We start from the raw sequence: 56812 nt of genomic DNA, 5'->3' as shown, positions 1-56812 counted from the left end.
CACCATGTCGCTCTCCAGGCCTCCGGCCCCGGGCTGCGACCACGCGCCGTCGTACCACTTCTGCCAGCTTCCCGGCGCCATCTTGGCGGACATCGGGGCCCGCGCGACGTGCTGCTGGAAGGCGCCCCAGCTGCCGCCCTTGTCGACGATCCGGGAGCCGTAGAAGACGTAGAAGTACCCGGAGGCGGTGTCAGCGAACAGCCGCTGGTCGCCGTCGCCGTAGGAGAAGGTCTGCTGCGGGAAGGCCGCGCTGTCACCGCGTGCGGTGCTGTACGGCGAGGTGATCACGTGGTCCCTGATGGTCCAGGTCCGGCCCTGGTCGGTGGAGACGGCGTAGTCGATCGCGTCGTAGTGCAGGCCGTCGCCGAAGGGCTGGGGGGTGAACTCGTTGTGCACCAGCCCGTACCAGGCCCCGCTGTCCGGGTCGACCCAGACCCCGGCCAGGTCGCAGTAGTTCCGCTGGGCGTAGTGCGAGCCCTGCGGCGCGTAGCTGGACTGCCGTCCGGTGGGACTGTTGTTGCAGCGTGCGGTGGTGTCGTCGTTGCGGTCGGACGGGTCGGCGGGGTTGACGGCGTCGCTGATCGCGGACGACCTGGTGGCGCTGTCGAAGTCCCGGCCGGTGAAGAAGTCCCACTGCCGGGAGTCCTTGGCGCCGTACAGCGCGTGGGACTGCTGGAAGTAGAAGGTGCCGTCCTTGTCGGTGTAGGGACTGGCCTGGGTGTCGTCGGGGTAGGCGTACGAGCCGGTCCGGCCGACCGAGACCGTGTACGTGGCGGGGGCCGGCTGGCCGGCGGCCGGTGCGTCGGCGGGCGCCGGGGCGGCGGCCAGGGTGCCGGCGCCGAGCGCCGCCAGGGTGGTGGCGGCGGTGAGGGCTCGGGCCCATCGGGTGTGTCTGGGTGACACTGGTACTCCTCTTCCGTGGCGGGGCGCACCGATGCGCCCCTGCTGTGGGGGGTGCGGAACGGGAGAGTGGTCCGGGGAGGCGGGCGGTCAGCCGTCCGCCATGCGGAAGTCGTACTGCGGGGGCACCGCTGTACCGGGGTGGACGGCGAGCCAGAGGGTGTCCAGGGAGAGCTCGCCCTCGCGCATGGTGTCGACCTGGATGCCCTCGGCCAGCAGCCGCCGGACCCGGTCGTCGTCGCCGCGGGCGTGCGCCGCCTCCGCCTCGGCCAGCCTGATCCGGCCGTGCGCCCGGTCGGCCGGGGAGAGCGCCTCGATCAGCGCGAGTGCCTCGGCGGGGCGCTCGGCGCGCCGCAGCGACTCCAGCGTCTCGATCGTCAGCTCCCGCAGGTCCGGCCGGAGTCGGTGCGCCGAACACATGAGATCGGCGGCCGCCGACCGGTCCGGGGTGAGGAGGGCGAGCGAGCGCAGCGCCCAGGGCGAGGGCTGGACGGCGGCGGAGCGTTCGAACGCCTCGTGGGCGGACTCCCGCTCCCCCGCCGCCAGGCGCAGCAGCCCGAGCTGGTACAGCGCGTGCCAGTCCGTGGCGCTCCCCTCCAGCCGCCGCCGCCAGTGCGCCCCAGTGACCGGCTCGGCCGGCGGGTCGCAGACCGGGAGCGTGCCGGTCTTGAGGAGCTGCCGCCAGGGTTCCTGGGCGGCGGCCGGCTCGCCGAAGGGCAGGGCGGGCGAGGCGGGCAGGGCGCCGGCCTCGATCTCCAGAGCGGCCCAGCCGCCGCCCTCGGACAGCACCTCCTCGGGCGCGCCGAACTCCCCGGCCCGGGCGTCGGCCAGCTCCAGCTCCAGCGGCGGGAGCAGCCGGTCCAGCGCCTCGCCGGCGACCTGCCGGGCATTCGCCCAACTCCCGTGCACGGCCGCGGGGTCGGCCTGCAGCAGCCCGTACGCCTCGGTCCAGGACCAGGTGGCGCCGGCGGGCATCGGCAGGTGCTCCAGCTGGGTGCGGGCCAGGCCCGCCTGGATCTCCAGGTAGGCGGAGTCCGGGCCGGAGAGCCACTCCTGCCAGTGCCTGCCGCCGGTGGCGGTGCCCCAGCAGAACAGCTTGCGGCCGCGCAGCCGGGCCGTGGAGGTCTGGACGAGCCCGGCGCCGGTGCCGTCCAGGGCGGCGATCCAGGGGCGTTCGCCGCCGGGGAGGTCGAGGAAGTAGTCCGCGGCGCGCGCCGCCCGGCCGGGGTAGCTGCGGTCGGCGCCGTCGACCTCCGGGAAGGGCACCCGGCGCAGGTCGCTGACGTAGTCGCAGTGGAAGGCGTGGCCGGCCGGGCCGAGGACGCGCACGTCCCGGTCCTGGGGCACGGCGATGTTGGACCACCAGTAGACCGGCGTCTCGGTCGGCGCGGGGTTGTGCACGGCGATGCGGACGTACAGCACCGGGGAGCCGGCGGGCAGCCAGGTGTCCATCCGCAGCACCAGGCGCCGCAGCCGCTCGAAGGCGTACATCCGGAGCACCGGAGTGCCGTCGGGCGCGCTCACCCGGACGGCGTGCAGCGGCTCGCAGGTCAGCGGCCAGTGCCCGGTGGCGCCGAGGTTCCACTCCACCCCGCCGGCCAGCCAGGCGTCGCGCAGGGCGAGGTTGGCGGGCTGCAGGATCCGGTTGCGGTGCAGCAGCTCCCGCCCGGTGGGGCGGTGGACCAGGGACCACAACCGCCCGCCGAGGGAGGGCAGGAAGGTCGCGGTGAGGGTCTCGTTCTCCAGGACCACGCACGGCAGTTCGCGCTCGGTGCGGACGCGGTCGTACCCGCCCTGCCGGGTGTACGGCAGCAGGGTGTCGGGCACCCCGTAGGCCAGGTTGCGGCGCATCTCGTCGTCGATCCCGGCGCCGGCGCCGGTCTGCCGGGGCAGGCCGTGCAGGATCGGCAGGGTGCCGCCGACCGGATCGGGGGTGCCGTGGATGCGGAGCAGGTCGGTGCGCAGGGTCGAGGTCACTTGCCGATCCCAACTGTCATGCCCTGGATGATCCGCGAGCCCATCCAGGAGAAGAGCGCGATCATCGGGGCGAGGATGATGCAGACCCCGGCGAACATCGTGCCGAAGTCCAGGCCGTTGAACTGCTGTGCCGCGACGAACGAGGAGAGCGCCACCGGCAGGGTGATCGTCCCCTGGCTGTTCGTCAGGACGAGGGCGAACAGGGTCTCGTTCCAGGCGGTGATGAACTGCAGGAGGAAGGCGGTGACCAGCCCGCCCCGGGCGACCGGGAGCACCACCTGGAGGAAGGTGCGCAGCGGGCCGGCGCCGTCCAGGACCGCGGCCTCCTCCAGCACGCCGGGGATGCCGCGGAAGAAGCCGGTCAGCAGGAAGACGGTGAACGGCATCGCCAGGCCGACGTAGACCAGTCCGAGGCCGAGGTCGCTGTCGGTCAGGTCCACCCGGGACAGGCCGATGAACAGCGGCACCACCAGGACCTGGCCGGGCACGCCGAGGCCCATGGCGAAGCTCATCGTCAGCGCCGAGGAGGTCCGCGAGCGGCGCCGGGCGAGGGCGTAGGCGCAGGGGGCGGCGAGGGCGACCGCGACCACGGAGGAGAGGCCGGCGGTGAGCACGCTGTTGAGGGCCGCCCGCGCGAAGCCGCCCTCGTCGAGCGCGGTGGTGTAGTTGCCGGTGTCCGGGCTGGTCGGCAGGCCGAAGCCGTGCCGCAGGATGTCGGGGCCGCTGCGCAGCGAGGTCAGCAGGATCCACAGCACCAGCAGCAGGTCGGCGGCGACGACGGTCCAGACGGCGGTCGTGCCGATCCTGCTCGCGAGTCCGGTGGGTCGGTTACTGCGTCGCACGGGAGGGACCTTTCCGGTTGGGTGCGGGGGGCCGGGACGCGCCGGGTCAGTACTCGATCGGTTCGCGGCGCAGCAGGCGGCGCAGCACGACGGTGATCAGGGTGACCATGGCCAGGCTGACGATCGCGGCGGCGGTGGCCGTGCCCAGCCGGGGGACGGTGCCCTGCGGGAAGGCCTCGGCGTACACGTACACGGCGGTGTTCCAACTGCTCACCGGCGGATAGGCGTTGGTGCTGCCGCCGTAGAGCAGGATCAGCTCGAAGATCTTCACCGAGCTGACGGTCCACAGCACCGCGCAGACCGCGATGACGTCCCAGGCGCACGGCAGGGTGATGTGCCGGAAGCGCTGGAAGGCGCCGGCGCCGTCGAGTTCGGCCGCCTCGTAGAGGTAGTCGGGGATCTGGTCGACCGCCGCCATGATGATGGAGGTGTAGTAGCCGGTCGCCGTCCAGACCAGGGTGCCCAGGACCATCGGGAGCAGGTTGTCCGTCGACAGCCACTTGGGCGGTGTGGTCACCCCGAAGAGCTTCAGCGCCTGGTTGACCGGGCCGGTGGGCGAGAACAGGAACCCGGCGGCGATACCGAAGACCATGCCGTTGACCAGCGAGGGGAAGAACAGCACCGACCGGGCGAACAGCCTGGCCCGCATCTCGCGCAGCACCAGGGTCAGCGCGAAGCTGAGCACGAAGGTGATCGTGCCGCCGACGACCATCAGTTCGAGCGTGTTGAACAGCGCGGTGCGGAACCTCGGGTCCTGGAACAGCAACAGGTAGTTCCGCGGGCCGCGCCACTCCATCTCGCCCATGCCGTCCCACGTGTACAGGCTGGTCCACAGGGCGTAGCCGACCGGGGCGACGAACAGCACCGCGTACACGATCAGCGCGGGCGCGGTGAACGGCCAGAACACCCGGCGGCGCTGGCGCTCCAGCGGGCCGACGCCGGGCCGGGCGGCGCGCTCGGACCGGCCCGGGGCGGCGTCCGTCCGGGGCGGGTTGTCGATCGTCGTCGCCACCGTCAGCCCTGGGTCTGCCAGTAGGTGATCTGGTCGGCCTTGCACTTGGCGACGAACCGGTCGGCCGTCGTCTTGCCGTGCCACAGGTCCAGGTAGTTCTCGTTCAGGACCTTGGGCAGCCAGCTGCCGGCCACCCCGTCGAAGCCGAGGCGGACGGTCGGGGCGTCGAGGGCCTTCTGGACGTCGGCCAGTTCGGCCGGCGCGGGGATGTCGGCCCGCGGGGTGAGGTTGAGCGCGGTGGTGGAGATCCCGGCCAGGTGCTTCTTCTGCAGGAAGAAGGCGATGAACTTCTGCGCGGCGGCGGCGTTCTTGGCGCGCTTGGGGCTCGCGAAGCCGATCAGGTTGGCGTCCGGGGTCTTCGCGGTGGGCGGCAGCATCGACGCCATCTTCCAGCCGGCCGGGACCTGTTTGGCGACCTCGGCGGTGACGTAGTTGCCGTCCATGTAGAAGGCGGCCTTGCCACTCGCCCAGTTGGTCTCCTGGGTCGGGTACTTGGTGGCGTCGTAGCCCTCGATCAGGTGGCCGCCCTTCACCAGCTGCTCCACCTGCTGCGCCGCGGTGAGGACCGCCGGGTTGTCCCAGGTCGCGCCGGACTTGTCCGCGGCGAGCTGCGCGACGTTCACCCCCGCCCCGTTGAGCAGGTAGTCGAAGTACAGCGCGTTGCTCCACGGGTCCTCGCCCTCGGAGGCGATGCACGCCTTCCCGGCCGCCTTCAGCGCGTCGCAGACCTTGAGCAGTCCGGCCCAGTCGGTGGGCGGACTCGGCATGGCGGCGGTGATCGCCGGGTCGGCAGCGTTGTAGAACATGGCGTTGGTGACGACCTCGTACGGGATCACGTAGTGGTTGGAGCCGGACGGGTCCTTCGGCAGCATGTCGAAGTACTTGGCCGGGACGACCTGGGAGACCGGGACGTTCTCCTCGGGCACCTGCAGCTGCAGCACCGGCGAGAGGTCCAGTGCCTGGCCGGCCGCGGCGGTGGTGCCGTAGACCTTGTCGTCGGACTCGTCCCACAGGTCCGGGGCCCGGTTCGCGGCGATCGCCGGGCCGATCTTCTTGGCGATGTCCCGGCCCGCCCAGGTGACGTCCACCTTGGCGCCGGTGGCGGCGGTGAAGTCGTCGATCGCGGCCTTCAGCACCTTGGCCTGCGGCTCGTCGGCGCGCCACATCGACCAGTAGGTGAAGCTGCCGGCGGCCTTCGCGCCGCCCTCCGAGCCGCTGCCGCAGGCGCTCGCCCCGAGCGCGAGGGCGACGGCGGTGGCCGCCCCGATGACGCGGGCGGCGGGCATGGTCGTTCTCCCCATGGGTGGTTCCTCTCGGAGGCGCGAGATGCCGCGCGGACGTGTCGTCAGCCGGGGCCCGAGGACGGGGAGCGGCTGGATGGCTGGGACGATACGGTCGGGTTGACCGGTAAATCAAGAGTCCTTGCAAAAACCTGCTCCGGGTTGCGGCAGTCCGACATCGACTGCGCGAGGGAAGCTCAAGTGACGAACTGGAACAGGGCTTTGATCAACCTTGACGCCCCCTCATCGGTGCCCTACGTTTCACCGAAAGCAAGTTGACCGGTAAAGTCGAAGGATCCAGTCATGGTGACGATGCAGGACGTGGCCGAGCGCGCCGGGGTCACGAAGCAGACCGTCTCCAACGTCATCCGGGGGCGGGGGGCCGTGAGCCCGGCGACCGCGGCCCGGGTGCGCGCCGCGATCGAGGAGCTGGGGTACACCCCCAACCTGGTCGCGCGCTCCCTGGCCACCGGCGCCACCAGGACGGTGGGCCTGTTCGTCCCCACCGTGACGGGCTCCTTCTACGCCCACATCGTCGAGGAGGTCGAGGACGTCCTCGACGCGAACGGCTACCACCTGCTGCTCTGCACCACCCGGCTCGACGGCGAGCGCGCCAAGCGGCACCTGGCCGGGCTGACCAGCCGCTCGGTGGACGCGCTGCTGATCGCCGGCGACCGGGACCTGATCGACCACCTGCCGCTGCTGGCCGAGGCCTCCTTCCCGGTCGCCCTGTGCGCCTGGGAGACCGACGCCCCCGACCGCTTCCCGGTGGTCACCATCGACTACGAGCGGGCCGGCCACCTGGCCGGGCGCCACCTGCGCGAACTCGGGCACGAACGCGTCGCCGTGCTCGCCAGTCCCGACCACACCCCGCGGGTGGCGGGCTTCCGGCGCGCCTTCACCGCCGACGGCCTGACCGTCCCCGACGCCGCCGTCCACCTGGCGCCCGAGCCCACCCCCGCGGGCGGCTTCGCCGCGGCGACGGCGGCGCTCACCGCCGACCCGGCGATCACCGCGCTCTTCGCCACCCACGACGTCCTCGCCCTGGGGGCGCTGGAGGCCGCCCGGGAAGCGGGCCGCTCCGTGCCCCACGACCTGTCGATCGTCGGGCACGACGACAACCCGGAGGTCGGCGTGGCCCGACCGGCGCTCACCAGCGTGGCCATCCCCAAGCGGGAGATGGCCCGGGAGGCGGTCGAACTACTGCTGCGCGCCCTCACCCGCTCCGGCAGCCCGGCCAACTCGATCCAGCTGCTGCGCCCCCAGCTCGTCGTCCGCGACAGCACCGGCCCGGCCGGCGGCCGTTGAACCGGCCCGGTCCGGCGGACCGCTGCCCCGGGGCAGCTCCCCGGCCTCCGGTCGGCGCGCCCGGCCTCCGGCGGCGAGCACACCGCTCCCGCGTCCGAGCAGTTCCACGCAGTTCCGCGCAAAGATCTTCCCTCGCGCGGGCGGCACTAGACTTCCGCCATGCTCAAAGCTGACCGCACCTCCCGGATCCTCACGCACCTCACCGAGACGGGCAGCGCCGACGTGCACGAGCTGGCCGGGCTCCTGCGGGTGTCGGCGGCCACCGTCCGCCGGGACCTGCAGGAGCTCCACGACCAGGGCCTGCTGCACCGCACCCGCGGCGGGGCGGTCACCGGCGCCGTCAACCTCGAACTGCCGCTGCGCCACAAGCACGGCACGCGGCAGGCGGAGAAGCGCCGGATCGCCCTGGCGGCCGACCGGTTGGTGCCCGACGGCGCGGTGGTCGGCCTGACCGGCGGCACCACGACCAGCGAGCTGGCCCGCGTCCTGGCCGAACGCGGCGGGATCACCATCGTGACCAACGCCGTCAACATCGCGGCCGACCTGATCGTCCGGCCGGACATCCGTCTGGTGGTGGTCGGCGGCATCGCCCGGACCACCAGCTACGAACTGGTGGGGCCGGCCGCCGACCGGATGCTCGCCCAGTACCACCTCGACATCGCGTTCATCGGCGTGGACGGCCTGACCCCCCAGCAGGGCTGCACCACGCACGACGAGATGGAGGCCCAGACCGACCGCGCGTTCCTGCGCAGCAGCGCGCGGTCGGTCGTGCTGGCCGACAGCAGCAAGGTCGGCCGGGTCACCTTCGCCCGGATCTGCCCGCTCTCCGAGGTCCACGACCTGGTCACCGACGCCGAGGTCACGGCGGAGCAGGAGGAGGCGATCGCCACCGACGGGGTACGGGTCCTGCGCGCCTGACGCCCGGATCCGGGAGACCCGGATCCCGAGGGTCCGGAGCCCGCACCCACCCGTGCAACGCCCGGCCGGATCTCCCGGCCGGGCGTTTCTGTCACCACAACGGTTGACATGAACTCACTGACACAGGAAGCTCTTTCGCATCTGCGCAGAATCAGCGCGTATCAAGCATCTCCGATCATCCATCAAGCGCATACGAAGGCGGTAACTGCGGTGGACAAACGTGTGCCGGCCCTCCTCACGGTGTGCGCCCTCGGCGCCCTCGCCCTCACCTCCTGCGGCAGCGGCGGTGGCGGCGGCGGCACCGACGCGGACGGCAAGGTGACGCTCAAACTGGTCGCCGCCGACTACGGCGACAAGGAGTCCAACAGCTCGAAGGCCTACTGGAACGGCGTCGCCTCCGCCTTCACCGCCGCCAACCCCGACATCAGGGTCGATGTCCAGGTGGTGAACTGGAACGACATCGACCAACAGGTCAAGACGATGATCCAGAGCGGCAACGTACCGGACGTCCTGCAGACCGGCGGCTACGCCGACAAGGTCGCCGACGACCTCCTCTACAAGGCGCAGGACGTCCTGTCGCCCGCCACCCGGAGCAACCTGATCGACAGCTTCGCCAAGGCCGGCGAGGTCAAGGGCGTGCAGTACGGCATACCGTTCGTCTCCTCCACCCGGCTCCTGTTCTACAACAAGGCGATCCTCCGGCAGGCCGGGATCACCCAACCGCCCACCACTTGGGAGGAATTGCGCAAGGACGCCGAGCAGATCAAGGCCGCGGCGCCCGGCGTCACCCCGTACGCGCTGCCGCTCGGCCCGGAGGAGGCCCAGGGCGAGAGCATGCTCTGGGAGCTCGGCAACGGCGGCGGCCCCACCGACAAGGACGGCAGGTACACCCTCGACAGCCAGGCCGACATCGACACCTTCTCCTGGCTCAGGTCCAACCTCGTGGGCCCCGGCCTCACCTACCCCAACCCGGCCACCACCGACCGCAAGACCGCCTTCGCCGACTTCGCCGCGGGCAAGGCCGCCATGCTCAACGGCCACCCGTCACTGATCCGGATGGCCCAGGCGGGCAAGGTCGACTACGGCGTGGCCCCCGTCCCCGGCAAGGCGGGCCCGCTCACCACCACCCTCGGCGTCGCGGACTGGATGATGGCGTTCAAGAAGAACGGTCACCGCGAGCAGATCAGGAAGTTCCTCGACTTCGCGTACGCCGAGGACAACATGCTCCGGTTCGACGAGACCTACAACCTGATGCCGGTCACCCAGGACACGCTGCGCGAGATGACCACCGGCGGCAAGCACCCGGACCTCGAACCGTTCTTCGCCCCGCTGCCGCACGCCGCCTTCTACCCGCTGGGCGACACCAGCTGGGACATCGTCTCGGCCGAGCTCAAGAAGAGCGTCGGCAGCGCCGTCTCCGGCGACCCGGCCAAGGTGCTCGGCGACCTGCAGAAGAAGGCCCAGGACGCCGTCGCCGACAAGTGACCCCGCGGAAGGCACCCCCGTGACCTCCAGCTCTCCCACCGCCGGGTCCCCCGCGGTCCCCGGCTCCCCCACCACCGGCTCCCCCACCGGCCCCGGCGCCGCCACCGGCTCCCCCGCACCGTCCGCGGGCCCACCGCGCCGCCCCGCGCCGTCGGCCTCCCGCCCGGGCCGGCTCGGGCCGCTGCCCTGGATCGCCCCGGCCGTCCTGCTGATCCTCGCCGTCGTCCTGTGGCCCGTCTACGAGATGGTCCGCACCTCCTTCCTGCGCATCAGCACCAGCGGCTTCGTCCGGGGCCCGGCCGGCCTGGACAAGTACCGCAAGCTCTTCGGCGAGGCCGACCTCGGCCACGTGCTGCTCGCCACCGTGGTCTGGACGGTCGTCGTGGTCGGCCTGACCATGCTGCTCTCGCTCGGCCTGGCCCAGCTCTTCAACCAGCGCTTCCCCGGCCGCCGGTACGCCCGCTGGGCCCTGATCGTCCCCTGGGCCGCGTCGGTGCTGATGACCGCCATCGGCTTCCGGTGGATGCTCGACCGCACCGCCGGCGTGCTCAACACCGCCATGACCGACCTCGGCCTGATCGACGGCCCCCGGGACTGGCTCGGCACCCCCGCGACGGCCTGGCCCTGGATGGTGTTCGTCGCGGTCTTCGTCTCGCTGCCGTTCACCACCTACACCCTGCTCGCCGGCCTGCAGACCGTCCCCGCCGACGTGTACGAGGCGGCCCGGACGGACGGAGCCTCGCCCTGGCAGACCTACCGGCGGATCACCCTGCCGCTGCTGCGCCCGGCCTTCCTGGTCGGCGTCGTCATCAACCTGATCAACGTCTTCAACTCCTTCCCCGTCATCTGGGCCATGACCCGGGGCGGCCCGAGCAGCGACACGGCCACCACCACGGTGTTCATGTACCAGGTGAAGAGCACCGACATCGGCGAGTCCGCGGCCGTCTCGGTGGTCAACTTCGCACTGGTGGTGCTGATGGTCCTGGCCTTCCTCAAGGTCAGCCGCTGGAACGGGGAGGAGAGTTGAGGGCCCGGCGGGGCCGCCGCCCGATCCGGCCGCGCACCGTCGTGCTCGCCGGCGTCGCCTGGCTGCTGGCGGCGGTCTTCCTGCTCCCGTACCTGGAGATGGTCGTCACCGCGCTGCGCCCGGCCGACGAGCTGCGCGACGCGGGCTACCTGCCGCACCACTTCGCCTGGTCCAACTTCGTCGGCGTCTGGCGCGACTCCACCCTCGGCGGCAACCTGAAGGTCACCCTGCTGGTCGCCGGCGGGTCCACCGTGCTGGCGCTGCTGGTCGCCCTGCCCGCCGCGTACTGCACCGCCCGGTTCCGGTACCGGGGCCGGCGGCTCTTCCTGCTGCTCGTCCTGGTCACCCAGATGTTCCAGCCGACCTCGCTGCTGGTGGGCCTCTACCGCGAGTTCTACCGGCTCGGCATGCTCAACTCGGTCTGGACGCTGATCCTCTGCAACGCCGCCTTCAACCTGGCCTTCGCGGTCTGGATCCTCACCGCCTACATCTCGGCCATCCCGGTGGAACTGGAAGAGGCCGCACTGCTCGACGGCCTCGGCCGGCTCGGTGCCCTGCGCCGGGTGGTCCTGCCACTGGCCATGCCCGGCGTGGTCACCGCGGTGATCTTCACCTTCATCTCGGCCTGGAACGAGTTCGTGATGGGCCTGACCCTGTCCACCGAGCCGGGGAGCCAGCCGCTCACCGTCGGGATCAACAGCTTCATCGGCAACTACACCGTCGAGTGGAACTACCTGTTCGCCGGGTCGGTCGTCGCGATCGTGCCGGTCGTGGTGCTGTTCGCCCTGATCGAGCGGCACGTGGTCTCGGGACTGACCGCCGGATCGGTCAAGTAGCCGACCGCACCCACGGGTTGAACCTCCGCCGCCTCTTCGAAGGAGCCCGCCGCATGGCCCCCGCCAGCCCCGACCCCGTCGGCACCCCCACCTCCGGCGGCACCGCCGGCACGCCCTCCCGGACCGCCGCCGAGATCGCCTCGCAGCCCGACTGCTGGCGCCGCGCCGCCGACTCCCTGGCGCGGCACACCCCCGCCCTGCCCCGCCGGGGCGAGCGGATCGCCGTCGTCGGCTGCGGCACCTCCTGGTTCATGGCCCAGGCCTACGCGGCCCTGCGCGAGGGCGGCGGCCACGGGACCACGGACGCCTTCGCCGCCTCGGAGTTCCCGCCCGGGCGCGACTACGACCGGATCCTGGCCATCTGCCGCTCCGGCACCACCACCGAGGTGCTCGACCTGCTTGGCCGGGCCCGCACGGCCGGGGTGCCCACCAGCACCGTCACCGCCGATCCCGCCACCCCGGTCGCGGCGCTCGCCGACGCCGTCGCCGTCCTGGATTTCGCCGACGAGCGCTCCGTCGTGCAGACCCGCTTCGCCACCAGCGTGCTCGCCCTGCTGCGCGCCCACCTGGAAGCCGAGGGCGCGCTTCCGGCGGGAGTCCACCCGCTGTCCCGCGCGGTCCGGGACGCCGAACGGGCCGTCGCGGTGCCGCTGCCCACCGAACTGCGCGACGCCGGACAGTTCACCTTCCTCGGGCGCGGCTGGACGTACGGGCTGGCGCTGGAGGCCGGGCTGAAGCTGCGCGAGGCGGCGGGCGCCTGGACCGAGGCGTACCCGGCGATGGAGTACCGGCACGGGCCGATCAGCATCGCCGAACCGGGCCGGGTGGCCTGGGTGTTCGGCGCGCCGCCCGCCGGGCTCGCCGAGGACATCAGCCGGGCCGGCGCCCTCCTGGTCGCCGGATCCGGTGGAACGGACGGCGACCTGGACCCGCTGGCCGACCTCGTCCGGGCCCAGCGGCTGGCCGTCACCGTGGCCGAGTCGCGGGGCTGCGACCCGGACCGGCCGCGGCACCTCACCCGCTCCGTCGTCCTCGGGGACCAGCACCGTCCCTGACCGGCACCGCGCCCGACCGGTGCCGTGCCCGACCAGGTCCCAATCAGGTCCCGACCAGGTCCCGACCGCCCACCTCTCCAACGTCGAACGGAGACACCACCGTGCGCCTGCTCCGGCCCCACCTCCGCCGGGCCGCCCTCACCGCGGCCCTGGCCGTCCTCCCCGCCCTGGCCGGGCCCGTCCTCCCCGCCCGGGCCGCGACCCCCGGCTCCGCCGTCCTCGACCAGGGCCACCAGAGCGTCACCTGGCAGAGCCCGCAGTACGCCAAGGGCACCCTCGGTGACCCCGGCAGCTGCCCCCCGGCCGCACAGGACCCGGGCGGCACGGTCTGCGACCACTTCGACCTCACCGTGAACGTACCGGCCGGCTACTGGGACGACAATCCGGAGGGCGGCGTCCCGGTGTCCGTCCGCTGGCAGAACCCCGCCGACGACTTCGACCTCTACATCTACGACGCCACCGGCAAGCAGGTGGCCACCAGCGCGGGCACCGCCGACCCGGAGGCCACGGTGATCCCGAAGGCCTCGGGCACCTACCGCGTCCTGGTGGTCCCCTACGACGTCCACGGCGGCTCCTACACCGGCACCGCCTACCTGCCGCAGACCGCCGACGCCGGCGACCTGACCGCCTTCGGCGGCTCCCAGGGCAGCTACGACATCTCCGCGGGCACCCTGAAGGCACGGGTCGACTTCCTCGCCGACGACCAGCTGCGCCTGCGCGCCGCCCCGGACGGCGTCCTCACCGATCCGGCGGGCAGCACGATCGTCCGCACGCAGCCCGAGCCGCAGCGCGACACCAGCACCTTCGACGCCGGCGCGTACTACGGCATCCGCTCCAAGGGCCTGGTCCTGCGGGTCTACAAGCACCCGCTGCGGTTCGGCCTGTACAAGGCGGACGACCGCACCGCCCTCTGGCAGGAGAGCGCCCCACTGCGCTGGAGCACCGGCGGACTGCGGCAGAGCCTGGTGCGCGGCGCGGACGAGCAGTTCTTCGGCGGCGGCGAGCAGAACGGCTCCTTCTCGCACCGCGACCGGACCGTCCACGTCGCCAACAGCACCGACTGGAACGAGGGCGGCTGGAACAACTCCCAGCCGTTCTACGTCTCCACCGCCGGCTACGGCGTCTTCCGCAACACCTTCACGCCCGGGATCTACGACTTCGGCTCGCCCGTCCGCACCGGACAGCAGGAACGCCGCCTGGACGCCTACTACTTCACCGGTGACGTCAAGGCGGTGATCGGCCGGTACACCGACCTGGTCGGCAAGCCCTTCATGCCGCCCGTCTACGGGCTGGAGCCCGGCGACTCCGACTGCTACCTGCACAACGCCAACCGCGGCGAACGCCACACCCTGGACGCGCTGAAGGTCGCCGACGGCTACGTGGACAACCAGATGCCGCTGGGCTGGATGCTGGTCAACGACGGCTACGGCTGCGGCTACGAGAACCTGCCGCAGACCGGCACGGGCCTGCGCAAGGACCACGCCCAGCTCGGTCTGTGGACCCAGAACGGCCTGCCCAACCAGGCCGAGGAGGTCAAGGCCGGCGTGCGGGTGCGCAAACTCGACGTGGCCTGGGTCGGCAACGGCTACGACTTCGCGCTGAACGCCTGCGACCAGGCCAAGGCCGGCATCGAGGACAACAGCGACGCCCGCGGCTTCGTCTGGCTGCCGGTCTCCTGGGCCGGGGCGCAGCGCTGCGGCGTGCTGTGGAGCGGTGACCAGAGCCTGTCCTGGGACTACATCCGCTGGCAGATCCCGACCTATGCCGGCGCCACCATGTCCGGCATCGCCTACAACACCGGCGACGTCGGCTCGATCTACCGCCGGGACCCCAAGATGTACGCCCGCGACCTGCAGTGGAAGGCCTTCCTCCCGGCGATCATGACCATGGACGGCTGGGCCCGGGACATGACGGGCAAGCAGCAGCGGGACCAGCAGCCCTGGCTGGACGGCGAGCCGTACACCTCGATCAACCGCAAGTACCTGCAACTGAAGGAACGGCTGCTGCCGTACATGTACACCCTCTCCGCGGAGGCCACCCGTACCGGCGTCGGCGCGGTCCGCCCGCTGGCCCTGGAGTACCCGCACGACCCGAACGCCCTCGGCCCGAACGCGAAGTACGAGTTCCTGGCCGGGCCCGACTTCCTGGTCGCGCCGGTCTACTCGGACACCACCGTGCGCGACGGCATCTACCTGCCCGAGGGCACCTGGACCGACTACTGGACCGGCCGCACCTACCAGGGCCCGACCACGGTCAACGGCTACTCCGCCCCGCTCGACACCCTGCCGCTGTTCGTCCGCGGCGGCGCGATCGTCCCGATGTGGCCCAAGGGCACGCTCTCTTGGGAGAACCGGGACCGCTCCGAGCTCGACTACGACCTCTACCCGCAGGCCGCGGGCGACTCCTCCTACACCCTGTACGAGGACGACGGCGTCACCCGGCGGTTCACCGCCGGCTCCTCGGCCACCCAGCAGGTGGACGTGCACACCAACCGCGCCGTGACCAACGTCCGCATCGGCGCCAGCGAGGGCGACTACGCCGGCAAGCCGGCCGAGCGGTCGTACCGCCTCACCGTGCACGGCCGCCCCGCCCCGCGCCTGGTGGCCGGCGACGCGGGCCTGCTCCCCCGGCTGGACTCGGCGGCCGCGCTCGACGCGGCCGCCTCGGGCTGGTACTACGACGCCGCGACCGGGGTGACGACGATCCGGACGCCGTCCCTCCCCACCGGCGATGGCTTCTCGCTCAACCTGGTCCACGGCGGCAACTGACCGCCCGACGGCGAGGGGCTTCCGCGCCGGTACGGCAAGGGGCCCGTACCGTGCGCGACGCACGGTACGGGCCCCTTTTCCTGCCGGGCGAAAGCCAGGGCAGAGGACTACAGCGGGCGGATGTTCTCGGCCTGCGGGCCCTTCTGGCCCTGCGTGACGTCGAACTCGACCTTCTGGCCCTCAACGAGCTCGCGGAAGCCCTGGGCAACGATGTTCGAGTAGTGGGCGAACACGTCCGCGCCGCCACCCTCCTGCGCGATGAAGCCGAAGCCCTTTTCCGCGTTGAACCACTTCACGGTGCCAGTAGCCATGAGAAATCTCCTTCGAGAGACTGTCCGAAGCCTGCACCACGCAGACTTTCGAGTCGCCGCGATGAGAACCCTCCGGGAAAGAGCCGGAAAACAAAAAATGCACCTGCGAAGAGCAGGCGCACACAAAGTTCATGGGAACCACAACTGCAACTAAAACAACCGTAGCAGACTTCGGGCCGCCACGGCGGATAACCACGCGAATATTTTCGCCTCACCCTTCCGGGCGCAACCCGTCACCCCCAGGGGGACGGCAACAACCGGTTGCCACGGGGAGATTGAGGGCGCCATGCCCCGCCCCGGCCCGGTCGCGACTTTCGCCACGCCCGGGGCACGGGCCGCCCCGAGGATGACCGGCAACGGATTCACCCCCGCCGGGACGGCCCGTTCCCTCGATTTTCGGAGCATACTGACCAGGATGACGAAATCACCGGCAGTCCGACGCCCTCTGCCCACCAGTCCCTTCAAGCCCCGGCCCGAAGCACCGCCCAAGCACTTTGCGGTCGGCGACCGCATCAGCCACGACAAGTACGGTCTCGGCCGCGTCATCGCGGTGGAGGACGGGGCCTACCCCGCGGTCCTCGTCGACTTCGGCACCCGACAGGAGCGGATCACCCCGCCGTACGCCGCCATGTACACCCTCTGACCGACACACCGGCGGCGATGCCGTCACCGCCCCGGGGTGCAGTCCGGACCCCGGCGGCGCAGCCGACGGTGCCCGGTCTCCGGGCCGCCACTGCGCACACCGCAGGGGCCGATCCGCCGTGGCCGTGCCGGGACTCCGGCACGGCCCGTACGCGCGCGCCCGCCGGCCCGCCCCCCGACCCCGCATCACCGTCGTCACCGACCGCATGCCGGTGACGACGGCCATCGGGTCGTCCGGGGCCGGAACCTCCTCCCTCCCCCGCGCCGGCACCGCTCCCGCCCCGCGCCCGGCGCGACACGCTCGTCATCCCCCTGCGGCCCCCGGTCGGCCTCGCCCCTCCTGCCGGCCGCTTCTACGACGCCGCCATGCTCGCCGAGGGCCGGCACCCCACCCGCGCGGCTCTCGACGCGGTCTCCACCACCCGGCCGGTGCTGGCCATCCACCAGTCCTTCCACCTCGGGGCGGTGAACAGCCGCGGCCTGCGGGAGCTGGGCTGTACGAGGGCCAGCGCGGACCCGGACGGCGGCGTCATCCGCCGCCGGCCCGGCCCCGTGGCCCGGCCCTTCGGCGAGCCCAACGGCGTCCTGGAGGAGACAGCCTTCAGTCCGGCCTCCGAGAAGGCCACCGTCCACTCCGCCGCCGACGCGAACAGCGACGCGAACGCCGACGACCCCGTTGCCGGGCTCGAAGTCCCCACCGACTACCAGTGGCACGGCTGCTGCTGACGGCGCATCCCGCGTCGCCGCCCCGCTCGCGACGGCCCGGCCGTCGCCGCTCCGGGCCGGTCAGCGGGCGAGTACCTGGCCGTCCTGAGGACGGTGATCCCGGGAGCGGCGCAGGTCGACGGTGACGTAGGTGCGTTGCAGCCAGCGGTCCGCCCCGTCGTAGCGGGGCCGGAAGGCGGTACGGCCGTGGACGGTGACGCGGTTGTCGATGACGACCAGGTCGCCGGGGGTCAGGCGCAGGGTGCGGGCGGTCTCCTCACAGGCCCGGCCGAACTCGGCCAGCGCGGCAGTGGCCCGAGGTGTGAGCGGGGTGGTGACGAGCTGGGCCACGCGGATGTCGGGGTCCTCCGATGCGCCGAACAGCACCGGTCGGGGTACGGCTGCGGCTCCGCTCTCGGCGTCCGGGCCGAAGGAGGGCGGTGGTGTGGTGATGAACTCCGGTGCGAACAGGGCCTCCCGGTCGGCCCGGGTGAGCAGCGGCAGCGCCTGGCGGATTCCGGCGACACGCAACCCGGCGATCCGGTCGTGGTCGGCGCGCAGGCACAGGAAGACCACGTAGTCCGGCGGGTGGGGGTGGAAGCCGTTCTCGGTGTGGAAGGACAGCGGCACCGATCCGGCGTTGCCGTGGAAGGCCTCCTGCCCGGGCACGGGCACCACGTCCTGCACGAGAGCGCCGGACTTCTCGGCCAGGTGGGCGAGCGGCTCGCCGAGCCCGCAGGCCACCATGGTGAGCAGCGCGGCGGGGACGGTGACCCGGCGCTGGACCGAGCCGGGCACGGCCGGTGTCGGGGCAGGGCCGCCTCGTCGACGGGCAGGCCGCCGATCACCAGGGTGCCGTGCGGGCCGGAGCTCCTGCGGAACCGGCGCACCGCACGGCGCAGCGGCAGCGGGAGCTCGTCCCAGGCGTCCCGGGCCCAGGCCACCCACTCGGGGCTGTCGACCCGGTCGCGCCCGCCGGCGGACAGGGAGCGGGCCAGCCGCTCGCACGCGCCGGCATCGGCCGGATCCCCCGAAACCCTGGTCGGCGACACGGTTCCGGCCCCGGGGCGGCCGCGGGACCGCGGCCGCCCTTCCGGCAGTGCCTCGTCGGTCCGGGCCCGTGCCGGTGCGCCGCCCGTGCGGTGCCGTCCTCACCACCGGAACCCCCCGACGCACGCGGTCGCGACTCCTGCCGGGCGGCAGCGCCTGTTCGTCCGCTTGCGGGGCCCTCGGCGCCGGTGCTCTCCTGCCGGTGTCAGGCAGTGCGACGATCGGAGCCGATGTGTCGTCCCCCGTTGCCGTCCCGCCCCAGGAGGCCGCCGACCGGCTGGCCATCCGCCGGCTGGTCGACGCCTACGCCCACTGTGCGGACCGCCGGGACGCCGAGGGGCAGATGGCTCTGTTCACCGAGGAGAGCCGCTTCCTGGTCCACATGGACGCCACGGCCGCCGAAGAGGCATCCGCCATCACCATGGCCGACGCCTTCGCCCAGGTCACCGGCCGCCCCGCGCTGGTCAACCTGCACTCCTCGTCCGGAACCGGCAACGCCATGGGCAACCTGGCGGCGGCGTACCACGCCAACACACCCCTGATCGTCACGTCCGGCCAGCAGCACCGGGAACGATCCGGGGCAGCGTCCCGTCCCTGGCCGCATGGAGGCCCACCGCGACCGGCGGGACCGACAGCCGCGAGTACGCCGGGGCGCTCTGGACCGGAAGGGCGGGCCGGCCGGCCGTGCGCCGGGAGGCAAGCACGAATGCGCGCACAGTCCACCACCCCACCCCGATCCGGACTAGTTTCGGCCTCCCGCGCAGGCCGGGCGAGCCCACGCGATCGTCGCGGGGCACCGAACTCCGGCCGCGACCCCAACCAGACGAGGGCCGGCACAGCGATGACCGATCTCCGCGACGGGCGACCACACAGCACCCCGGACGACTTGTGGTGCCCCTTCCCCTCCCTGACGAACACCCACGCCGAACAGGCCGACCGGCAGAGCCTGGCCTGGCTGGCGCGCCACCGGCTGCTGGACGGGCGCCTCCGGCAGTCCGACCGGATCGGGCGCCAACGCAGCGGTCACCTGGCCGCACGGACCAACCCCGAGGTCTCCGCCGAGATGCTGCGTCTGCTGTCCGACTGGTACGTCTGGCTCTTCGCCTTCGACGACGGGTACTGCGAGGACCGCGAACACGGCTACCACCCCGGGCCGTTGGCCCGCACGACCGCTCTCCTCTCCCGGGTGATCGACCCCGAGCCGCCCGGCGAGGAGGTCTTCGGCGGCCGGCTGTCCGGACCGGCCGGCGCCTACGCGACGGCCCTGCGGGAGATCCGGGACCGGGTCGCCGCACAGGCCTCACCGTCACAGCTGTTCCGGTGGGAGTGCACGGTCCGCGAGTACCTCTCCGCGCAGGTGTGGGAGGCCGCCAATCGCGAGGCGGGCACGGTGCCGGGCCTGTCCGAGTACGTGGCCATGCGCAGGCATGCCGGAGCCACGTACACCTGCCTCGCCCTGGTCGACATCGCGGCCGGCCGCGAAGTCCCGGCCGCGGAGGCGGACGGCCGTTCGCTGCGCAGGCTCAGGGACCTCACGGCGAACCTGGTGAGCTGGGACAACGACCTGTACTCCCACGCCAAGGAGACCGTGGGCGGCCAGGGCCGCCACAACCTGGTCGAGGTCCTGGCCCGCCACCACCGCTCTTCTCCGGCCGAGGCCCGACGGTCGGCCGTCGCCATGCGTGACGCCGAGATGCGCGCGTTCATCGGACTGAGCCGAACCGTCCACGCGAACGGCGGCGACGCGGCCTCCGCGTACGCCCGGAGCCTGGGACTGTGGCTGCGCGGACACATCGACTGGTCCCGCGGCAGCTCCCGGTTCGACGTGCCCGCCCCCACGGCGAGGCCCTGATGCGCGAGAACGACGCCCCGCCCGTCGCGGTGCCGTGCGCGCCGGGCCGCCTGCCCCTGCTCGGACACCTGCTCCCACTGCTGACCGACCCCCTGCCCTTCCTCCAGTCGCTGGCCGAACACGGCCCGGTGGTGCGGATCCACCTGTGGCGCAGGCCGGTTCACGTCCTCACCGAACCGAAGCTGGTGCACCGGCTGCTCGTCGAGGACGCCGCGAAGACCGAGAAGGGCTTCATCTTCGACAAGGCCCGCGGCGTGCTGGGCAACGGTTTGTTCATCTCCGAGGGCGCGTTCCACCTCCGCCAGCGGCGCCTGGTCCAGCCCGCCTTCCACCGCGACGGCATCCGCCGGTACACCGCCCTGACCGCGCGACTGGCCGCGGCCGCGGTGTCCCGCTGGGAGCCCGGACGGGCGGCGCCGATCGAGCATCGGATGCACGATCTCGCCCGGGACATCGTGGTCGAGGCGCTGTTCGCCGCCCGCCTGAGCGACGCCCAAAAGGCCCGGATCGACCGGGCCGTGCCCGTGGTCCTCACCGGATTCGTCCAGCGGGCGCTCTACCCGTCGCCGCTACTGGAGAAGCTGCCCGTACCGGCCAACCGGCGCTTCGACATCGCGGTCCGGGACCTGCGCACCGCTGTGGACGAGATCGTCGCCCGGGCCGCCCTCCGGCATCAGGGCCGGGACGACACGCTGCTGTCGCTGCTGCTGACCACCCGCGACGAGGAGACCGGACTCACCATGGCACCGGTCCAGGTCCGGGACGAGGCGGTCTCGCTGCTCCTGGCCGGCACCGAGACGACCGCCACCACGCTCGCCTGGCTCTTCCACGAACTCGCCGGGCGCCCGGACCTGCAGGACGAGCTGAGCGAGGAGGTGCGCGCCGTCGCCGGGGACGGCGCCGTATCCCTGGAGGACCTGCCACGCCTGGAACGCACCGGGCACGCGATCAGCGAGACCCTCCGGCTCCACACCCCCAACTGGATCCTGATGCGCCGGGCGGTGGCGCCGCTCCACTACGGCGACGCCCTCCTGGCCCCGGGGGCAGAGATCCTCTTCAGCCCGGCCGCACTGCACCGCTCCCCGCAACTCCACCCCGACCCGTTGCGATTCGATCCCGAGCGCTGGCGCCGCCCCGGGAACCGTGCCCGTCCCGGGCTGTTCATCCCCTTCGGCGCCGGCCGCCACAAGTGCGTCGGCGAGTCCTTCGCCCGGGCCGAGATGCTCGTCATCGCCGCTACCGTCCTCGCCCGCCTGCGGCTCCGGCCGGCGACGGCCGGCTCCCTCCGGGAGAGCGCCACGGCCGCGACCGTCCGCCCGCGCGGCCCGTTGCTCGTCGCCGAACCGCGGTGAGCGGCCGGGCGCGCCGAAGTCGTCACCCCGCCGCATGCCGACCGCGACAAATGTTTATTATTCAACTATAGTCGGGGTGCCGACCCGGCAATCCGACCGCACGAGGAGGAACCATGGAGCAGTCCGTCACCGACAACACCGAGAAGTCCCGGTTCGAGATCCAGGACGACGGCGAACTCGCCGGCTTCGCCGAGTACCACCGCTCCGGCAACGAGATCGCCTTCATCCACACCGAGATCGACCCCCGCTTCGAAGGCCGCGGCCTCGGCAGCCGGCTGGCCCGCGCCGCCCTGGACGCCGCACGCGACCAGCAGCTCGCCGTCCTGCCCTACTGCCCCTTCATCCGCGGCTGGATCACCAAGCACCCCGAGTACGCCGACCTCGTCCCCGCCACCCACCGCGCCCGGTTCGGCCTCTGACCCCCGAAGCCGAAGGCGCCGCCCGGGCCGTCCCCGGGCGGGGCGGTCGGACCCGTCGCGCGGCCCAGCCCGGGAGCGGGGAGAACCCCGGGCCGCCGCAGCGCCGCGCCGAACCGCCCCGCCGCCAGGCCGCGGACCTATGCTGATCCGGTGTCCTCGTCCGCGCGGGATCCCGCCCCCACGACGTACTCCCACACGAGTCTGCCCGGGGCGCTGCCGGTGCTCGGGCACCTGCCCGCACTGGTGCGGGATCCGACGGGGTTCCTGGGTCGGCTGTCCCGGTACGGCGACCTGGTGGAGGTCCGGCTGGGACCGAACCGGATGGTGGTGCCCTGCCACCCGGAACTGCTGCGGCAGGCCTACGCGGACAACCGGACCTTCGACAAGGACGGAGCGATCCACCGGCGCTTCCGCCGGGTCCTCGGCAACGGGCTGGCCACCTGTGCACACGCCGACCACCGACATCAACGGCGGCTGCTGCAACCGGAGTTCCGGCCCGAGCGGCTGGCCGGGTACGCCGCCGTGATGACCCGCGAGGCGGCGCAGCCGGCCGCCTCCTGGCGGGACGGCGAGGTGGTCGAGGTCTTCCCCGCGTGCTACCGGTTCACCCTGCGGGTGGTGGCGCGCAGCCTGTTGGGCACCGAGGCGCCGGATGCGCCGGCCGACCGTCTGCAGCACGCCTTCGAGACCGCGTTGGCCGGCGCGTTGCGGCGGGTGCTGATGCTGCCCGCGGGCCCCGGCCACCACGCGGCGGTGCGCACCCTGCGGCGGACGGTGGCCGAGCTCGTACGCGACCGCCGGGCCGACGGTCGCGGGCACACCGATCTGCTGGCCGGGCTGCCGGCGGCCCGGGACGAGGACGGCTCCACGCTCTCCGACACCGAGCTGCACGACCAGGTGGTCGCGCTGCTCCTGGCCGACTCGGAGACTACCGCCTCCCAACTCTCCTGGACGCTAGAGCTGCTGACGATGCATCCGCAGGTGCTGTCCGCCCTGCAGGAGGAACTCGACGCGGTGCTGCCGGGCGGCCGCCCGGCCGAGTGGGCCGACCTGCCGTTCCTGCCCCGCACGGCTCGGGTGTTGACCGAAGCGCTGCGCCTCCATCCCCCCGGCTGGGTGCTGTTGCGCACCTGCACCCGCGAGACCGACCTGGGAGGGCGCACCCTGCCACGCGGCAGCCAGGTGCTGCTCAGCTCCTACGTGGCCCACCACAGCCCGTCGATCTTCGCGGAACCCGCCCGTTTCGATCCGGACCGCCGGCTGCCCGAGCGGGCCGCCGCACTGCCGCGCTGGGGCTTCGCCGGCTTCGCCAACGGGCCGCGACAGTGCGTCGGCGCCGACTACGCACGCGCCGAGGCGGCGATCGCGCCGGCCACCGTGTTGGGCCGCTGGCAGCCGGTCGCGGCGCCGGGGCCGGCCGAGCCCGCCCCGTGCGGCTGGGCACGGTGCTTCGGCCGCACCGGCTGCGGCTGCGGCTGCGGCTGCGCATGATCAGCCGATAGTCGGTAGCCAGTAGCCGACAGTCGGTAGCCGGTAGCCGGTAGCCGACGGCAGCAGCAGGGGCGGTCCTTCTCCCCCCGGCAGCGTTCCGTACGGGTTCTCGACCCCTGAACAGCGGGCCGTCAACCCGCGCCCACCGCCCACTCGATCAGGTTGCGTTCACCGGCGGCGCGGGACAGCGGCCGGTGGAGTACGGAAGTCTCAGGGCTCCCCTGCCCGGGGCACGCCGCGCGGCGACGGCCGGCCGTGGCGGCCCGAGACCGGATTGGTGGCATGACCGTTCAGGACACTCCGAGTACCGGGACCGCCCGGCGCGGCGAATTCGCCGAGCTGTACCGGCGCGTGGCCCAAGCCGGTCTGCTGCGTCGGCGCCCGCTCCACTACGCGTGCCGGAGCGCGGGGCTGTTCGCCGCGCTGGCGGGGCTGCTCGCCTGGTTCGTCGCGCTCGGCGCAAGCTGGTGGCAGCTCGGCCTCGCGCCGCTGTTCGCCCTCGTGCTGGGCCAGTTGGCGCTGCTCGGCCATGACGTCGCGCACCGCGCGGTGTTCGCCGACCGCCGGACGACCGACCTGGTGGGCATCGTGCTGGGGAACCTGGTGGTCGGCATGAGCTACGGCTGGTGGGTCGACGACCACAACCGGCACCACGCCCACCCGAACCACGAGGGCCGCGACCCGGCCGCCGACGCCATCCTCTTCGCCAGAACCGCCGAACAGGCCGACCGGGCACGGGGGTTGCGACGCCTCATGGCCCGGTACCAGGCGGAGCTGTTCTTCCCGCTGCTGTCCCTCCAGGCGCTCGGCCTGCTCGTCGCCACCGGCCTGACCCTCACCCGTGGCACCGTCCGACACCCCGTCCTGGAACGCACCCTCGCCGCACTGCACTACGTCCTCGCGGCGGCCCTGACCGTCCTCGTACTCGCTCCGCTCCAGGCGCTCGCCTTCACCGCGCTGTTCGGGGCGCTGCTCGGCGTCTACCTGGGCTGCATCTTCGCCCCCAACCACAAGGGCATGCCGTTGACCGGCCCCGGCGCGCAGCGCACCGACTTCCTCCGGCGGCAGGTGCTGCCCTCCCGCAATCTGCGGGCCGGCCGGTTCGTCCACTTCCTTTTCGGCGGCCTCGGCCACCAGATCGAGCACCACCTCTTCCCGGCCATGCCGGTGCCGGCGCTGCGTCCGGCCTCGCGCATCGTGCGCGCGTACTGCGCGGAGATCGGCGTGCCGTACGCCGAGGCGGGCCTGACCGCCTGCTTCCGGGAGATCCTGCGGGACCTGCGCGCGGTCGGCCGCTCCGTCCCGGCCCGTCCCGAGGCCGTGGCGGCGGCGGAGGCCGCCCGGTGAGCGGGGTCCTGCCCGGGCGGGCGGCGCCCGCCACGGACGGCCCGGCCCCCGGCGACGGGCCGCTGCGGGTGGTGATCGTCGCCGAGTCCTTCGCCCCGCAGCTCAACGGCGTGGCCCACAGCGTGCTCCGCACCGCCGAGCACCTCCTCGCCCGGGGGCACGTCCCGCTGGTGGTGGCGCCGGCGGCGCAGCGTCGCGAGAACGAGGACTGCGGAGCGGCGTACGGCTACCGGGTGGTCCGCGTCCCGTCGGTCCCGCTGCCCGGCTACCCCGAGGTGCGGATCGCCCTCCCCGGGCGCCGGGTGGCCGACGCCGTCGAACGGCACCGCCCGCACGTGGTCCACCTGGCGAGCCCGTTCGCGCTCGGGGCCGCCGGCGCGGCGGCGGCCGGGCGCGCGGGCGTCCCCGCCGTCGCCGTCTACCAGACCGACCTCGCCGCCTACGCCCGGACCTACCTGCCCTTCGCGGGCGCGGCCGGAGCCCGGCTGGCCTGGCGCCGGCTGCGGCACATCCACACCGCGGCCGCGCGGACCCTGGCACCGTCCAGGGCCTCGTTCGACGTCCTGACGGCCCACGGGATCCCCCGGGTCCACCTGTGGCCGCGCGGCGTCGACTGCGTGCGCTTCCACCCCGGCCACCGGGACGAGGCCCTGCGCCGCCACCTCGGCCGGCCCGGTGAGGTGCTGGTCGGCTACGTCGGTCGGCTGGCACCGGAGAAGCAGGTCGAGCGGCTGGCCGAGACATCCCGGCTCCCGGGCGTACGGGTGGTGGTGGTCGGGGACGGCCCGTGCCGCACCCGGCTGGGCGCGGCACTGCCCGACGCGCTCTTCCTGGGCCGCCGCACCGGGCACGAACTCGCCCGGCTCTACGCCTCGTTCGACGTGTTCGCCCACACCGGGCCGTTCGAGACCTTCGGCCAGACCCTCCAGGAGGCGATGGCCAGCGGCCTGCCCGTCGTCGCCCCTGCGGCCGGCGGACCGCTCGACCTCGTCCTCCCCGGACGCACCGGCTTCCTCGTGCCGCCCGGCGCGGCCGGGGGCTTCCGGGAGGCGGTGGAGCGGCTCGCCCGGGACGCGGAACTGCGCCGAACGCTCGGCCGGGCCGGCCGGGCCTCGGTGGCGGAACGCAGCTGGGAGGCGGTCGGCGACCGGCTCCTCGACCACTACCGGCTCGCGGTGGCGGAGTCCTCCGCGGCACGGCGAGCGTGAGAACGGGGACCGAACCGTCATGAACCGACCGCTCGCCGCCGAGTACACACCCGGCGCCCGCCCGGACACCGGGACCGCCGTGTTCCTGCACGGGCTGGGTGGCTGGACCCACAACTGGGCCGCCCTGATCGAGCGCCTCCGGCCGTCGGTGCACTGCCTGGCCCTCGACCTCCCGGGCTTCGGCCGCTCCGCTCCCCCGCCCGACGGCGTCGTCACCGTCCGGCGCCAGGCCGCGGCCGTCGCCCATCACCTCGACCGCACCGGGCACCGCCGCGTCCACCTGGTCGGCAACTCCCTCGGCGGCCTGACCGCCCTCCACCTCGCCGCCCACCGCCCGGAACTGGTCTCCACCCTGACCCTGGTCTCGCCGGTCCTGCCCGCCCTCCCGCCGCCCCAGGCCCTGCGGATCTCCCTGCTGGGCCTGCCGGGCGCTCACCGCCTGTACGCCCGGCTGCTGTCCGCCCGGAGCCCCGACCGGCAGCTCGACGACCTCTACGGCCTGATCTACGCCGACCCGTCCCGCGTCGACGCCGAACAACGGGCGACGGAGGCCCGCGAACGCCTGCGCCGCGCCGAACTCCCCTACACCCAGAAGATGTTGGCGCAGGGCGTGCGCGCCGTCGTCCGCTCCCACCTGCGCCCCGCCGGCGAGTCCTCGGCCTGGCAGCAGGCCCACCGGGTCACCGCCCCCACCCTGCTCGTCTACGGCCGCGAGGACCGCCTCGTCCCCTTCCGCTCGGCGGCCCGGGCCTACGCCGCCTTCCGCGACGCCCGGCTCCTCACCCTGCCCGGCGTCGGCCACGTCGCCATGCAGGAACACCCCGGCGCCGTGGCCACGGCCTTCCGCGCCCTGCTCGCGGAGCCCCGTCGCACGCCCGGCGGGTGAACCGCGCGCCGCCCGGCGGCAGCTACCCCCGCCCCCGCTCCCGTCACCGCGGCCGTCACCGCCCGACCCGACCCCAAAGCCTGAAGCCGCACCCGTACGGGTGCGTCCCGTAGCCTTTGCCTTCCACCGCGGGGACCCGCGGTGTCCGAAGCGGAGGGTCACATGAACTCGCTTTTGTCGAAGGCCCGTTGGTTAGGCTCCCTGGCGGCGGGCGCGGCGCTGCTGCTCGCCGGGTCCGGCTCCGCCGGCGCCGTCACCGGCACGTCCGACGGGCCGGTCCCGGGTGTCCCGCGGACGGTCGAGCTGGACTCGTCACCCGCCTCGGTGGCGGTCGGCCCGGACGGGCGCAAGGCGTACGTCGCGGTGAAGGACAGCATCAATGGCGCCAAGGTGAAGGTGGTCGACACCCAGAGCGGGGCGATCACCGCGGTGGTGACGCTGTCCACCGGGCTCGGGGCCGGTCCGGGACCGCTGACCGTCAGCCCCGACGGCTCGCGCGTCTACGTGCTGTTCTCGACCGCCCGCAAGGCACCGCTGTCCAGCCTGGCCGCCATCGACACGGCCACCGACACGGTCGTCTCCAGCACCGAGGCGCCGGACCAGCCGCGGCCCGACGGGACCCTCCCCGGGGCGCTCACCTCGCTGGCGGTCAGCGCGGACGGCGCCAGTGTCTACGTCGGCCAGGACGGACCTGCCCGCTACCACCGCCCGGCCGAGCCGAGCGCCCGGGTCCTGTCCTTCTCCCCGCAACAACAGGGCTTCACCGCCGCCGTGCCGGTCCCCGGCCGCTACCTGGGCTCGATCGTCACGCCGTCGGCCGGTGACGCCGCCTACGCCGCCACCGACGAGAACCTGGTCCGTCTGGACACCGGCACCGGGACCCCGACCGTCGCCGGTGCCATCGCCGCCCCGATCGGCTCCGTCCCGAGCCTGGCCCTCTCCCCGGACGGCACCCGGCTCTACGGCGTGGGGAACAGCGGCACCGGCTACGCCGTCGACCTCGCCACGGATGCCCTGTCCACCCTGGACATCTCCCCCGGCCAGTGGCTGCAGAACCCGTCGGTGGGCGCGGACGGCACTCGGCTGTACCTGGTCCAGCAGGACCTCACCAGCAGCGACGGCAAGGCGTCGGTCCTCGCCCTGGACACCGCGACCAACACCCTCGTCCCGGCCGAGGGCGTCACCGGCCTCAACTGGGTGACCGGCCTGGCCCTCGGACCCGACGCCCACACCTTCTACCTCACCGTCAACTCCACTCTGCAGATCGTCGCCCACTGACCGAACCCGCCCGCCCACCACGCCCAGCACCACCCCGCAGCGACGGCGGGGCGGAGGTCCGGAGACCCGGCCCCGCCCCGCCGTCGCCTTTGCGCGGAGCGGTCCGAGGGCGACATGAGCCGCCGGGCACCACTCGACACCTCCGCGCCCCGCCGCGCGCTCGCACCCGCCGGGCGACCCGGGTGGATCCCGGCCGACCGTCGGCGCCGCGCCCTCAACATATGACGCGACACATGTGTCGTGTAACATTTACTCCATGAACACTGCAGCGAAGAATCCGACCCTCGTCTTCATCCCCTGCTTCTCCGGCGCCCCGTGGAGCGCCGAACAGCTCGCCCCCTACGGCGAGGCGCCCCGGCGCACGCTGCGCCTGCCCGAGGGCGTCGACAGCATCGAGCGCTACGCCGACCACGTCGAGATCGCGATCGCCGGCCTCGACGACTACGTGCTGGTCGGCGACTCGTTCGGCGCGAACATCGCGCTCGCCCTCGCCACCCGCCGCCCGCGGGGCCTGCGCGCCCTGGTCCTGTCCGGCGGATTCGCGGCCAACCCGGTCGACTCCACGTCGTGGAAGGCCCTGATGCGGGCGATCGGCAGGGCCCGCGGCCCGCTCTACCGGCAGCTGACGCTGCGGGCCCACGCCCACCGTCTCGCCTCCCCGTTCGACGGCGAGGGCCAGGTGCCCTGGAACGAGGCGCGCAGCCGCGAGCTGTTCCTCGCCAACACCCCGGCCACCTCGTTCGGCGCCCGCCTGCGGGCCGTCCTCACCGCCGACTACGTCGCCGCGCTGGGCCGGATCCAGGTCCCGACCCTGCTCCTGACCCCCTCGCACGACGTGCTGATCGGGGAGAACGCCTCGAAGGTCATGCTCGCGGGCATCCCCGACGCCCGGGAGGTCGTGCTGCCGCGCACCGGCCACATGTTCCGCTTCTCCCACCCGGTAACCTACGCCGCCGCGGTCGAGAACTTCCTCGCCGCCCCGTAAACCACCCGGAAGGACATCGATGCGCAAGGCCGAGCACCTGCGGTTCGCGATCCTGGCAGCCCAGCGCGAAGGCAACCGGCTGCTGATCCAGGCCCTCAAACCCCACGGCATCACCCCCTCGCAGGCCGAGGTGCTGCGCCTGCTCCAGCAGCACGGCACCCTGAGCCTCAACGGGCTCGGACAGCTCCTGGTCTGCGAGAGCGGCACCAACCCCAGCCGGCTGGTCGAACGCGTCGTCGCGGCCGGACTGGTCGAGCGCCGCACCGACGCCGAGGACCGCCGCTGCCTCCAGCTCACCCTCACCCCCGAGGGCGAACGCCTGGCCACCGCGGTCGCCGGGATCGAGGAGTTCCTCTACGCCTCGACGGACGCCGCCTGCGAGGGCCTGGACACCGACGCCATGCTCGCCTTCCTCCACAGGTTCATCGACCCCCTCCCCTCAGGACAGGCCCTCAACAAACGCCTCGGCCTCGACCAGGGAGCGCACGCAACCGTGGGCGACAGACCCTCCGGGTGAGGCCCTGCCGCCGGCGACGGATCGGGTGCGGGTCGGCGCCCCCAATGATGTAGCGCCGACCCGGCGAGGCACCCGGACCGGACGGCCCGGAGCCCGCGAGCCCGAACGCCCTCTCAGGTGAGCGGAAGGAGCATGACCGGTACCCCACTGGGGTGCGTCGAACCCCCGGTGGGCTCCACGGTGACGCCGACACCCGTCGCCCCGCCCAGCGGCCCGGACAGCACCAGCCCGCCGTCCCCACGGGACAGCAGCCCGGCCGATCGCATCGTTCCGGAGTCGTCGAACCACAGTTGGTACGTGGTGCCCTCGGCCGGGGTGGGCATGCCGGAAGCGAGGAAGGCGGCCTGACCGCGGTCGTGCGACCAGACCACCGTCCCCACCCCGGTTCCGCCCGCCGCGGTTCCGGTGGCCGTGCGGGCGTCGGGCGCCGTCAGCAGGCCCGTCAGCCGGTCCGCCTGCTGCTGGGCCGCGGCCGCCCGGGCGCGCGCGTGGCCGGCCTGCCGGTGCTGCTGGACGGCGAGGCCACCGGAGCCGACCGCGACGGCCAGGCAGGCGGCCAGGGCGAACTTCGTCCACCCGCCCGCCCGCCGGCCGGACCGGGAGCCCGCCGCGCCAGGCACAGCGGCGGTCCGGGGCGCCTCCTGCCGCACGCCGGGCAGCGCGGCCATCACCCGGTCCTTGAGGGCCTCGGGTGGCACGACGGCCTGCGCGGCCCCGAGCCTGGCCAGGGTCGCGGCGAACTCGGCCACCTCCTGGGCGCAGGCCGTACAGTCGGCCACGTGGCCTTCGAACTCCGTGCTTTCGGCGGGAGAGAGGGCGTGGACGGCGTAGGCACCGGTCAGGGTGTGCAGGTCGGCGGCGGTCATGCTCCCACCCCCAGGCAGTCGCGCAGACGGATCAGTCCGTCGCGCACACGGGTCTTGATCGTGCCCAGCGGTGCGCCGACGACCTCGGCGACCTGCGGGTAGGTGTAACCGCGGTAGTACGCCAGTGTCAACGATTCCCGCTGCAGTTCGGTGAGCGTCCTCATGCAGCGCCTGACCTGCTCGCGCTCCAGTCTTCCCTCGACCTGTTCGGCGACTTCGTCGAACACGGGGGTGTGGGAGGCTGCCGCGACGCGCTGGTCGCGGTCGGCGGCGGCCTGCGCCGAGCGGACCCGGTCCACCGCACGCCGGTGCGCGATGGTCAGCACCCATGGCATCACCTCGCCGCGCTCGGCCCGGTAGCGGGCCGCGGTGCGCCACACCTCCAGCAACACCTCCTGGGCGACCTCCTCGGACTGCGCGGGATCGCGCAGAACCCTGCGCACCAGCCCCAGCACCGGACCGGCCACCACGTCGTACAGCCGGGAGAACGCGTCCTGGTCCCCGCGCGCGACGCGGGCGAGGAGTTCCGTCAGGTCCGGTACCGGCCGTCCGGGACCGGACAGGTGGACGACGGCGCTCATCCGGCCGTTCCTTCGCACTGGGCGGGCTTCGAGCCCGATCGGCGGACGGCAGACATCGAGGGCCTCCTCATGGTCCCGGCGGGACAGCGGTCCCGGCCGGGCGGACAGTGCGGAACTCACATCCGCCCTTCGGAGCGGGACCGCGCCCGGATTGGCCGAACCGCCTGCCGGTCCGCCCGGCCACCGGCTCCGGAGGACACGCGGATCCTGGTGGCGTCGCTCCGTCGTTCCGTCGCTCCGTCGTTCCGTCGTTTGCGTCTTCCGTCGCTTGCGTCTTCCGTCGTTCCGTCATTTGCGTCTTCCGTCATCCGCGGGAGTCGGCGGACCGGCCCTCGGAGCCGGGCCGTGCCTGCTGCGCCCACCGTCAATGCCGGGTGCCGCCCCACCCGTTCGGATGAGTCCGGCGCAGCGACCCATCCGCGGCCCCGGGCGCCTCGAACCCTCGGCGTGAGCAAGAATCCATCCGACGCTTCCGCGCCCCTTCGCGGCCGTCCCGACCGCCTCCGGCGCGTCGGCGTCGCAGCGGCGACCGGGGTGGCGGCCGCCTCGGCCGCACTCGGCGCGGGAGACCTGGCCGCCGCCTTCACCGGGCCCGACACCGCGCCGGTCATCGCGGTGGGCTCCGCGGCCGTCGACCTGACGCCGACCCCGCTCAAGGAATACGCCGTCCGCACCTTCGGCGTGTACGACAAGACGGTGCTGCTCGGCGGAATCCACCTGACGGCGGCCCTGCTCGCCGCCGGTGCGGGATGGCTGTCCGCTCGCCGCCCGAAGACCGCAGCGGGTATCTTCGCGGCCTTCGGCGTGCTGGGTGCCTGGGCCGCGCTCTCCCGGCCGGGAGCGGGCGCGGCGGACGTCGTACCGGCCCTCGTGGCAGGCGTCGTCGGCGCGGCCACCGTCCTCGCCCTCTCACGCATGGCGGGGTCGGCCGCACAGCCGGTGAACACGGTCCTCACGATCGGACGTCCCACCGGCGAGAGCGCCGGCCAGGAGCGGCGCACCGGGCCCGAGGGCACCACCCGCCGGGCCGTTCTCGCCGTCACCGGCGGGACGATCGCCGTCGGCGCGGTCGCGGTCACGGGAGGCAGGATCCTGACCGACCGCCTCTTCGACGTCGGCGCCGTCCGCGCGTCCGTTCGCATCCCGCCCGCCGTGGAACCGTTGCCTCCCCTGCCGCTCCCGGTCCGTCCGAAGGTCGCGGGCCTGTCCCCGTTCGTCACCTCGAACACGGATTTCTACCGGGTGGACACCGCGCTCGCACTCCCCCGCATCGACCCGCGGCGCTGGGCCCTGCGCATCCGGGGCATGGTCGACCACCCGCTGTTGCTGACCTTCGACGACCTGCTGCACGAACCCCTGGAGGAAATGGACCACACGCTGTCCTGCGTCTCCAACGAGGTGGGCGGCCCCTACGTCGGCACCACCCGCTGGCTCGGCGCTTCCCTCCCCGCCCTGCTGCGCCGTGCCGGCGTGCACCGCGGCGCGGACCAGCTGGTCGGCCGCTCACAGGACGGCATGACCATCGGCACGCCGCTGGAGCCGGTGCTCGACGGACGGCGCGCACTGCTGGCGGTCGCGATGAACGGCGAGGCCCTGCCCGTCGCCCACGGCTTCCCCTGCCGCAGCGTCGTCCCCGGCTTCTACGGCTACGCCTCCGCCACCAAGTGGCTCGTCGACCTGGACGTCACCACCTTCGCCGCATTCGATCCGTACTGGGTGCGCCGGGGCTGGGACCGCACCGGCGCAGTGCGCACCGCCTCGCGCATCGACGTCCCGGCCCCGTTCGCCCGTGTACCCGCCGGAGACGTCACGGTCGCCGGCACCGCGTGGGCGACCCACCGCGGCATCGCCGCCGTCGAAATCCGGATCGACGGCGGCACCTGGCAGCAGGCGATGCTCGCCGCCGACGCCGGAACGGACCTGTGGCGGCAGTGGACCCACACCTGGCCCGGGGCCGCGCCCGGCACCCACCGGATCGAGGTCCGGGCGACCGATGCGACCGGCGCCGTCCAGACCGGGGACCGGGCCACCCCCTACCCGTCGGGCGCCACCGGCTGGCACAGCACCGTCGTCACCGTCACCTGAGAGCCCCCGCCGACCCGCCCGGCCTCCACCGGGCCACCTTCACGTACCCGGCACTGTCCGGGGCGGTCCGCCCGAGGGGCCGACCGCTGCACCCTCACAAGGAGATCACTGCAATGAACGCCACCACCCGCCGCCGCAACACCGTCACCGCCGTCCTCGCCGCGGCCGCACTCGCCTTCGGTCTCGGGGCCTGCAGCAGCGGCTCCGGATCGCCCTCCGCCTCCGTCTCCCCGTCGAAGGCCCCCGCCGCCGCGCCGGCGGCCGGTACCACCGCGTCGGCAGCCGCTGCCGCCATGAGCGACCAGCCGTTCGGCACCGCCTGTGCGGCCGTGCCCAAGGACGGTGCGGGCTCCTTCACGGGCATGGCCAAGGACCCGGTCGCCACCGCCGCCTCCAACAACCCGCTGCTGTCCACCCTGGTGACCGCCGTCAAGCAGGCGGGCCTCGTCGACACCCTCAACTCCGCGCAGAACATCACCGTCTTCGCGCCCACCAACGACGCCTTCGACAAGATCCCCAAGGCCACCCTGGACGCCGCCCTCGCCGACAAGGACACCCTGACCAAGATCCTCACCCACCACGTCGTCCCCCAGCGCCTCACCCCCAGCGCCCTCGCCGGAGTCCACAAGACCCTGGAAACCCATGACCTCAGCGTCACCGGCGCCGCCCCCGACTTCACCGTCGGCGGCGACGCCAAGGTCCTGTGCGGAAACGTCCAGACCGCCAACGCCACCGTCTACATCGTCGACACCGTCCTGATGCCCGCCTCCTGACGTACCGTTCGCGTCCCGCCGGCGGACCGCTCGATCGCGGGCCGCCGGCGGACCCGGTGGGCTTCCTGCGGGACGGACCGGGGAAACCGGACCTGCCGGACCAGCACCCCCGGCCTTATTGCACAATAGTTGCAGTTGCACAGCGATCAGCAATAAGGGGTGCGCGTGATGCCGGACTCGCCGGTGGTGCTGGGGATCGAGTCCTCGTGCGACGAGACCGGCGCCGGTCTCGTCCGCGGCGGGGTCCTGCTCGGACAGGCGGTCGCGTCGAGCATGGACGAGCACGCCCGCTACGGCGGGGTCGTGCCGGAGATCGCCGCCCGCGCCCACGTCCACGCGATGGCCCCCGTGGTCCGCGAGGCCCTCGACCGGGCCGGGCTCACCCTCGCCGACGTGGGCGCCGTCGCCGTCACCGCCGGACCCGGCCTGTCCGGCCCGCTCCAGGTCGGGGTCGCGGCAGCCAAGAGCTACGCCTTCTCGCTCGGCGTCCCCCTCTACGGCGTGCACCACCTCGCCGGACACGTCGCCGCCGCCGCCCTGGACGGTGAACCCCTGCCGAACCCGTGCGTCGTGCTGATCGTCTCCGGCGGGCACACCTCCCTGCTGCTGGTGCGCGACCTCGCCCGCGACCCGATCGTCCACCTCGGCGACACCCTCGACGACGCCGCCGGCGAGTGCTTCGACAAGGTCGCCCGGATCCTCGGCCTGCCCTACCCCGGCGGGCCCGCCATCGACCGCGCCGCCCGCGAGGGCGACCCGAACGCGGTACGCCTCCCCCGCCCGCTCAGCGGGCCCAACGACCCCCCGTACGCGTTCTCCTTCTCCGGCCTCAAGACCGCCGCCGCCCGCTGGGTCGAGGCCCGACGGGCGGCCGGCGCCGCGCCGCACGTCCCGGACGCGGCCGCGGCGCTCCAGGAGGCCATCGCGGACACCCTCACCCGCAAGGCCGTCCGGGCCTGCACCGACCACGGGATCGACACCCTCGTCGTGGTCGGCGGGGTCGCCGCCAACTCCCGCATCCGCGCCCTGACCGAACAGCGGTGCGCCGCGGCCGGGATCACCCTGCGGGTGCCGCCGCTGCGCCTGTGCACCGACAACGGCGCGATGATCGCGGCCATCGGCGACCTCCTGGTCCGCTCGGGCGCGGCCCCCTCCCCGATGAACCTCTCGATCGACCCGTCCGCCCCCTTGGCGTACGCGGCACTCTCCCCGCTCGCCCCGGCGGCCCCGGCCCGGGCCGCGTAACGGCCGTCCCGGTGCGACGGCCGCACCGCGCCAGGGCCCACGGGTGGGCGGTCAGCGGCCATGACCGGTGCCGGCGGTCTCGCCTTAGGATGCGGGACATGGACAGGACCACGCTGCCGCACGGAGAGCTCATACCGATGACGACGAGGCGAACCCGCTGGCAGGAGGCGGGGCAGAGCGGGAACTTCGGCAAGCGATTCGCCGAACTCATCTCCGCGGGCGAGGACGTCGACGGTGAGGCCCGGCTCGCCGACACGCTCCTGCCGCGCGGTGCCCGAGTGCTCGACGCCGGCGCCGGCATGGGGCGGGTGGCCGCCGCGCTCCTGCGGCGGGGGCACGACGTGGTCGCGATCGAGCCCGACGAGGCCCTGGTCCGGCAGGCTCGGGAGACCTACCCCGGACTGCCGATCGAGGAACGCGACATCCTCGACCTCGGCCCCGACGACGGCCCGTTCGACCTGGTCGTCTGCGTGGGCAACGTCATCGTCTACCTGGCCGAGGGCACGGAACGCAGCGCACTGGGCGCGATGCGCGACGTGCTCGGCGAGAACGGCCGGATCCTGGTCGGCTTCCACCTGCAGGACCCGCCGCCGCACGCCCGGACCTGCACGGTGGCGGAGTTCGAGGCGGACCTGACCGCCGCCGGACTGCGCGTCGACCTTCGGGCAGGCACCTATCAGCTGCACCCCGCAAACGACACCTACGGCGTCTGGATCCTGAGCCGCGCCCAGAGTTGACCCCGTCTCCGGAGCCGGCGCTCTGTCGACGAACACCCTTCCGTGGAGTGGCGCGGGGAGTTTTCGGATCGCCGGCCCCTGGGCCCAACGGCCCGCGTCAGCGACGTACGGCCCCAGGACCCGTCGGCTTCCTGCGTCGAACCCGGCCGGGGCCTTCGAGCCCGCTGATAGATTCCTGCGGTGAGCGAGCAACTGCCCGGCGGCGGCATCGAGCTGTCACCCGACGAGATCGAAGCCCTCGACGCCAGATGGTCGTCCTGCTGGACCCCGAGCGAGGTCGCGCGGCGGTTGGCCGGGATCGGCACACCCTGGTACGTGGCCGCGGGGTGGGCGCTGGACCTGTTCCGCGGCGGGCGGACGCGCGCTCATGGAGACATCGAGATCGCGGTTCCGGCCGCGAGCTTCCCCGAGATCCGCTCCCGCTTCCCCGGGTACGTCTTCGACGCGGCAGGCAGCGGCCGGATCTGGGAGGACGCCGCACCGGAGGTGCTGGCCGCCGTGCACCAGACCTGGCTCCGCGATCCGGTCACCGGAAGCTACCTGCTCGACGTGTTCCGCGAACCGCACGACGGTGACACCTGGATCTGCCGACGTGACGAGAGGATCCGGCTTCCCTACGGCGACATCATCCTCCGGACCCGGGACGGCATCCCGTACCTGGCACCCGAACTGGTCCTGCTGTTCAAGGCCAAACATGTCCGCCGAAAGGATCAATCGGACTTCGACGCGACCGTCCCGCACATGACCGCGGCTCAGCGCGAGACCCTGACCGAGCTGCTCGCCCGCGTACACCCCGGGCATCCCTGGATCGCGGCCCTGTAGCCGACCGCTACCGGTGGGCTCGCGTTCAACTGTCGCCGGTCTCCGGGGAATCCAGCCCGCTGGTGACCGGCTGTGGTCCCCGACGGCGTATCGACTCCTTGGCGCCCCGGGTCCCCCTGCCCCGGGCGCACCGACCCGATGGCGCGCATCCGGAGCACGGTTCCGTCGTTGACCGGACCGCGCAGGCTGCGCGGGTGTCGAGCCGCCGGTCGGCGGAGACTTCAGCGCCGCCAACCGATCGCCGGCTGCCCCTGCTCGGCCCCGGCGCCCCGCCGCCGAGGCCGAGCGGCCCGCACTCCGCCGACGCAGCAGCCCGGCCGCACGTCCACGGCGGGAGGAGCAGCTGCCGCTCGATTCCCGCCCGGCCGCTCAACTCGCGCTCAGTGAACCGGCAGCCGCCTGCGCCACCGACTGCACCAGGGAGATGCCGGCGCCCTCGCTCCCGTTGCCGTCCGAGAGCACCGCGATCAGCAGTTCGTGTCCGTCGCACTCGACCATCCCGATGCTGTTGATCACCCACAGATCGTCCGCCTCCCGCGACAGCCAGCCGTTCTTCACCGCGTACGCGCCGCCGGTCGCCGCCGCGCTCACCCCCCAGCGCTGGTCGCTCTCGACCTGGCCGAGCAGCCGCCGGACGTAGTCGCGCGACGCGGACGAGAGGATCGAGTCGCCTGTGAAGACCTGGCGCAGCAGCTGCGCCTGGTCGGTGGCGGTCGTGGAGGTGAGGCCCCAGTAGCCGTCCGTGCCGGCCACGGTGGAGGTCAGCCCGAACCGTTCGTCGGCGGCGTCCAGACCGGCCTCCTGGCCTATCGCGTTCCACAGGGCCGTGGCCGAGTCGTTGTCGCTGTCCTCGATCATCGCGGCGGCGAGGCTCTGCTGCGCGTCGCTCAGCCCCGTGCCCCGGTCCTGGGCCTGGAGCAGCAGCGTGGCCAGGATGTCGACCTTGACGATGCTGGCGGTGGCGAAGGCGTGCCCGGACGCGCCGTAGGCGAGCGACTGCCCTGTGGCCAGGTCGGTGACCGAGACCGACACCGCGCCGTCGGCCTGCGCGGCGGCGCTGCGCAGAGCCGCGCCGGCGACCGGGGCGGGAGGGACGGTGGGACCGGCCTCGGTGCTTGCCGAGGGGGGAACGGGCACTGAGGGGGTCACCGGCGCCGAAGAGGTCGCCGGAGTTGAGGGGGTCGCCGGCATCGAGGAGGTCACCGGCGCCGAAGAGGCCATCGAGCGGGACGGAGCCGAGTCGGCCTGGACGGACATGGGCGGCCCGCCGTCCGTTCCGCCCGAATGTCCTTGCAGCACCGCGAAGATGAGCCCGGCGGCTGCGAGGACGCTCACGGGTGCCAGCCCCCTTGTCGGGGGGACGCTTCGCTTCGACATGCTGGATGACGCTAGAGCGCGCCGCTTTGAACAGTCTGAGGACACGATGGACGTTTACTGACACCTGATCCTCGCGTGCCGTCGGCCGGGTTCACCGGGTGCGACGCGTCTCTCCGTGATCCGCCCGCGCCGCACCGGGTTCCGGAGCCGGCCTTCGACGCCGGGCCCATCGTGTACGCGCAGAGGCCCTGCCCCCGCCGCCGCTGTCCTCGATCCCCGAGCCACCCTCCCGCCCCGGCCCCGGCCCCAAGCCACGGACCGCGCGCCGACGCAGCCGGTGGCACCGGCCGACCGCTTGAGCGCCCTCGGGCTGTCACCCGGCCGGACGAGCACGCTCGCCCTTGACCTGCGGCGAAGGGATAGTGACCTTGTGCGGCAGGCCGAGCGGGCGCGTGGCACCACGTGTGGCACCAGGTGATCAAGGCGCCGGAACCCGCCGCCCGAAGCCGCCCGCGGCCGCAGCCGGGCCCCGGCGCGACCGCGGGCCCCCGGGGTGAGTGCCCGCCGCCCTTCCGTCCGGCCTCTCACCGAGGGGAACACCGCTGCCATGACACCGACCCGGAACGAGGACGAGGACGACGACAACGAGACGATGTTCGGAGCGGAGACGGCCGGGGACGGGGAACTGCGGGAGGCTCTGCAGCGGCTGGCCGCCGGCACCTGCGCGATCGTCCGGGTGCCCGACCTGCTCCGGGGCGACCTGGGCGACCTCGTCGCCCGCATCGAGCAGGCCGACTTCGAGCCCTACGACGAGGAGCGGCTCGACCCGCCGATCCTGAAGTTCGGCCCCGCGGTGTACGACTACTACGGGCAGGGCCAGGTCCGGGACGCCTACTGGGAGAAGGCGGAGCAGGCCCGGAAGGCCGCCCACGACCTCTACGGCGGCACCGACCCGGCGGTGACCCTCATGCGGCGGCTGGGCACCGAGCTCGGCATTGCGGTGCGCCCTGCGACCATCGGGGGGCGCCCGCTGCACGTGGGCATCCTCCGGGAGTTCCCCACCGGCTCGAAGATCCACTACGACGAGGTGGTGCGGGAGTTCCCCGGCCGCCTCGACGACCAGCCCCTCGTGCAACTCGCCTTCAACCTGCACCTCACCGTCGCCGGGCTCGGCGGTGCGCTGACCGTCTGGCGGCACCGCTGGATCCCCGCCGACGACACCCGCAGGGACGGCTACGGCTGGGCCCCCGAGGTCGTCGCCGACGCGCCGTCGGCCACGGTGCGGGCCGAGCCCGGCGAAGGCGTCTTCTTCGACTGCCGCAACTTCCACCAGGTGCGGGACTTCGAGGGCGGCCGCCGGATCACCGTCTCCCTCTTCCTGGGATTCACCATGAACGGCGAACTGATCGTCTGGTCCTGACCGCCGCCCCGGCCCCGGTGGGCCTCGTCTCTGGCATGTCGCCGGACGAGTCGGACAGCGTCCCCGCCCCGGAACTCAAGCGTGCCGGGGCGGGGACGCCGGGTGGTGGGATGTGTCCGGGTCAGCTCCGGGTGGCCACCAGCTGGCTGGAGCCGTCCGGCAGGCCCGCGATGGCGGCGCGCTGGGCCGGGAAGGTGCTCGCGCCGTACGCGCCCTGGACCGCGGCGAAGCCGGACCAGGCGCCGCTGGTGAAGCGGGTCTCGTGGTAGAGGTTGCCGTCGTTGCCGATCACTGCCACCTGGGACGAACCGTCCGGCAGACCGGCGATGCCGACCGCCCGCGCGGCCATGGTCGGCGTGCCGCTGCCGGGCAGGGCGGCGAAGCCGGACCAGTTGCCGTCGGCGAAGCGGGCCTCGTGGTAGATGTTCACGTCGGCGCCGATCACCAGGACCTGCGAGGAGCCGTCCGACAGCCCCGTGATGGCCACCCGCGAGGCCGCCATCCGCGAGCTGTTCACACCCGGGAGCGGGGCGAAGCCGCTCCAACTGCCGTTGGAGAAGCGGGTCTCGTGGTAGACGTTCCCGTCGTTGCCGATCGCCAGGACCTGGGCGGACCCGTCGGGCAGGCCGGCGATGGCGATGTCCGCGGCCCCCATCGTCGGGGTGCCGACCCCGGGGAGCGCCCCGTAGCCGGACCAATTGCCGTCGGCCGAGCGGATCCGGTGGTAGACGTTGCCGTCGCTGCCGACGGTCACCACCTGCGAGGAGCCGTCCGGCATGCCCGCGATGCCGGTCCGGCGGGCCTGGGTGGCCGGCGTGCCGGCGTCGGGCACCCCGGCGAAGCCGCTCCAACTGCCGTTCGCGGCGCGGACCCCGTGGTAGAGCCGGCCGTCCAGGCCGATGCCCAGCTCCTGCGAGGAGCCGCCCGGCAGCCCGGTGATCGCGGCCTCCGAGCCGCGGAACACGCCCGCTCCGCCCGTCAGCGGGCTGAAGCCGGGCCAGGCGCCCGAGCTCTGGCGCACGCCGAGGAAGAACGCGGAGGACTGGGACGGCGGGGCGGCGGTGAGCTGGATGTCCAGGTAGTCCTGGTCGATCGCGATCGCGTAGCCGCCCCAGTTCTCCGGGTTCTGCGGCGAGGCGTACTGGTGGGCGCGCTGGTGGTTGTTCCAGTAGCCGGCCGGTATCGACGGGTCGGCGGTGTCCTCCTTGCCGTTCCAGTTGGCGCTGAAGACGGCGTCGGGCATGGTGTAGGCGCTGTTGCCGGCGTTGGCGGCCAGGTCCTTCATGCCGGACGAGGAGCTGCTGTAGACGCCGGAGTTGTAGCCCCAGGCGTGCAGTTCGTTGGTCCAGGCGGTGAGGAAGGCGAGCACCGCGGCCGAGTACTGCGGGGTGGTGTACGCCTCCATGTCGTAGTAGAGGATCGTGCCGGGGCCGAAGCCGAGGGCCTGGGCCTGGCTCACCGCGTCGTCGGCGGCGTTGGCGCCCTCGGTGGCGGGGTAGCTGATCTTCGGGGCCTGCACGCCGACGTACATCGGCATGAAGGCCCAGCCCGCGGCCTGCTGCTGCTGGACCCAGGAGGCCGTCAGGTTCGGCTGGGCGCAGGCCCGCCTGACGCCGCCGATGTAGACGCCGACCGCCCGGTACGGGGAGGAGGCCATCCACGCGTTCATCGCGGCGCCGGAGGGCGCCGTACAGGCGTCGAAGCCCTTGCCGGTGTAGTTCGTCGCCGACGCGGGGACCGACGCCGAGGCAGCCGGTGCGGCGGCTGCGGCCATGGCCTGGCCCGACGGCGCGGCAGCGGCTGCGGTGGCAGCTGCGGACTTCGGGGCGGCGGTCGTCCGGGGCCCGGCCGGCGCCGGCTGCGGCCGGTGCGTCGGCGCGGGGGTGAGCCCGGCGCCGGTGATGATCCGCCGCACCAGCGGCTGGTCCGTGTCGTACGTCCCGGTCACCGCGACGACGCCGTCGGTCGCCCGGACCGTCTGCGCGACCGGGTTGGAGCCCTCCCGGTCCGGCGCGGCGCCCTCGGCGGGCTCGACCAGCAGCGCCTCCGTGCGACCGGTCAGCCGCGGCGGGCAGACCTGCTGCTCGCCCGGGTGACCGAGGTACACCGCGTGCTGGTCGAAGCGGACGCAGGCCTGCGGGTCCACGGCCAGATCCACCACCGGCCAGGCCGAAGGCACCTGGAAGACGCGGCCCTGGTACGTCACCGACTTGGTGTCCGGGCTTGCGGCGGGAGCCGCTACGGCGGAGCCTGCGACGGCGGGCGCCGCCATCAGCACGGCCGCCACGACGGCCGCGGCGCTCCGGAGCGCTGTCATTGGGGACTTCACCCAGTTCTCTCCTGACGTGACGAAAGACCGCACGCCGAGGAGTCGGCCGCGCGGCGTCGGCCACGATATCCGCGCCCGCGGCGGGCTCCGCCACAGGCCCCTCCCGTCCGCCGACCGTCCGTCAGCCGCCGCTCCCGGGCAGTCCGCCTGATTCAGTCGATCTATCCGGGCGGCCGCCCGGATCTGTTCGCCGCTCCGACCGGGGCGAGCTTGCCGCTGACGCCCAGTGCGCCACCGGCGGCACAACGGGCCCCGCACTGCCGGACCGAATGATTCGCATACGAGAATTCGGATGCGCGGAAGGCATTCGACGTATGCACTCGATCATTCTGTGGAATCCGGACTGTCAAGTGGCTCCGACCTCGTGCTGCTTGATTATGTGCTGGCCGCTTGGGCTGAAGGACGGGAGACTCGGGTGCTGTGGACATGGGGATCTCTGGTTTCAAGCCGTCCTTCCTGGTCGGGATCGAGGCGGTTCGACAGGCGCATGGGTCGCGTCTGGTGGCGCTCGCTGGTAGGCGGCTGACGGGGTTCGCCCTGGTGCGCTTCACTGAGGATGGAGACTGGTTTGCCGACTGTCCGGTCGTGCTGGACTTCAACGGCATCCAGGTGGAGGTCTGCCACTGGAAGCTCGACGAACTCTCGATCGGCTGGGACACGATCGACACCGAGGCGATCATCACCGGGTGGGAGTGGTTCGAGCTGACGCCCCAGTGGTCTCATGGTGATGAGCGCCTCGAACCGTTCGTCGGCCAGGAGCTGTGCGAGGTCAGGCTTCTCGAGTGGCGGCCGACAGAACATGACCTGGCAGCTGGGACGGTGGCGGTGGAGTTCGTCTTCGGTGGGGGTTGCCTGCGGATCGCCAACGGACTCGACGAGAACCGCATCGAGATCGGTGCGGCCCAGCCGGACTACATCCGTCACAGGCTGGGCCGCTGATCGTGACTACTGGGTCGGCTTCTGGTTGATCTCGATGACGGGCAGAAGGGTGGCCTGCGCTGGGATACCGATCTGCCGTGGGGTCGGCCCGGCCGGTGTGGGGACGTCGGAAAGTCGGTTGAGCAACTGGTCGAGGGTGGCTTGCCCGTCGTCCGTCAGCGGAATGGCCGCGGGCATCCTCTGCAGGTTCTCCTTGGCCTCCAGGAGTTGACCCTTGCTGGACGCTTTGGGGGTGTAGAAGTCGCAGCGTGCGCAGGCCATGCGGTGCTGGCACTGCTCGAAGAAGGTGTAGCTGCAGTAGCCGTGTCCGAGGTCGTAGCGCTGCCAGGGCTCACCGGCCACGGCGGCTCCGGAAGCGACGGCATCGCGGTCGACCAGGACCTCGATGGTGCGCACGTTGCGCTCGAAGTAGCCGGCTTCGGAGTAGGCCTTGGACAGGGTGTTCGGCGTGATCTTCGCGTAGTACTGCGTGGACTGCGGCGAACGGTGTCCGAGCCAGGCCTGCAGCTCGAACAGGGTCATGGGTTCTTTGGCGTTGTAGAGCTGGCTGGCGATGGTGGACCGGGCGCGGTGGCTGGTGATGTTGCCGCGGACGTCCGTGGCGGGGACTCCGGCCTTGCGGCAGAGCATCGGGATGATGGTGTTGTTGATGTAGCTGGTGGAGACGCGGCGGGCCCGGACGGCGAACGGCGGGTCGACCAGCTCGCCGGTGCGGCGGTCGGTGAACTTCGGCTGGTCGGGGCGGGCAGCCTGCCAGGCGTCGACGGCCTGGCCGAGGATCGGGTCGACCGGCTTGGTAAAGGCGGTGCCGGTCTTGTGAGTGGGGACGTCGAGCAGGCAGACCGCGTCGCGTGCCAGGACCTGCTGCGAGTCGCCGGTGATCGGTGTCCCGTCGTGCTGCCAGCGGATGCAGCCCACCTTCAGCCGGGCAGTCTCGTTGCTGCGTTGTCCGGAGAAGAGCCAGGTCAGCGTGACCGCGCGGACCAGTTCGAAGGGGTAGAAGTGCCCGGAGCGGGTCTGGGGGAGGTCGGCGGGCTCGAGGTTCAGGCCCGCCCACAACAGCTTCGCCCACACCTCGTCGGCGATCACCCTGGGGTCGGGTCCGAGGAGGGCGGTGATGCTGCGGGGGATGGCCAACGCGCGAACGGGATCGAAGCGGCGGGGCAGCCACTCCCATTCCTGGCAATCCCGGAAGAACGTCCGCAACGCGGTGATCTGCCCGGCTTTGCTGGGCGCTTCCAGTGTCAGCGGCCAGCAGGATTTCCCCAAGGACGGCCAGTTGATATTTCACTCTGAGTAGTCGAAGTGAGGGTGGCGCGAAGGGTGTGCGAGTGGGGATGTTCGGCTGACACAGTCGGCGCGTATGCCGGTGTGTGCGTTGCCTGGCGTACGCCCCCGGGTGGATCGGCCTGGTTCAGGCTTCCTGGCCGGTGGCGGCGAGGACGATCTCCCGGATGGTGACGTTCTGCGGCTGTCGGTAGGCGTAGGAGATGGCCTCGGCCACGGCCTGCGGGTCCAGGGCGCCGCCGGCGGACTTCTTCCATGCCTCGTAGTCGCTCTTGATCCGTTCGTCGCTGGTGTGGGAGAGCAGTTCGGTCTCCACCGCGCCGGGGGCGATGGTCACCACCCGGACGCCGGCGGCGGCGACCTCCTCGCGCAGGTTCTCCGACAGGGCGTGCACGGCGAACTTCGTGGCGACGTACGCGGCGTGGTTGGGGAAGGTCTTGCGGCCCGCGATGGAGCTGACGTTGATGATCGTGCCGGTGCCCCGGGCGAGCATGCCGGGCAACACCGCGCGGGTGCCGTACAGCACACCCTTGACGTTGAGGTCGATCATCCGGTCCCACTCGTCGACCGGCTGGTCGGCGATGCGGCCCAGCAGCATGGCTCCGGCGTTGTTGACGATCGCGTCGGCCGGGCCGAACCGCTCCTCCGCCTCGCGTACGGCCTCCTCGACGGCGCCGCGGTCGGTGACGTCCACCTTGCGGCACAGCGTGTGCGGCAGCGCGAGTTCTTCCAGCCGTTCCAGCCGCCGGGCGAGCAGCAGCAGCGGGTGTCCCTGCGCGGACAGCAGGCGCGCGGTCGCGGCGCCGATGCCGGAACTGGCGCCGGTGATGACGATCAGGGGCTTGGACATGGGGATACCTCCGAGGTGATGTGTCGCGTCGCACTCCAGGAGACCACCGTCCGGGGCCCCGCGCGTGCCGGCACAGGAGGCCGGTTCCACCGGGGGTCCGGCAGACCCCCTCTCGCGGTGCACGCGGCCCCGTGCACCGTCCTAGCCTGAAGGAATGAGCACGTCATCGGGGCACGGACCCAACCTGGAGCTGCGGGACTTCCTGCGTTCACGCAGGGCCAGAGTCAGCCCCGACGAGGTGGGCCTGGGCCCGCACGCCGGCCGCCGCCGGGTGCCCGGCCTGCGCCGGGAGGAGGTCGCGCAGCTGGCCGGGGTCAGCGTCGACTACTACGTACGCCTGGAGCGCGGCCGCACCCCGAACGCCTCGGCCACCGTGCTGGACGCCGTGGCCCGAGCCCTGCGGCTCGACCAGGCCGAGCGCGCCCACCTGTTCGACCTGGCCAAACCCAAGCCGGGCTCCGCCCGCCGACGCCCCGCCCCACCCCAGCGGGTGCGGCCCGGGCTCCTGCGCGTCCTGGACGCGCTGACCGCCACGCCGGCGATGATCCTCGGACACCGGCTCGACGTCCTTGCCGTCAACCCGCTCGCCAAAGCCCTCTACACGGACTTCGACGCCCTGCCGCACCGCGACCGCAACCTCGCCCGGTTCATCTTCCTGGACCCCACCGCCCACGACCTGCTCACGGACTGGGAGACCGCAGCCCGCGGCACGGTGGCCGCCCTGCGCCTGTACGCGGGCCGTCACCCGCACGATCCGCGCCTGAGCGAACTGGTGGGCGAACTGTCCGTACGGGACGAGGACTTCCGCCAGTGGTGGGCCGACCACGACGTCCTCGAATACACCCACGGCACCAAGCTCTACCGCCACCCCCTCGTCGGCGAACTCAGCCTGGCCTACGAGTCACTCGCCCTTCCGGACGACCCCGACCAGGTGCTCTACCTCTACACCGCGGAACCCGACAGCCCCTCCGAACACGCCCTCCGCCTCCTTGCCAGCTGGGCTGCCCCGACACCGCGCCTCTGAGGCCCGCCCCCGCGTCCCCCTCCGGATCACCAGGCCGGTGACCGTGTGTAGTCAATCGCGGCCACTTGACTTCCCGTCACATGGCCGCGAGCGGGGAACTGAAACTGGCCACCAACATTCCAGCGGCTTGCCGAGACGGTCGCCCAGCCCGATCGTGCGCTGGACGTAGTCGCCGACCTTCATCCGGTCCAGCGCGGCGATCCACGAAGCGCAGGTCTGCCGGGTCCAGTCGCCCGGATCGGCGGCGTCGGGCTGTTCGGCGGCGATCCACCGGCCGACCTTGAGCAGGTTCGAGCGGACGCCGCCGCGAACGCGCGGGGTCAGCGTCGAGGTGGCGTGCCAGCGGTCGGCCCACTGTTCCCAGATCGGCGCGCCGCCGCTGGCCCGGGCAGAGTGGCGGCCGGTGCCGGGACGCGGAGAATCGCAGAATCCGAGCTCGGCCACCGCCCGCTGCATTGCATGCAGGGTGTTCAGCCGACTGCCCTCCAGCAGCCCGTCGTGGCGGACCCGGTCGAACAGTGCGGTGTCCAGGTCTTCGAGGTGTGGGCTGCGGTTGAGCAGGAACAGCTGGCAGGCCACCATCGGCAGCAGGATGTCCTCGCCCCGGCCGAGCCGGTAGCCCAGGCGCCCAGGACCGTACGAAGTCGCGTGACCTCGCCGTCGACGCGGTCGCGTCCGAAGATCCGCCAGGCCAGAGTGAGGCGCTGGAAGCTGCCGAGTCGGTGGAACTCGTTGAAGCCACCGAGCAGGTAGGCGTGCGCCGCGAGATAGGGGCGGACCTCGTCACCTGCCCAGGCGGGCGCGTGTTGGCGGAACTCGGCCTGAGTGCGGCCGAGCAGGTGGAACCATTCCTCCTCGGTCCAGCCCCAGAAGGTCCTGCCGGTCTCCGCGCACCGCGTCAGCAACACCGCGACCACATCCAGCATGGCCCGTCGGCGATGCGGGGTGGGCGGGGAGTCCAGTGCGGCGTTGACCGCCTCCAGCGGAACCAGCAGCCGCGCGATCACGCGCCAGCCGGGCGCGGACGGGTCGTGGTACTGCAATCGCCGCAGGTTGCGCAGGCCCAGGTCGGCCACGGCCCTGGCCTCGGCGGGTCGCACTGCCACCGAGGCGTTGTCGCGGGGCCGGGAGATCGGCCAGGACCAGCGACCGGCCCCGTCCTCGGCGGCGATGGCCGGCAGTGGTGCGGTCACCACGACACCTCCGCCGTCGTACCGTCCGCGGACGTGAGCATCTGTATTCGCCAGGCATGGATGTGCTCCATGCCGCGGGCCAGCTTGTCGGCCAGGTCCCGGCCGGACAGGTGGATGTACTGGAGCGTGGAATCGGTGTTGCGGTGGCCGGCGAAGGTGGCGATGGCGTGCAACTCCCAGCCCATCCGGGCCAGATCGGTCAGACACAGGTGCCGGGTGGTGTGGGTCGAGAACCGTGGGACACCGGCCGCCAGGGCGATCCGGCGGACCACCTTCGACCAGGTCCACAGGGTCAGCGGCTGCCCGTGGTTGCGCCGGGACTCCGACAGGAACAGCGGCCCCCTGGCCCGGCTGATCGTGGCCTGGTGGGCGAGGTAGGCCGACATCAGCACGCCGGTCGACGCCGAGTACGGCACCAGCCGCTCCAGCCGGTTCTTTGAGCTGCTCTGGCTTTCATGGAGTCCCTGATGTCTGGGTTTGTTACGATCCAGGCGTAAGGAGAACCACGAGAGTGCCAGCACCCCGCAAGTACCCCGATGAACTTCGTGAGCGCGCCGTGCGCGAGGTCCGCTCGACGGGCCGGCCCGTCGCCCACGTGGCCCGTGACCTGGGCATCCACAAGGAAGCCCTGCGGTCCTGGGTGCGTCAGGCCGAGGCCGACGCCGGAGAACGCGACGATCGGCTCACGACCGCAGAGCAGGAAGAGCTGAAAGAACTCCGCAAGGAGAATGCCGAGTTGAGGCGGGCCAACGAGATCCTCAAGGCCGCCAGCGTGTTTTTTGCCCAGGAGATCGACCGTCCCCGGACGAGGCCGAGCAGGTGATCGACCACCTGCGCGACGGCTTCGGGGTCGATCCCGTATGCCGGGTACTGGAGCTGTCGCCCTCGACGTACTTCGCGCGCAAGCAGCGGCCGAAGTCGGCCCGCCGGCTCCGCGACGAGGAACTGATTCCGCTGGTCACAGCCGTGTGGGAGGACTCCGGCCGACTCCGAGCGCAGCGTGGCGTAGAGCGACGCGGCGCAGTCCACTCTTCGAGGACATGATGACGATCCGCCTCTGGCACCGCCCGCTGGTACTGCTCGCCGCTGCCATGGCGACCCTCGCCCTGGCATCCGCCGTCGGCCTCGCGGTCGACGACCGGATCCTGGTCGGGGAGCCGATCTGGCTGAAGCCCTTCAAGTTCTCCCTCTCCATCGCGATCCATTCGGTGACCCTCGCGTGGATGCTGTCCCTGGGCCGCACGGCCCCCCGCTGGGGCTGGTGGCTCGGAACGACGATTGCCGCCGCCAACGTGATCGAGATGGTCGTCGTGGTCGGCCAGGTGCTCCGCGGCAGGCAGAGCCACTTCAACGTCGCCACACCGCTGGACGCCGGCCTCTGGTTCGCGATGGCCGCCTCGATCGTCACGTTGTGGCTGGCCAACCTCGGCATCGCGGCCAGGTTGTTCCGCGAGCGGACCGGGGACCGCGCGGCCACTTGGTCCGTCCGGCTCGGCCTGCTCCTCGCACTGGTGGGCATGGCACTCGGCTTCCTCATGACCAGCCCGACCCCTGCCCAACTCGGTGCCGTACGCAGCGGCGCCGCCGTGGGCATCGTGGGGGCACACAGCGTCGGCGTCACCGACGACTCGCCCGGCATCGCCATCACCGGCTGGAGCAGCACCGGCGGCGACCTGCGCATACCCCACTTCGTCGGCATGCACGCGCTGCAGGCCATCCCGCTCGTCGCCTGGCTGCTGATCGCACTGTCCCGCCGGCTCCCGCGGTTGGCCGACGAGCGGACGCGCCTGCGCCTGGTCCTGGTGGCAGCCGGGACCTAAGCGGGCGTGCTGGCGATCCTGACCTGGCAAGCGCTGCGCGGCCAGTCGCTCGTCCACCCCGACGGTGCGACCCTGACGGCCGTGGCCCTGCTGGCCGTTGGCACGGTGGCGTCCGTTGTCGCGGTCGCCCGGCACCACCATGTGCCGCACCGGCGCCGCCCAGCAACGCCGGCATGACCGAACTCGGCCGGCAGTCCCCGCACGCGAGGCCGCCGCCTTCGGGGAGTTCGGCGCCGCCGAGGGCGTCAAGGGCCTGCACCACCTGCGGACGCCGCTCGGCCGCCCCGGGACCGATGTGAGCGCGGGCGAACCCGCCGCCGTGGCGAGCGGCCACGCCGGGATCGCCGTCACCGAATCCGACACCGCCGAGATCGCCGACCGGCAGGCCCTGGCCGCCTACCACCACCGGCTGCGCGACATCGACACCGAACTGGACGAGGCCGCCGACCGGGCCGACCAGGGCCGGCTCGACCGGCTCCGGCTCGAACGCGAGGCGCTGCTGGACGAGGTCCGCACCGGCACCTCCTGCCGCTACGACCCGGACCCCGCCCGCCCGGTGACCTGGCTGCTCGACCCACCGAAGACGGACCGGGCGGACGAGTGAGGACCTCCGCACCACGCCGGGCCGCCACCGCAGGGCTTCTCCGGACTACGGACTCGCATCACTGCAAGTCCGTCCAGGTCGTCCGGGACGACGGCCGACACCGGTTGGCCTCGGTGTCTGACCCGCAGAAAGCCATCGCCACAGCGGGCTTCGGGGCCGTCGCGCAGCAACTGGTCATAGCAAACGGCCCCAGGCTCACCCGCAGGCCGATCCCGCCGCCGAAAAGATCACGCCGGCCACATGATCGGCGGTAGTGTCTGGCCACGTGTCCGAGACCTTCGCCCCCCAGAACGACATCGTGAACGCCATCGTGGAGAGTGCTGGCCGCGCCACTCTGCCCTTCCAGGAGGCGAACGTCGACCGGAACCGCGGGACGGCGTTCTGGTACAACCACCTGATCGAGAGCACACCCGAAGGGGACACCGTCAGGCAGTACCTGGTGACCGCCGAAGCACTCACGCGGTACGACCTCGCGCAGTGGACGCTGCGCGCCGAACTCTGCGAGCCGGCGATGAGCGCAGAGCAGCTTGTCATGACCGACTTCGCCGCCGGCTGGACCCGCCTCGATGGTCTCGCAGTGGCGGTGATGCCGACAGGCGGGCTTGACGCCCACGCCGAGCGCAAGGGCTGGCGGTGGACCACCGACGAGATCACCGAGGGTCTGGCAGCCTTCGCGCAGGACATCGCAGCGATCGGGGACAGTCCGATACCGGCCTACCTCCTGGGCCATGACGTCGGTGCGGAACGGGGCGAGCGGCTGCAGGCCGTCATCGTCGGCGCGATTGCGCGGGACGCGGACGGAATCATCCGCTGGGGCGCTCCGCTGCCGGAGGGATGCGCCGGGGGGCCGGTGTTCATCGGCCGCTCGCTCGGTGACGACCGGTTTCAGCTGGTGTGCGTCGGCCTTGCCCTGCCCGGCGAGGGCGCGAACGAGATCGCCACCTTTGACCGGATCCGGACCGCAGTCGGCGGCCTCGCCCCGGCTGCGCCTCGGCGCTGGTGGCAGCGGCGCCGACGGTGACGCAGCCATCGGAACAACATCGGGTCCTGGTTCAAGGCTGAGTGGCTGTTGTCCTTCCGGGCTTGAGGGTTGCGTTTCCGCTGTTCAGGCAGAGGTCGGCGGTTTCGGGGAGTGGCGACGTGTTGAGTCGTCGCTCTGGTGGAGGTCGGGGACACCGTCGGTTGCGGGGCTGCTGGAAGCGCGTGAGCCGACCGCTCGCCGTCGTGTGGACGCGCCGCGGGAGGAGGCGGACCGTGTCCAGGCCGACCTCCTGGCGCGACAACGTGCTGATGATCTGGAATGACCTTAGAGCAACGCGGAGGCGGAGCCGGCCGGAACGGACCGCCGGTTCGCCGCCGTTGACGCTGAACGCGCGCACCTTCACGAGGACCTCGCCGTGGGCCGGCTCGGGGCGTGGCACGCGGCCCGCGTAGAGCACATCGGGGCCGCCGTAGCGGTTCCACGGCGTCCACCGCCGAACCCTTCAGCGGCCGCTGGTAGACCGGCCGCCGGTCGGTGGCCAGGGCCCGTTTCACCGTGTTCTTCGAGATACCCAGGTGCCGGGCGATCCCCCGGATCGGCATGTGCTCGGCCCGATGCAGCCGACGGATCCCAGCCCAGTCCTCCACGGAAATCACCCTTTCCTCCTGACCCTCAATGAAGATCAGGATGATCAGACGATCGCGACGTGGGTCACCGCTGATCCGCTGTTCAGCGGTCAGTTTTCACCCGTCGCTGACACGCTGACACTGCGCAGCCTCCCGATCGCAACGGACACTTCCCAGGGGCAGCGGCCCTCCAGAATCTGACGCGAAGCGGTAGGGCACGTCCGTCGGCCGTGCTGTACGGTGCCGTCCGTGGCGCCGTGCACGCCGCCGTGCTCGTGCCCGGAGGTTCTTCCGAACCCGACAGCCGGAAGCTGCCGTCGTGCAAGGATCGTCGACATGCGGAGCTTCCGGACCGAGGCCGCAGGCCTTGTCTCAGTCGAACGTTCGCAGTTCGGGTTGTGGGAGGAGGACGAGTTCGCCGAGGACGGCAACTGGCTGGAACTGCCGCTGCCTGCCGAGGCCCCGGGAGTCACGCTGACCGACGGGGCGGTCAAGGTCCGCAGTTCGATCCGGGAGCACTATGCGGAGGTGACCATTGAGTTGACCGACCATCCCGTGCGTCCGGAGGGGTTCAGCCTCCTCACCAGGGCTCCGTACAGGTCGCGGACGGGCCGCATCGACGTGTGGACCCTCTTCTCGGGTCCTGCCGATGTGGCGTTGGAGTTCGAACTCGAAGGAAAGCCGCGCGATTTCATGCTCAGCGTGTTCTGGGCACGTGCAGATGATTCGGACGATCGGATGAGCGCGGACCTGCCCAGCGGGGTGGAACGGTTCCGTTTCGCGTTCGAGCCGGCGGCGGGATGAAGGGCAAGGAAGACGTACGGCGTCACCGGATGCTCGGCTGGTCGGCCACCGGTCGCCGCCGGTGTGGTCGGCCTGCGGCGCGCCCAAGCTCCATGTCGCACATCACATCGAGATTCTCAAGATTTTTTGCCGGTACGGCCCCCGCTCGGGCTTGTAGGTAGAAGACCTTGATGGTGTTCCTGTCGCGTCGGTGATCATGCGCGCCCCCTGCCTCAGTAGCCCCTGACGAGAAGCTTGGCTCTGGTCTGGGGCCATGTGGTGTGCACGTAATGCTCCTCGGCGGCGCGCCAACGCCTGATCCACGCCTCAGGGTTCTCGCCGCGTGCTCGCACCCGCTGCAGGCAGACACCTCGCGGGGTGTCGACGTAGGCGGTGAAGTGGTAGTAGGGGGCCAGCTCCGGGCGGGTGGAGTAGACCCCTTCGACGATCACCACGGTTCCAGAAGCGATCTCGCGCCAGGCCCCGAGTTGTCCGGTGGTCCAGTCGTAGATCTGGTAGCGGGCGGCCCGGTCGTCCCGCAGCGGGATCAGGACCTGGTCCCGGAGGCGTTCCCAGTCGAAGTAGCGGTGGTAGCTCTGCTCCGCGTCGAGGAGTTCCCGCTCGCGGTCGGGCATCGGACGGTAGAAGTCGTCGACGTGGACGATGACGGCGCCGTCGAGGTGTCCGGCCACCGCGGCAGCCAACGTCGTCTTGCCTGATCCTCCGGTGCCGTCGATGGCGACGATCCTGGTGGTCCCTTGGCTCCGGGACAGCCGCAGGAGGCCGTCGGCAACGTCCTTCGCTCGCTCCGCCACGTCCACGAGTAGCTGATGCGTCCGCAACTCGGTGGTCCGCGCGGCACTCGACAGCACGATCTCCTGTGCTTCCCCGAGGCCGACTCCCAGCAGTTCCCGGGTGACGGCGATCGAGTCCATGACCCCGGCCCCGAGGTCCCGCAGCAGCCGCTGGACAGGTTCCATGCCCTCCTCCTGCTCCAGCAACGGCTCGCATTGCTCGACCAGGTAGGCAAGTCGTGCGGCACGCTCTGGAGAAAGGCCCTGGATGTTTGCGAGCATGAGAACTCCTTGTGGGCGGCGTGCGGGGCGGGGACAAACTACTTCCTGCGCACCTCGGGCGACCACTTCTTTGCCGGCCGCCTCCGCCGACTGCCCGTACCCCCGTGGGGCGGTCGTTCCAGGTGCGACGGCAGGACTCCTGGCGCCCGAGCCAGCCGGTCGCGGCGGTGAGTGACGGATCCCCCTCCTTACGGGTGTCCACGGCCTCGTCCGGCTCGATCGGCCAGCGCCTCCGACAGGTAGCCGTGCGCCTGCGCCGACATTGCCTCCGGATCCCCCGGAACCCCCCGAACCTCCTGAAGCGCACCCCGCGACCAGCGCCAACGCGCCCGCCACCACCCCGGCGATCCGCACCGCCCTCATCCGCGCCCCTCTCCCGGTTCGTGCAGCCCCCATTCCTACCCCACGAACCGGGACGCGGCGGCGGCCGGGAGCCCTGCCCCCGACCGCCACCGCCCGGGATCCGCTGTTGCTCCCGCCCGATCCTCGCCGGCGTCCCGGCCCGCGCCGCGTACCACCTCCTGTCAGGCGTCGAGCACCTGGCCGTCGCGCCTGACCACCGGTCCTTCCGTCGACCACGGGAACTCGATCCAGTCGTCGGTCCTCTTCCACACGTACTCGCACTTCACCAGGGAGTGCGACTTCTCGTAGATGACGGCGGACCGGACCTCGGCGACATGGTCGAGGCAGAAGTCGTGCACGAGCCGCAGTGTCTTGCCGGTGTCGGCGACATCGTCGGTGATCAGGACCTTCTTGTCGGTGAAGTCGATCGCGGCGGGAACGGGCGCCAACATGACGGGCATCTCGAGAGTGGTGCCCACGCCCGTGTAGAACTCGACGTTGACCAGGTGGATGTTCTTGCAGTCCAGCGCGTACGCCAGACCACCCGCTACGAACACCCCGCCGCGGGCGATGCTCAGGACGAGGTCGGGTTCGTATCCGTCGTCGGCGATCGTCTGCGCGAGTTCGCGCACCGCCTGCCCGAAGGTCTGGTAATCCAAGGTCTCACGCACATCAGTCACGGCGACCAGTGTCCTCGGCCGTCGGCCGGGCGGCGAGTACCGGCACGCTCAGGAGCGGAAGTGTGGTGTTTCACACCTCGGTCGCACACTCCGGGCCGGGACCGGGCCGGAAGGGCCGTGCCCCACTCCCCGGGGGCCCCACTCCCGGATCCCCCACTCCCGGATCCCCTACTCCCGGATGCCTGCGGCCTCGATCGCCCGAAAACGGGTCGCACGCAAGGCCGCTCCCCACGCGGTGATCACGGTGACGAGGGCGCAGAGCGCGACGGTCCCCAGGACCTGCGTCCACGGGATCACCGTCGGTGCCGAGGCGACGAGTTCGCTCAGCGAAACGTGCTGGGTCACCGCGGCGAGCCCGGTCGCCGCGGCCGCGAGCAGCGTGCCGACGACCACCGCCACGGCCGACTCGGCCACGGCCACCTTCGCGATCTGGCCGCGCACCGCGCCGGCCAGCCCGAGCAGGGCGAACTCCCGCCGCCGCCCGGCCATCGCCATGATCAGGGTGTTGGCAACGGCGATCAGCGCGTAGGCCAGCGCGATCCCCAGGATGATCACCGCGGCGTTGTCCGTCTGCTCGGCGGCGCGTGCGCGCTGGGCCTCCAGGTAGGCGTCATGGGTCATGACGTGCGCGCCGGAGCCGGCCAGCGCCTGGTTCACCGCCGCCGTCTGCTGTTCGTCGAGCGGCCGGCCCGGGCCCGTCCGGGAGTCGAGGTAGGCCCGGTTCGGCGTCACCGCGCCGGTCAGCGACGCGGACAGGTAGGTGTCGTCGCCGTTCAGGCCGCGTGCGACGACCGCCGCGACGACGGTCGTCACCCGCGCTCCGGTCGGCAGCAGCGTGACCACCTGGTCCCCCACCGACAGACCGTCGGAGCGGGCCGCGTGCTCGTCGATGACCAGGAAGTTCTCGGGCAGCGAGGCGAGGGAGCCGGAGAGCACGGGCGGCGTGACGGTCGTGCCCAGCGCGGACGCGGGCACGGCGTTCGTGCTCAGCGAGTCGATCTGGTCGCCCTTCGCGGTGCCGATCCGGATGTTCATCGAGGTGACCGGGGTGACCCGAACCCCGGGCACGGCCGCCAGCTTCTCCAGCGTCCGCGTGTCGATCCCCGCGCCGCCGGGCACCACCACGCCGGCCGCGTGGATCTCCCGCTGCTGGCGGGCGAGCACCACCGCGTCACCGGACTTCTGGACCGTCAGCAGGGTGGCGACCAGTCCGACGGCCACCACGACCGGCGCCACCGTGGCGGCCGTGCGCCGCCGGGAGGTGAGGATGTTCTCGCGCACCAGCAGCGGGCCGGCCTTGGCCGAGCCGCGCAGCGGGCCGATCAGCAGCCGGGTGACCGGCCGCAGCAGGATCGGAGCCAGCAGGGCGACCGCGCCGACGTACAGGACCGGAACCGCCTCGTACTTGCGGGCGCCGGCCGCCAGGTACGGTTCGGTCCGGGCGATGACGATCCCGAGGGCGACCGCGCCGATCAGCATCCCGGTCCCGAGCAGCCAGCGGATCGGCGTCATCCCGCGGCGTGGTTCACCATCCCCTTCAACCCCCTGCCGCTGCTGGTCTCCTTCGTCATCGGCGTGGCCGCGGCGCTGGCCGGCTCGGCCGCCACCCTGGTCCGGGTCTCGCTGATCCGGCCGATCGAGGTGCTGCGCGAGAGCGCGGTGGCTGTCGCCTCCGCGGTCGGTCTGACGCTGACGACCCAGCGGCGCGAGAGGACGTTCAGGTGGAACGACGGGTCAGCGGCACGAAGGTGGTCGACTGGCGCCCGAAGACGGCCGCCTTCGGCGTCGACGCGCAGGTGACGACCACACCCGCCGGAAGCAAGCCGACGGTGACGACCGAAAGCGTGAGCCCTGGTCACATTCGGGTGCGAGGTTCCGTGCCCGCGGACGCGAAGGCTCCCTTCGTGACGACCTACCAGGTTCCCGACCCGGCGGCGTTCGCCCGCACCGTCCTCATCGAGGCACTCGCCAGGAACGGCGTGAGCGTATCCGCCCCCTCGCTGGGAGCGAACCCGGACAGCAAGCTCCCTCCGTCGGCAGAGGTGAACTCGATGCCCGTCTCGGCGAGCTACACCTCGCCGCCCTTCAAGGAGTACGCCAAGCTGATCAACAAGGTCAGCCACAATCTCGGGGCGAACCTTCTGCCGCCGCTGATGGCAGCACTCAACGGGCAGCGAAGCTATGCGGACGGCATGAAGATCGAGAAGGAGTTCCTCGCTCGCTCGGGTGTGGACCCGCAGTCGGTGAGCCTCGTCGACGCCCAGGGCCTCCCCGGCGACAAGGCGACGCCGACTGCCCAGGTGGCGCTGCTGCGGCACCTGGCACGACAGGACGACTTCGACGTCTTCTACGACTCCATGCCGAGCATGGGCGTCGACGGTTCGCTTGCCGACGTCATCGACCGCACCGATCCCGCCGCAGGACACATCCGTGCGAAGACCGGCACCCTGGTCAGCTCCTACCAGGGCAAGCTGGCTCTCGGCACCAAGGCACTCGCGGGCTACATCGATGCGAAGGACGGCCACCGCTACGCCTTCGCGATCTACGTGAACAACATTCCGGTGCCCAGTGACTCCGTGAGCGATGCCATCGACCTCGCGCTCAAGGCCAACAAGCAACTGGGAGCGACGGCCGCCACCATCTACGAGTCGCCCAAGGCGTGACGGGCAGCCCGAGCAGGTGATCGCCTCAGCAGCCGGAGACGGACGCTGAAGGCCGGCCGCTTCCCTGCCACGCGACTCGAATCAGGATCGGATGTGGGCCTCGACCGCGCATGACGGTCCGCTGTCGCAGGCGAATCCGAGGGATCGCCGCGACACGTGGTCAGTTGGTCAGGCCGCGAGCAGTGCGGCCGGGCGCTCGGCTGGGGTCTCCCGGCCGAGCGCCTGGCGTGGGCGGCTGTTGAGCTCGGCGGCGACCTCGTCCAGCTCCCGACGGACGCGCGGCGCAGGTGGGCCTGCGGCAGGATGCCTCCGACGGT

At 72.4% G+C, this 56812-nt stretch carries 51 protein-coding genes and 4 pseudogenes (1 of these 55 running past the window's edge); 34 read left to right on the top strand and 21 right to left on the bottom strand.

Annotation, left to right across the window (positions count from 1 at the left end; genetic code table 11):
- The 5 genes from ACWGJO_RS05580 to ACWGJO_RS05560 form a co-directional block, all read right to left on the bottom strand.
- On the bottom strand, positions 1 to 903 hold the 5' end (the start) of the coding sequence (locus tag ACWGJO_RS05580) for an RICIN domain-containing protein (protein WP_452182282.1). It extends 1587 nt beyond the left edge of the window; 903 of the gene's 2490 nt are visible here — the first part of the coding sequence; the start codon lies at positions 901 to 903; the stop codon falls past the left edge of the window.
- Positions 904 to 990: 87 nt separating this feature from the next.
- A complete protein-coding gene (locus tag ACWGJO_RS05575) occupies positions 991 to 2877 on the bottom strand; it encodes a DUF5107 domain-containing protein (protein WP_452182281.1) in 1887 nt (628 codons plus the stop codon).
- A complete protein-coding gene (locus tag ACWGJO_RS05570; RefSeq protein ID WP_452182279.1) occupies positions 2874 to 3719 on the bottom strand; it encodes a carbohydrate ABC transporter permease in 846 nt (281 codons plus the stop codon). The genes ACWGJO_RS05575 and ACWGJO_RS05570 overlap by 4 nt, the downstream gene beginning before the upstream one ends.
- 46 nt (positions 3720 to 3765) lie before the next feature.
- On the bottom strand, positions 3766 to 4731 hold the full coding sequence (locus ACWGJO_RS05565; protein ID WP_452182278.1) for a carbohydrate ABC transporter permease: 966 nt from the start codon (positions 4729 to 4731) through the stop codon (positions 3766 to 3768).
- Between the two features lie 2 nt (positions 4732 to 4733).
- Positions 4734 to 6032, bottom strand: coding sequence for an ABC transporter substrate-binding protein (locus ACWGJO_RS05560; RefSeq protein WP_452182277.1), 1299 nt, complete (start codon positions 6030 to 6032; stop codon positions 4734 to 4736).
- Positions 6033 to 6314: 282 nt separating this feature from the next.
- Here ACWGJO_RS05560 and ACWGJO_RS05555 point away from each other — a divergent pair, with 282 nt between their 5' ends.
- From ACWGJO_RS05555 to ACWGJO_RS05525, 7 genes are all read left to right on the top strand, one after another.
- The gene (locus tag ACWGJO_RS05555) at positions 6315 to 7319 is read left to right on the top strand and encodes a LacI family DNA-binding transcriptional regulator (RefSeq protein WP_452182276.1); all 1005 of its coding nucleotides are present in this window, start codon (positions 6315 to 6317) and stop codon (positions 7317 to 7319) included.
- Between the two features lie 159 nt (positions 7320 to 7478).
- Positions 7479 to 8237 (top strand): DeoR/GlpR family DNA-binding transcription regulator, encoded by a 759-nt coding sequence (locus ACWGJO_RS05550; RefSeq protein WP_452182275.1) that lies wholly within the window; start codon positions 7479 to 7481, stop codon positions 8235 to 8237.
- A 210-nt stretch (positions 8238 to 8447) separates the two neighbouring features.
- Complete coding sequence (locus ACWGJO_RS05545; RefSeq protein WP_452182274.1) at positions 8448 to 9722, top strand: extracellular solute-binding protein; 1275 nt, start codon at positions 8448 to 8450, stop codon at positions 9720 to 9722.
- Positions 9723 to 9741: 19 nt separating this feature from the next.
- The gene (locus ACWGJO_RS05540) at positions 9742 to 10749 is read left to right on the top strand and encodes an ABC transporter permease subunit (protein ID WP_452182273.1); all 1008 of its coding nucleotides are present in this window, start codon (positions 9742 to 9744) and stop codon (positions 10747 to 10749) included.
- Positions 10746 to 11585 carry a carbohydrate ABC transporter permease gene (locus ACWGJO_RS05535; protein ID WP_452182272.1) on the top strand — a complete coding sequence of 280 codons (840 nt, stop codon included), beginning with the start codon at positions 10746 to 10748 and terminating at the stop codon, positions 11583 to 11585. Before ACWGJO_RS05540 ends, ACWGJO_RS05535 begins: the two co-directional genes overlap by 4 nt.
- 53 nt (positions 11586 to 11638) lie before the next feature.
- Entirely contained in the window at positions 11639 to 12640 is a 1002-nt protein-coding gene (locus tag ACWGJO_RS05530; RefSeq protein ID WP_452182271.1) for an SIS domain-containing protein, read from the top strand.
- A 101-nt stretch (positions 12641 to 12741) separates the two neighbouring features.
- Positions 12742 to 15408, top strand: coding sequence for a glycoside hydrolase family 31 protein (locus tag ACWGJO_RS05525; protein WP_452182270.1), 2667 nt, complete (start codon positions 12742 to 12744; stop codon positions 15406 to 15408).
- Between the two features lie 107 nt (positions 15409 to 15515).
- Here the strand turns inward: ACWGJO_RS05525 and ACWGJO_RS05520 are convergent, their stop codons facing one another.
- Positions 15516 to 15719 (bottom strand): cold-shock protein, encoded by a 204-nt coding sequence (locus ACWGJO_RS05520; protein WP_359907422.1) that lies wholly within the window; start codon positions 15717 to 15719, stop codon positions 15516 to 15518.
- A gap of 415 nt (positions 15720 to 16134) precedes the next feature.
- On the opposite strand from ACWGJO_RS05520, the gene ACWGJO_RS05515 reads away from it, so the two are divergent.
- Both ACWGJO_RS05515 and ACWGJO_RS05510 read left to right on the top strand, forming a co-directional pair.
- Complete coding sequence (locus tag ACWGJO_RS05515; protein WP_359907425.1) at positions 16135 to 16362, top strand: hypothetical protein; 228 nt, start codon at positions 16135 to 16137, stop codon at positions 16360 to 16362.
- A gap of 365 nt (positions 16363 to 16727) precedes the next feature.
- A complete protein-coding gene (locus ACWGJO_RS05510) occupies positions 16728 to 17087 on the top strand; it encodes an amidohydrolase family protein (RefSeq protein ID WP_452182269.1) in 360 nt (119 codons plus the stop codon).
- Between the two features lie 60 nt (positions 17088 to 17147).
- Here the strand turns inward: ACWGJO_RS05510 and ACWGJO_RS05505 are convergent.
- Positions 17148 to 18118: pseudogene (locus ACWGJO_RS05505) on the bottom strand (TauD/TfdA family dioxygenase).
- Between the two features lie 47 nt (positions 18119 to 18165).
- Here ACWGJO_RS05505 and ACWGJO_RS05500 point away from each other — a divergent pair.
- The 11 genes and pseudogenes from ACWGJO_RS05500 to ACWGJO_RS05450 all read left to right on the top strand — a co-directional run.
- Positions 18166 to 18684: pseudogene (locus ACWGJO_RS05500) on the top strand (thiamine pyrophosphate-binding protein); the annotation flags it as partial.
- Between the two features lie 273 nt (positions 18685 to 18957).
- Positions 18958 to 19968, top strand: coding sequence for a terpene synthase family protein (locus ACWGJO_RS05495; protein ID WP_452182289.1), 1011 nt, complete (start codon positions 18958 to 18960; stop codon positions 19966 to 19968).
- Positions 19968 to 21320, top strand: a complete 1353-nt coding sequence (locus ACWGJO_RS05490; protein ID WP_452182268.1) for a cytochrome P450 — start codon at positions 19968 to 19970, stop codon at positions 21318 to 21320. Before ACWGJO_RS05495 ends, ACWGJO_RS05490 begins: the two co-directional genes overlap by 1 nt.
- 113 nt (positions 21321 to 21433) lie before the next feature.
- Positions 21434 to 21739: a GNAT family N-acetyltransferase gene (locus tag ACWGJO_RS05485; protein WP_380352766.1), complete on the top strand. Its 306-nt coding sequence runs from the start codon at positions 21434 to 21436 to the stop codon at positions 21737 to 21739.
- A gap of 150 nt (positions 21740 to 21889) precedes the next feature.
- Positions 21890 to 23230, top strand: coding sequence for a cytochrome P450 (locus ACWGJO_RS05480; protein ID WP_452182267.1), 1341 nt, complete (start codon positions 21890 to 21892; stop codon positions 23228 to 23230).
- A 282-nt stretch (positions 23231 to 23512) separates the two neighbouring features.
- Positions 23513 to 24577: a fatty acid desaturase family protein gene (locus ACWGJO_RS05475; RefSeq protein WP_452182266.1), complete on the top strand. Its 1065-nt coding sequence runs from the start codon at positions 23513 to 23515 to the stop codon at positions 24575 to 24577.
- 62 nt (positions 24578 to 24639) lie between these two features.
- Positions 24640 to 25785 carry a glycosyltransferase family 4 protein gene (locus ACWGJO_RS05470; protein WP_452182288.1) on the top strand — a complete coding sequence of 382 codons (1146 nt, stop codon included), beginning with the start codon at positions 24640 to 24642 and terminating at the stop codon, positions 25783 to 25785.
- Positions 25786 to 25804: 19 nt separating this feature from the next.
- Positions 25805 to 26671: an alpha/beta fold hydrolase gene (locus ACWGJO_RS05465; RefSeq protein WP_452182265.1), complete on the top strand. Its 867-nt coding sequence runs from the start codon at positions 25805 to 25807 to the stop codon at positions 26669 to 26671.
- A gap of 162 nt (positions 26672 to 26833) precedes the next feature.
- On the top strand, positions 26834 to 27949 hold the full coding sequence (locus ACWGJO_RS05460) for a hypothetical protein (RefSeq protein ID WP_452182264.1): 1116 nt from the start codon (positions 26834 to 26836) through the stop codon (positions 27947 to 27949).
- 256 nt (positions 27950 to 28205) lie between these two features.
- Positions 28206 to 28934 (top strand): alpha/beta fold hydrolase, encoded by a 729-nt coding sequence (locus ACWGJO_RS05455; RefSeq protein ID WP_452182263.1) that lies wholly within the window; start codon positions 28206 to 28208, stop codon positions 28932 to 28934.
- Between the two features lie 19 nt (positions 28935 to 28953).
- Positions 28954 to 29451 (top strand): MarR family winged helix-turn-helix transcriptional regulator, encoded by a 498-nt coding sequence (locus tag ACWGJO_RS05450; RefSeq protein ID WP_452182262.1) that lies wholly within the window; start codon positions 28954 to 28956, stop codon positions 29449 to 29451.
- A gap of 113 nt (positions 29452 to 29564) precedes the next feature.
- Here the strand turns inward: ACWGJO_RS05450 and ACWGJO_RS05445 are convergent, their stop codons facing one another.
- Together ACWGJO_RS05445 and ACWGJO_RS05440 are read right to left on the bottom strand one after the other, a co-directional pair.
- On the bottom strand, positions 29565 to 30317 hold the full coding sequence (locus ACWGJO_RS05445) for an anti-sigma factor (RefSeq protein ID WP_452182261.1): 753 nt from the start codon (positions 30315 to 30317) through the stop codon (positions 29565 to 29567).
- A complete protein-coding gene (locus ACWGJO_RS05440; RefSeq protein WP_359910286.1) occupies positions 30314 to 30898 on the bottom strand; it encodes a sigma-70 family RNA polymerase sigma factor in 585 nt (194 codons plus the stop codon). The genes ACWGJO_RS05445 and ACWGJO_RS05440 overlap by 4 nt, the downstream gene beginning before the upstream one ends.
- A 447-nt stretch (positions 30899 to 31345) precedes the next feature.
- On the opposite strand from ACWGJO_RS05440, the gene ACWGJO_RS05435 reads away from it, so the two are divergent.
- The 5 genes from ACWGJO_RS05435 (at position 31346) to ACWGJO_RS05415 (ending at position 36560) form a co-directional block, all read left to right on the top strand.
- Positions 31346 to 32983, top strand: a complete 1638-nt coding sequence (locus ACWGJO_RS05435; RefSeq protein WP_452182260.1) for a molybdopterin-dependent oxidoreductase — start codon at positions 31346 to 31348, stop codon at positions 32981 to 32983.
- Between the two features lie 113 nt (positions 32984 to 33096).
- A complete protein-coding gene (locus ACWGJO_RS05430; protein WP_452182259.1) occupies positions 33097 to 33756 on the top strand; it encodes a fasciclin domain-containing protein in 660 nt (219 codons plus the stop codon).
- A 168-nt stretch (positions 33757 to 33924) separates the two neighbouring features.
- On the top strand, positions 33925 to 35001 hold the full coding sequence (gene tsaD, locus ACWGJO_RS05425; RefSeq protein ID WP_452182258.1) for a tRNA (adenosine(37)-N6)-threonylcarbamoyltransferase complex transferase subunit TsaD: 1077 nt from the start codon (positions 33925 to 33927) through the stop codon (positions 34999 to 35001).
- Between the two features lie 98 nt (positions 35002 to 35099).
- Positions 35100 to 35738, top strand: a complete 639-nt coding sequence (locus ACWGJO_RS05420) for a class I SAM-dependent methyltransferase (protein WP_452182257.1) — start codon at positions 35100 to 35102, stop codon at positions 35736 to 35738.
- A 180-nt stretch (positions 35739 to 35918) separates the two neighbouring features.
- Positions 35919 to 36560, top strand: coding sequence for a nucleotidyltransferase domain-containing protein (locus tag ACWGJO_RS05415; RefSeq protein ID WP_452182256.1), 642 nt, complete (start codon positions 35919 to 35921; stop codon positions 36558 to 36560).
- Between the two features lie 369 nt (positions 36561 to 36929).
- On the opposite strand, the gene ACWGJO_RS05410 is transcribed toward ACWGJO_RS05415, so the two are convergent.
- A complete protein-coding gene (locus tag ACWGJO_RS05410; RefSeq protein WP_452182255.1) occupies positions 36930 to 37697 on the bottom strand; it encodes a serine hydrolase in 768 nt (255 codons plus the stop codon).
- Between the two features lie 787 nt (positions 37698 to 38484).
- Here ACWGJO_RS05410 and ACWGJO_RS05405 point away from each other — a divergent pair.
- Positions 38485 to 39297 carry a hypothetical protein gene (locus ACWGJO_RS05405; RefSeq protein WP_452182254.1) on the top strand — a complete coding sequence of 271 codons (813 nt, stop codon included), beginning with the start codon at positions 38485 to 38487 and terminating at the stop codon, positions 39295 to 39297.
- Positions 39298 to 39418: 121 nt separating this feature from the next.
- Here ACWGJO_RS05405 and ACWGJO_RS05400 read toward each other — a convergent pair whose 3' ends face one another.
- Positions 39419 to 41614 carry a glycoside hydrolase domain-containing protein gene (locus ACWGJO_RS05400; protein WP_452182253.1) on the bottom strand — a complete coding sequence of 732 codons (2196 nt, stop codon included), beginning with the start codon at positions 41612 to 41614 and terminating at the stop codon, positions 39419 to 39421.
- 438 nt (positions 41615 to 42052) lie between these two features.
- Here ACWGJO_RS05400 and ACWGJO_RS05395 point away from each other — a divergent pair, with 438 nt between their 5' ends.
- On the top strand, positions 42053 to 42565 hold the full coding sequence (locus ACWGJO_RS05395) for a hypothetical protein (protein WP_452182287.1): 513 nt from the start codon (positions 42053 to 42055) through the stop codon (positions 42563 to 42565).
- A 6-nt stretch (positions 42566 to 42571) separates the two neighbouring features.
- Here the strand turns inward: ACWGJO_RS05395 and ACWGJO_RS05390 are convergent, their stop codons facing one another.
- Both ACWGJO_RS05390 and ACWGJO_RS05385 read right to left on the bottom strand, forming a co-directional pair.
- Positions 42572 to 43702 carry a tyrosine-type recombinase/integrase gene (locus ACWGJO_RS05390; RefSeq protein WP_452182252.1) on the bottom strand — a complete coding sequence of 377 codons (1131 nt, stop codon included), beginning with the start codon at positions 43700 to 43702 and terminating at the stop codon, positions 42572 to 42574.
- Positions 43703 to 43979: 277 nt separating this feature from the next.
- On the bottom strand, positions 43980 to 44702 hold the full coding sequence (locus ACWGJO_RS05385) for an SDR family oxidoreductase (RefSeq protein ID WP_452182251.1): 723 nt from the start codon (positions 44700 to 44702) through the stop codon (positions 43980 to 43982).
- Positions 44703 to 44856: 154 nt separating this feature from the next.
- On the opposite strand from ACWGJO_RS05385, the gene ACWGJO_RS05380 reads away from it, so the two are divergent.
- Positions 44857 to 45726 (top strand): helix-turn-helix transcriptional regulator, encoded by an 870-nt coding sequence (locus ACWGJO_RS05380; protein WP_452182250.1) that lies wholly within the window; start codon positions 44857 to 44859, stop codon positions 45724 to 45726.
- 51 nt (positions 45727 to 45777) lie between these two features.
- Here ACWGJO_RS05380 and ACWGJO_RS05375 read toward each other — a convergent pair whose 3' ends face one another.
- From ACWGJO_RS05375 to ACWGJO_RS05365, 3 genes are read right to left on the bottom strand one after another with little or no spacing between them, the layout of a single operon-like run.
- Positions 45778 to 46182, bottom strand: a complete 405-nt coding sequence (locus tag ACWGJO_RS05375; RefSeq protein WP_452182249.1) for a hypothetical protein — start codon at positions 46180 to 46182, stop codon at positions 45778 to 45780.
- A 14-nt stretch (positions 46183 to 46196) separates the two neighbouring features.
- Positions 46197 to 46919, bottom strand: coding sequence for a hypothetical protein (locus ACWGJO_RS05370; protein WP_452182248.1), 723 nt, complete (start codon positions 46917 to 46919; stop codon positions 46197 to 46199).
- Positions 46916 to 47440: a tyrosine-type recombinase/integrase gene (locus ACWGJO_RS05365; RefSeq protein ID WP_452182247.1), complete on the bottom strand. Its 525-nt coding sequence runs from the start codon at positions 47438 to 47440 to the stop codon at positions 46916 to 46918. The genes ACWGJO_RS05370 and ACWGJO_RS05365 overlap by 4 nt, the downstream gene beginning before the upstream one ends.
- Between ACWGJO_RS05365 and ACWGJO_RS05360 the strand changes: the two genes are divergently transcribed.
- From ACWGJO_RS05360 to ACWGJO_RS05345, 4 genes are all read left to right on the top strand, one after another.
- Positions 47431 to 47742 (top strand): transposase, encoded by a 312-nt coding sequence (locus ACWGJO_RS05360; RefSeq protein WP_452182246.1) that lies wholly within the window; start codon positions 47431 to 47433, stop codon positions 47740 to 47742. The genes ACWGJO_RS05365 and ACWGJO_RS05360 overlap by 10 nt on opposite strands.
- 217 nt (positions 47743 to 47959) lie before the next feature.
- Complete coding sequence (locus ACWGJO_RS05355) at positions 47960 to 48739, top strand: hypothetical protein (RefSeq protein WP_452182245.1); 780 nt, start codon at positions 47960 to 47962, stop codon at positions 48737 to 48739.
- A gap of 115 nt (positions 48740 to 48854) precedes the next feature.
- Positions 48855 to 49343 carry a hypothetical protein gene (locus tag ACWGJO_RS05350; protein ID WP_452182244.1) on the top strand — a complete coding sequence of 163 codons (489 nt, stop codon included), beginning with the start codon at positions 48855 to 48857 and terminating at the stop codon, positions 49341 to 49343.
- Positions 49344 to 49608: 265 nt separating this feature from the next.
- Complete coding sequence (locus ACWGJO_RS05345) at positions 49609 to 50364, top strand: hypothetical protein (RefSeq protein WP_452182243.1); 756 nt, start codon at positions 49609 to 49611, stop codon at positions 50362 to 50364.
- Positions 50365 to 50662: 298 nt separating this feature from the next.
- On the opposite strand, the pseudogene ACWGJO_RS05340 reads toward ACWGJO_RS05345, so the two are convergent.
- Together ACWGJO_RS05340 and ACWGJO_RS05335 are read right to left on the bottom strand one after the other, a co-directional pair.
- A pseudogene (locus ACWGJO_RS05340) lies at positions 50663 to 50782 on the bottom strand (NAD(P)-dependent alcohol dehydrogenase); the annotation flags it as partial.
- Positions 50783 to 50798: 16 nt separating this feature from the next.
- Positions 50799 to 50981 (bottom strand): annotated as a pseudogene (locus tag ACWGJO_RS05335) (helix-turn-helix domain-containing protein); the annotation flags it as partial.
- 306 nt (positions 50982 to 51287) lie between these two features.
- Between ACWGJO_RS05335 and ACWGJO_RS05330 the strand changes: the two are divergent.
- The gene (locus ACWGJO_RS05330; RefSeq protein ID WP_452182242.1) at positions 51288 to 51755 is read left to right on the top strand and encodes a hypothetical protein; all 468 of its coding nucleotides are present in this window, start codon (positions 51288 to 51290) and stop codon (positions 51753 to 51755) included.
- Between the two features lie 212 nt (positions 51756 to 51967).
- Here the strand turns inward: ACWGJO_RS05330 and ACWGJO_RS05325 are convergent, their stop codons facing one another.
- The 3 genes from ACWGJO_RS05325 to ACWGJO_RS05315 form a co-directional block, all read right to left on the bottom strand.
- Complete coding sequence (locus ACWGJO_RS05325; protein WP_452182241.1) at positions 51968 to 52810, bottom strand: hypothetical protein; 843 nt, start codon at positions 52808 to 52810, stop codon at positions 51968 to 51970.
- A 524-nt stretch (positions 52811 to 53334) separates the two neighbouring features.
- A complete protein-coding gene (locus ACWGJO_RS05320) occupies positions 53335 to 53832 on the bottom strand; it encodes a phosphoribosyltransferase (RefSeq protein ID WP_359904705.1) in 498 nt (165 codons plus the stop codon).
- A gap of 168 nt (positions 53833 to 54000) precedes the next feature.
- Complete coding sequence (locus ACWGJO_RS05315; RefSeq protein ID WP_452182240.1) at positions 54001 to 55344, bottom strand: FtsX-like permease family protein; 1344 nt, start codon at positions 55342 to 55344, stop codon at positions 54001 to 54003.
- 209 nt (positions 55345 to 55553) lie between these two features.
- On the opposite strand from ACWGJO_RS05315, the gene ACWGJO_RS05310 reads away from it, so the two are divergent.
- Positions 55554 to 56495, top strand: coding sequence for a D-alanyl-D-alanine carboxypeptidase (locus tag ACWGJO_RS05310; protein WP_452182239.1), 942 nt, complete (start codon positions 55554 to 55556; stop codon positions 56493 to 56495).
- Positions 56496 to 56812 lie beyond the last annotated feature (317 nt).

It is taken from the genome of Kitasatospora sp. NPDC054795 (assembly GCF_053611565.1).
Note: the sequence above shows the minus strand (reverse complement) of the source record. Positions and strands in the feature narration are given on the sequence as shown.

What these genes read in the sequence shown, in the direction of transcription:
- ACWGJO_RS05560 (WP_452182277.1), bottom strand. Translation starts at nt 6,032, where the DNA reads ATGGGGAGAACGACCATGCCCGCCGCCCGCGTCATCGGGGCGGCCACC.
- ACWGJO_RS05555 (WP_452182276.1), top strand. Translation starts at nt 6,315, where the DNA reads ATGGTGACGATGCAGGACGTGGCCGAGCGCGCCGGGGTCACGAAGCAG.
- ACWGJO_RS05550 (WP_452182275.1), top strand. Translation starts at nt 7,479, where the DNA reads ATGCTCAAAGCTGACCGCACCTCCCGGATCCTCACGCACCTCACCGAG.
- ACWGJO_RS05530 (WP_452182271.1), top strand. Translation starts at nt 11,639, where the DNA reads ATGGCCCCCGCCAGCCCCGACCCCGTCGGCACCCCCACCTCCGGCGGC.
- ACWGJO_RS05520 (WP_359907422.1), bottom strand. Translation starts at nt 15,719, where the DNA reads ATGGCTACTGGCACCGTGAAGTGGTTCAACGCGGAAAAGGGCTTCGGC.
- ACWGJO_RS05515 (WP_359907425.1), top strand. Translation starts at nt 16,135, where the DNA reads ATGACGAAATCACCGGCAGTCCGACGCCCTCTGCCCACCAGTCCCTTC.
- ACWGJO_RS05510 (WP_452182269.1), top strand. Translation starts at nt 16,728, where the DNA reads ATGCTCGCCGAGGGCCGGCACCCCACCCGCGCGGCTCTCGACGCGGTC.
- ACWGJO_RS05495 (WP_452182289.1), top strand. Translation starts at nt 18,958, where the DNA reads ATGACCGATCTCCGCGACGGGCGACCACACAGCACCCCGGACGACTTG.
- ACWGJO_RS05490 (WP_452182268.1), top strand. Translation starts at nt 19,968, where the DNA reads ATGCGCGAGAACGACGCCCCGCCCGTCGCGGTGCCGTGCGCGCCGGGC.
- ACWGJO_RS05485 (WP_380352766.1), top strand. Translation starts at nt 21,434, where the DNA reads ATGGAGCAGTCCGTCACCGACAACACCGAGAAGTCCCGGTTCGAGATC.
- ACWGJO_RS05475 (WP_452182266.1), top strand. Translation starts at nt 23,513, where the DNA reads ATGACCGTTCAGGACACTCCGAGTACCGGGACCGCCCGGCGCGGCGAA.
- ACWGJO_RS05465 (WP_452182265.1), top strand. Translation starts at nt 25,805, where the DNA reads ATGAACCGACCGCTCGCCGCCGAGTACACACCCGGCGCCCGCCCGGAC.
- ACWGJO_RS05460 (WP_452182264.1), top strand. Translation starts at nt 26,834, where the DNA reads ATGAACTCGCTTTTGTCGAAGGCCCGTTGGTTAGGCTCCCTGGCGGCG.
- ACWGJO_RS05455 (WP_452182263.1), top strand. Translation starts at nt 28,206, where the DNA reads ATGAACACTGCAGCGAAGAATCCGACCCTCGTCTTCATCCCCTGCTTC.
- ACWGJO_RS05450 (WP_452182262.1), top strand. Translation starts at nt 28,954, where the DNA reads ATGCGCAAGGCCGAGCACCTGCGGTTCGCGATCCTGGCAGCCCAGCGC.
- ACWGJO_RS05445 (WP_452182261.1), bottom strand. Translation starts at nt 30,317, where the DNA reads ATGACCGCCGCCGACCTGCACACCCTGACCGGTGCCTACGCCGTCCAC.
- ACWGJO_RS05440 (WP_359910286.1), bottom strand. Translation starts at nt 30,898, where the DNA reads ATGAGCGCCGTCGTCCACCTGTCCGGTCCCGGACGGCCGGTACCGGAC.
- ACWGJO_RS05430 (WP_452182259.1), top strand. Translation starts at nt 33,097, where the DNA reads ATGAACGCCACCACCCGCCGCCGCAACACCGTCACCGCCGTCCTCGCC.
- tsaD (WP_452182258.1), top strand. Translation starts at nt 33,925, where the DNA reads ATGCCGGACTCGCCGGTGGTGCTGGGGATCGAGTCCTCGTGCGACGAG.
- ACWGJO_RS05420 (WP_452182257.1), top strand. Translation starts at nt 35,100, where the DNA reads ATGGACAGGACCACGCTGCCGCACGGAGAGCTCATACCGATGACGACG.
- ACWGJO_RS05405 (WP_452182254.1), top strand. Translation starts at nt 38,485, where the DNA reads ATGACACCGACCCGGAACGAGGACGAGGACGACGACAACGAGACGATG.
- ACWGJO_RS05400 (WP_452182253.1), bottom strand. Translation starts at nt 41,614, where the DNA reads ATGACAGCGCTCCGGAGCGCCGCGGCCGTCGTGGCGGCCGTGCTGATG.
- ACWGJO_RS05395 (WP_452182287.1), top strand. Translation starts at nt 42,053, where the DNA reads ATGGGGATCTCTGGTTTCAAGCCGTCCTTCCTGGTCGGGATCGAGGCG.
- ACWGJO_RS05385 (WP_452182251.1), bottom strand. Translation starts at nt 44,702, where the DNA reads ATGTCCAAGCCCCTGATCGTCATCACCGGCGCCAGTTCCGGCATCGGC.
- ACWGJO_RS05380 (WP_452182250.1), top strand. Translation starts at nt 44,857, where the DNA reads ATGAGCACGTCATCGGGGCACGGACCCAACCTGGAGCTGCGGGACTTC.
- ACWGJO_RS05375 (WP_452182249.1), bottom strand. Translation starts at nt 46,182, where the DNA reads ATGCAGCGGGCGGTGGCCGAGCTCGGATTCTGCGATTCTCCGCGTCCC.
- ACWGJO_RS05355 (WP_452182245.1), top strand. Translation starts at nt 47,960, where the DNA reads ATGATGACGATCCGCCTCTGGCACCGCCCGCTGGTACTGCTCGCCGCT.
- ACWGJO_RS05330 (WP_452182242.1), top strand. Translation starts at nt 51,288, where the DNA reads ATGCGGAGCTTCCGGACCGAGGCCGCAGGCCTTGTCTCAGTCGAACGT.
- ACWGJO_RS05325 (WP_452182241.1), bottom strand. Translation starts at nt 52,810, where the DNA reads ATGCTCGCAAACATCCAGGGCCTTTCTCCAGAGCGTGCCGCACGACTT.
- ACWGJO_RS05315 (WP_452182240.1), bottom strand. Translation starts at nt 55,344, where the DNA reads ATGACGCCGATCCGCTGGCTGCTCGGGACCGGGATGCTGATCGGCGCG.